Origin of the sequence: Halomonas sp. SL1 (assembly GCF_003030865.2) — a bacterium.
In the GTDB taxonomy this organism is placed as follows: Bacteria; Pseudomonadota; Gammaproteobacteria; order Pseudomonadales; family Halomonadaceae; genus Halomonas; species Halomonas halophila.
On the sequence record NZ_PYUQ02000020.1, the window covers coordinates 56681 to 111743 of the forward strand.

The 55063-nt window shown below is 65.9% G+C and carries 62 protein-coding genes and 4 tRNA genes (2 of these 66 cut by a window edge); 14 read left to right on the top strand and 52 right to left on the bottom strand.

Annotated elements, in window-relative coordinates:
• From C9J49_RS13720 to C9J49_RS13765, 10 genes are all read left to right on the top strand, one after another.
• Window positions 1–944, top strand: the 3' portion of a protein-coding gene (locus C9J49_RS13720; protein WP_107182436.1) for an NAD(P)/FAD-dependent oxidoreductase. Its footprint begins 112 nt before the window's first position; the window shows 944 of its 1056 coding nt (coding positions 113–1056); the start codon falls outside the window, past its left edge; it ends in the stop codon at window positions 942–944.
• Window positions 941–1315, top strand: a complete 375-nt coding sequence (locus tag C9J49_RS13725; RefSeq protein ID WP_046077792.1) for a sirohydrochlorin chelatase — start codon at window positions 941–943, stop codon at window positions 1313–1315. Before C9J49_RS13720 ends, C9J49_RS13725 begins: the two co-directional genes overlap by 4 nt.
• 95 nt (window positions 1316–1410) lie before the next feature.
• Window positions 1411–2322 carry a MerR family transcriptional regulator gene (locus tag C9J49_RS13730; protein WP_035596449.1) on the top strand — a complete coding sequence of 304 codons (912 nt, stop codon included), beginning with the start codon at window positions 1411–1413 and terminating at the stop codon, window positions 2320–2322.
• Window positions 2323–2334: 12 nt separating this feature from the next.
• Window positions 2335–3750 carry a deoxyribodipyrimidine photo-lyase gene (gene phrB / locus C9J49_RS13735; RefSeq protein ID WP_107182437.1) on the top strand — a complete coding sequence of 472 codons (1416 nt, stop codon included), beginning with the start codon at window positions 2335–2337 and terminating at the stop codon, window positions 3748–3750.
• A gap of 69 nt (window positions 3751–3819) precedes the next feature.
• Window positions 3820–4260, top strand: coding sequence for a nuclear transport factor 2 family protein (locus tag C9J49_RS13740; RefSeq protein ID WP_046077795.1), 441 nt, complete (start codon window positions 3820–3822; stop codon window positions 4258–4260).
• Between the two features lie 72 nt (window positions 4261–4332).
• Entirely contained in the window at window positions 4333–5124 is a 792-nt protein-coding gene (locus tag C9J49_RS13745; protein WP_107182438.1) for an SDR family oxidoreductase, read from the top strand.
• Entirely contained in the window at window positions 5121–6455 is a 1335-nt protein-coding gene (locus C9J49_RS13750; RefSeq protein ID WP_107182439.1) for an NAD(P)/FAD-dependent oxidoreductase, read from the top strand. Before C9J49_RS13745 ends, C9J49_RS13750 begins: the two co-directional genes overlap by 4 nt.
• The gene (locus C9J49_RS13755; RefSeq protein ID WP_107182440.1) at window positions 6452–7216 is read left to right on the top strand and encodes a DUF1365 domain-containing protein; all 765 of its coding nucleotides are present in this window, start codon (window positions 6452–6454) and stop codon (window positions 7214–7216) included. The genes C9J49_RS13750 and C9J49_RS13755 overlap by 4 nt, the downstream gene beginning before the upstream one ends.
• Window positions 7213–8478 carry a cyclopropane-fatty-acyl-phospholipid synthase family protein gene (locus tag C9J49_RS13760; protein WP_107182441.1) on the top strand — a complete coding sequence of 422 codons (1266 nt, stop codon included), beginning with the start codon at window positions 7213–7215 and terminating at the stop codon, window positions 8476–8478. Before C9J49_RS13755 ends, C9J49_RS13760 begins: the two co-directional genes overlap by 4 nt.
• Complete coding sequence (locus C9J49_RS13765; RefSeq protein ID WP_046077799.1) at window positions 8475–9011, top strand: DUF2878 domain-containing protein; 537 nt, start codon at window positions 8475–8477, stop codon at window positions 9009–9011. The genes C9J49_RS13760 and C9J49_RS13765 overlap by 4 nt, the downstream gene beginning before the upstream one ends.
• Here C9J49_RS13765 and C9J49_RS13770 read toward each other — a convergent pair.
• Window positions 8964–10829 (bottom strand): bifunctional diguanylate cyclase/phosphodiesterase, encoded by a 1866-nt coding sequence (locus C9J49_RS13770; protein WP_035596420.1) that lies wholly within the window; start codon window positions 10827–10829, stop codon window positions 8964–8966. The genes C9J49_RS13765 and C9J49_RS13770 overlap by 48 nt on opposite strands.
• A gap of 233 nt (window positions 10830–11062) precedes the next feature.
• Between C9J49_RS13770 and fabA the strand changes: the two genes are divergently transcribed.
• Together fabA and fabB are read left to right on the top strand one after the other, a co-directional pair.
• Window positions 11063–11578 carry a 3-hydroxyacyl-[acyl-carrier-protein] dehydratase FabA gene (gene fabA, locus C9J49_RS13775; RefSeq protein ID WP_035596409.1) on the top strand — a complete coding sequence of 172 codons (516 nt, stop codon included), beginning with the start codon at window positions 11063–11065 and terminating at the stop codon, window positions 11576–11578.
• Between the two features lie 13 nt (window positions 11579–11591).
• A complete protein-coding gene (gene fabB, locus C9J49_RS13780; RefSeq protein WP_107182442.1) occupies window positions 11592–12806 on the top strand; it encodes a beta-ketoacyl-ACP synthase I in 1215 nt (404 codons plus the stop codon).
• A gap of 131 nt (window positions 12807–12937) precedes the next feature.
• On the opposite strand, the gene C9J49_RS13785 is transcribed toward fabB, so the two are convergent.
• From C9J49_RS13785 to C9J49_RS13805, 5 genes are all read right to left on the bottom strand, one after another.
• Window positions 12938–13705: a 1-acyl-sn-glycerol-3-phosphate acyltransferase gene (locus tag C9J49_RS13785; RefSeq protein ID WP_107182443.1), complete on the bottom strand. Its 768-nt coding sequence runs from the start codon at window positions 13703–13705 to the stop codon at window positions 12938–12940.
• Entirely contained in the window at window positions 13702–14595 is an 894-nt protein-coding gene (locus C9J49_RS13790; RefSeq protein WP_035596401.1) for a sugar nucleotide-binding protein, read from the bottom strand. Before C9J49_RS13790 ends, C9J49_RS13785 begins: the two co-directional genes overlap by 4 nt.
• A gap of 322 nt (window positions 14596–14917) precedes the next feature.
• Entirely contained in the window at window positions 14918–16486 is a 1569-nt protein-coding gene (locus C9J49_RS13795) for a phospholipase D family protein (RefSeq protein WP_202020709.1), read from the bottom strand.
• Window positions 16487–16629: 143 nt separating this feature from the next.
• The gene (ssb, locus tag C9J49_RS13800; protein WP_046077804.1) at window positions 16630–17259 is read right to left on the bottom strand and encodes a single-stranded DNA-binding protein; all 630 of its coding nucleotides are present in this window, start codon (window positions 17257–17259) and stop codon (window positions 16630–16632) included.
• A 170-nt stretch (window positions 17260–17429) separates the two neighbouring features.
• Window positions 17430–18803 (bottom strand): MFS transporter, encoded by a 1374-nt coding sequence (locus tag C9J49_RS13805; protein ID WP_107182444.1) that lies wholly within the window; start codon window positions 18801–18803, stop codon window positions 17430–17432.
• Between the two features lie 161 nt (window positions 18804–18964).
• Between C9J49_RS13805 and uvrA the strand changes: the two genes are divergently transcribed.
• Entirely contained in the window at window positions 18965–21823 is a 2859-nt protein-coding gene (uvrA, locus tag C9J49_RS13810) for an excinuclease ABC subunit UvrA (RefSeq protein ID WP_107182445.1), read from the top strand.
• Window positions 21824–21928: 105 nt separating this feature from the next.
• The gene (locus tag C9J49_RS13815) at window positions 21929–22705 is read left to right on the top strand and encodes a hypothetical protein (RefSeq protein ID WP_107182446.1); all 777 of its coding nucleotides are present in this window, start codon (window positions 21929–21931) and stop codon (window positions 22703–22705) included.
• Between the two features lie 100 nt (window positions 22706–22805).
• Here the strand turns inward: C9J49_RS13815 and rplQ are convergent, their stop codons facing one another.
• From rplQ to C9J49_RS14045, 46 genes are all read right to left on the bottom strand, one after another.
• The gene (rplQ, locus tag C9J49_RS13820; protein ID WP_035596388.1) at window positions 22806–23189 is read right to left on the bottom strand and encodes a 50S ribosomal protein L17; all 384 of its coding nucleotides are present in this window, start codon (window positions 23187–23189) and stop codon (window positions 22806–22808) included.
• A gap of 39 nt (window positions 23190–23228) precedes the next feature.
• Complete coding sequence (locus C9J49_RS13825) at window positions 23229–24227, bottom strand: DNA-directed RNA polymerase subunit alpha (RefSeq protein ID WP_035596385.1); 999 nt, start codon at window positions 24225–24227, stop codon at window positions 23229–23231.
• 84 nt (window positions 24228–24311) lie between these two features.
• A complete protein-coding gene (gene rpsD / locus C9J49_RS13830; RefSeq protein ID WP_016856398.1) occupies window positions 24312–24932 on the bottom strand; it encodes a 30S ribosomal protein S4 in 621 nt (206 codons plus the stop codon).
• A gap of 12 nt (window positions 24933–24944) precedes the next feature.
• Window positions 24945–25331, bottom strand: coding sequence for a 30S ribosomal protein S11 (rpsK, locus tag C9J49_RS13835; RefSeq protein ID WP_013331014.1), 387 nt, complete (start codon window positions 25329–25331; stop codon window positions 24945–24947).
• Between the two features lie 38 nt (window positions 25332–25369).
• The gene (gene rpsM, locus C9J49_RS13840; RefSeq protein ID WP_016856399.1) at window positions 25370–25726 is read right to left on the bottom strand and encodes a 30S ribosomal protein S13; all 357 of its coding nucleotides are present in this window, start codon (window positions 25724–25726) and stop codon (window positions 25370–25372) included.
• Between the two features lie 124 nt (window positions 25727–25850).
• A complete protein-coding gene (gene rpmJ / locus C9J49_RS13845) occupies window positions 25851–25964 on the bottom strand; it encodes a 50S ribosomal protein L36 (RefSeq protein WP_008959154.1) in 114 nt (37 codons plus the stop codon).
• A gap of 75 nt (window positions 25965–26039) precedes the next feature.
• Window positions 26040–27371 carry a preprotein translocase subunit SecY gene (gene secY / locus C9J49_RS13850; protein ID WP_035596383.1) on the bottom strand — a complete coding sequence of 444 codons (1332 nt, stop codon included), beginning with the start codon at window positions 27369–27371 and terminating at the stop codon, window positions 26040–26042.
• On the bottom strand, window positions 27372–27806 hold the full coding sequence (rplO, locus tag C9J49_RS13855) for a 50S ribosomal protein L15 (RefSeq protein WP_016856402.1): 435 nt from the start codon (window positions 27804–27806) through the stop codon (window positions 27372–27374).
• Between the two features lie 3 nt (window positions 27807–27809).
• The gene (gene rpmD, locus C9J49_RS13860; RefSeq protein WP_016419098.1) at window positions 27810–27992 is read right to left on the bottom strand and encodes a 50S ribosomal protein L30; all 183 of its coding nucleotides are present in this window, start codon (window positions 27990–27992) and stop codon (window positions 27810–27812) included.
• Window positions 27993–27997: 5 nt separating this feature from the next.
• Window positions 27998–28498: a 30S ribosomal protein S5 gene (gene rpsE / locus C9J49_RS13865; RefSeq protein ID WP_035596380.1), complete on the bottom strand. Its 501-nt coding sequence runs from the start codon at window positions 28496–28498 to the stop codon at window positions 27998–28000.
• Window positions 28499–28509: 11 nt separating this feature from the next.
• A complete protein-coding gene (gene rplR / locus C9J49_RS13870) occupies window positions 28510–28860 on the bottom strand; it encodes a 50S ribosomal protein L18 (RefSeq protein ID WP_016856404.1) in 351 nt (116 codons plus the stop codon).
• A 9-nt stretch (window positions 28861–28869) separates the two neighbouring features.
• On the bottom strand, window positions 28870–29400 hold the full coding sequence (gene rplF / locus C9J49_RS13875) for a 50S ribosomal protein L6 (RefSeq protein WP_035596377.1): 531 nt from the start codon (window positions 29398–29400) through the stop codon (window positions 28870–28872).
• Window positions 29401–29409: 9 nt separating this feature from the next.
• A complete protein-coding gene (gene rpsH / locus C9J49_RS13880) occupies window positions 29410–29802 on the bottom strand; it encodes a 30S ribosomal protein S8 (RefSeq protein ID WP_035596374.1) in 393 nt (130 codons plus the stop codon).
• Window positions 29803–29834: 32 nt separating this feature from the next.
• A complete protein-coding gene (gene rpsN / locus C9J49_RS13885; protein ID WP_046077808.1) occupies window positions 29835–30140 on the bottom strand; it encodes a 30S ribosomal protein S14 in 306 nt (101 codons plus the stop codon).
• Between the two features lie 10 nt (window positions 30141–30150).
• Window positions 30151–30690: a 50S ribosomal protein L5 gene (rplE, locus tag C9J49_RS13890; RefSeq protein WP_035596369.1), complete on the bottom strand. Its 540-nt coding sequence runs from the start codon at window positions 30688–30690 to the stop codon at window positions 30151–30153.
• 18 nt (window positions 30691–30708) lie between these two features.
• On the bottom strand, window positions 30709–31026 hold the full coding sequence (gene rplX, locus C9J49_RS13895; RefSeq protein WP_035596367.1) for a 50S ribosomal protein L24: 318 nt from the start codon (window positions 31024–31026) through the stop codon (window positions 30709–30711).
• Window positions 31027–31040: 14 nt separating this feature from the next.
• Window positions 31041–31412 carry a 50S ribosomal protein L14 gene (gene rplN, locus C9J49_RS13900; RefSeq protein WP_016856410.1) on the bottom strand — a complete coding sequence of 124 codons (372 nt, stop codon included), beginning with the start codon at window positions 31410–31412 and terminating at the stop codon, window positions 31041–31043.
• A gap of 52 nt (window positions 31413–31464) precedes the next feature.
• Window positions 31465–31725, bottom strand: coding sequence for a 30S ribosomal protein S17 (gene rpsQ, locus C9J49_RS13905; RefSeq protein WP_035596363.1), 261 nt, complete (start codon window positions 31723–31725; stop codon window positions 31465–31467).
• 1 nt (window position 31726) lies between these two features.
• On the bottom strand, window positions 31727–31918 hold the full coding sequence (gene rpmC / locus C9J49_RS13910) for a 50S ribosomal protein L29 (RefSeq protein WP_035596360.1): 192 nt from the start codon (window positions 31916–31918) through the stop codon (window positions 31727–31729).
• Window positions 31918–32331 carry a 50S ribosomal protein L16 gene (gene rplP / locus C9J49_RS13915; protein WP_035596358.1) on the bottom strand — a complete coding sequence of 138 codons (414 nt, stop codon included), beginning with the start codon at window positions 32329–32331 and terminating at the stop codon, window positions 31918–31920. The genes rpmC and rplP overlap by 1 nt, the downstream gene beginning before the upstream one ends.
• A 15-nt stretch (window positions 32332–32346) precedes the next feature.
• A complete protein-coding gene (rpsC, locus tag C9J49_RS13920; RefSeq protein WP_016856414.1) occupies window positions 32347–33045 on the bottom strand; it encodes a 30S ribosomal protein S3 in 699 nt (232 codons plus the stop codon).
• Between the two features lie 11 nt (window positions 33046–33056).
• Window positions 33057–33389: a 50S ribosomal protein L22 gene (gene rplV, locus C9J49_RS13925; protein ID WP_035596356.1), complete on the bottom strand. Its 333-nt coding sequence runs from the start codon at window positions 33387–33389 to the stop codon at window positions 33057–33059.
• Between the two features lie 17 nt (window positions 33390–33406).
• Window positions 33407–33682, bottom strand: coding sequence for a 30S ribosomal protein S19 (gene rpsS / locus C9J49_RS13930; RefSeq protein ID WP_026068605.1), 276 nt, complete (start codon window positions 33680–33682; stop codon window positions 33407–33409).
• Window positions 33683–33715: 33 nt separating this feature from the next.
• Entirely contained in the window at window positions 33716–34546 is an 831-nt protein-coding gene (rplB, locus tag C9J49_RS13935) for a 50S ribosomal protein L2 (RefSeq protein WP_035596353.1), read from the bottom strand.
• A gap of 17 nt (window positions 34547–34563) precedes the next feature.
• Entirely contained in the window at window positions 34564–34860 is a 297-nt protein-coding gene (gene rplW, locus C9J49_RS13940; RefSeq protein ID WP_046077809.1) for a 50S ribosomal protein L23, read from the bottom strand.
• Window positions 34857–35465 carry a 50S ribosomal protein L4 gene (rplD, locus tag C9J49_RS13945; protein ID WP_035596347.1) on the bottom strand — a complete coding sequence of 203 codons (609 nt, stop codon included), beginning with the start codon at window positions 35463–35465 and terminating at the stop codon, window positions 34857–34859. The genes rplW and rplD overlap by 4 nt, the downstream gene beginning before the upstream one ends.
• Before the next feature lie 14 nt (window positions 35466–35479).
• Entirely contained in the window at window positions 35480–36118 is a 639-nt protein-coding gene (rplC, locus tag C9J49_RS13950) for a 50S ribosomal protein L3 (RefSeq protein ID WP_035596344.1), read from the bottom strand.
• A 154-nt stretch (window positions 36119–36272) separates the two neighbouring features.
• Window positions 36273–36584 (bottom strand): 30S ribosomal protein S10, encoded by a 312-nt coding sequence (gene rpsJ, locus C9J49_RS13955; protein WP_010626466.1) that lies wholly within the window; start codon window positions 36582–36584, stop codon window positions 36273–36275.
• Window positions 36585–36748: 164 nt separating this feature from the next.
• Window positions 36749–37942, bottom strand: coding sequence for an elongation factor Tu (tuf, locus tag C9J49_RS13960; RefSeq protein WP_035596342.1), 1194 nt, complete (start codon window positions 37940–37942; stop codon window positions 36749–36751).
• 29 nt (window positions 37943–37971) lie between these two features.
• The gene (gene fusA / locus C9J49_RS13965) at window positions 37972–40092 is read right to left on the bottom strand and encodes an elongation factor G (RefSeq protein WP_046077810.1); all 2121 of its coding nucleotides are present in this window, start codon (window positions 40090–40092) and stop codon (window positions 37972–37974) included.
• A 30-nt stretch (window positions 40093–40122) separates the two neighbouring features.
• On the bottom strand, window positions 40123–40593 hold the full coding sequence (gene rpsG, locus C9J49_RS13970; protein ID WP_016856423.1) for a 30S ribosomal protein S7: 471 nt from the start codon (window positions 40591–40593) through the stop codon (window positions 40123–40125).
• Window positions 40594–40724: 131 nt separating this feature from the next.
• Window positions 40725–41099, bottom strand: a complete 375-nt coding sequence (gene rpsL, locus C9J49_RS13975; protein ID WP_016856424.1) for a 30S ribosomal protein S12 — start codon at window positions 41097–41099, stop codon at window positions 40725–40727.
• A gap of 183 nt (window positions 41100–41282) precedes the next feature.
• Window positions 41283–45500, bottom strand: coding sequence for a DNA-directed RNA polymerase subunit beta' (gene rpoC, locus C9J49_RS13980; RefSeq protein ID WP_035596338.1), 4218 nt, complete (start codon window positions 45498–45500; stop codon window positions 41283–41285).
• 87 nt (window positions 45501–45587) lie between these two features.
• Window positions 45588–49667: a DNA-directed RNA polymerase subunit beta gene (gene rpoB, locus C9J49_RS13985; protein WP_035596337.1), complete on the bottom strand. Its 4080-nt coding sequence runs from the start codon at window positions 49665–49667 to the stop codon at window positions 45588–45590.
• Window positions 49668–49900: 233 nt separating this feature from the next.
• Window positions 49901–50272: a 50S ribosomal protein L7/L12 gene (gene rplL, locus C9J49_RS13990; RefSeq protein WP_016856427.1), complete on the bottom strand. Its 372-nt coding sequence runs from the start codon at window positions 50270–50272 to the stop codon at window positions 49901–49903.
• Window positions 50273–50361: 89 nt separating this feature from the next.
• Window positions 50362–50865, bottom strand: a complete 504-nt coding sequence (rplJ, locus tag C9J49_RS13995; RefSeq protein ID WP_035596334.1) for a 50S ribosomal protein L10 — start codon at window positions 50863–50865, stop codon at window positions 50362–50364.
• A 270-nt stretch (window positions 50866–51135) separates the two neighbouring features.
• Window positions 51136–51828, bottom strand: coding sequence for a 50S ribosomal protein L1 (gene rplA, locus C9J49_RS14000; protein WP_035596332.1), 693 nt, complete (start codon window positions 51826–51828; stop codon window positions 51136–51138).
• Window positions 51829–51830: 2 nt separating this feature from the next.
• Complete coding sequence (rplK, locus tag C9J49_RS14005) at window positions 51831–52262, bottom strand: 50S ribosomal protein L11 (protein ID WP_046077812.1); 432 nt, start codon at window positions 52260–52262, stop codon at window positions 51831–51833.
• Window positions 52263–52357: 95 nt separating this feature from the next.
• Complete coding sequence (gene nusG / locus C9J49_RS14010; RefSeq protein ID WP_035596328.1) at window positions 52358–52891, bottom strand: transcription termination/antitermination protein NusG; 534 nt, start codon at window positions 52889–52891, stop codon at window positions 52358–52360.
• An 8-nt stretch (window positions 52892–52899) separates the two neighbouring features.
• Entirely contained in the window at window positions 52900–53268 is a 369-nt protein-coding gene (gene secE, locus C9J49_RS14015; protein ID WP_107182447.1) for a preprotein translocase subunit SecE, read from the bottom strand.
• A gap of 73 nt (window positions 53269–53341) precedes the next feature.
• Window positions 53342–53417, bottom strand: a tRNA-Trp gene (locus C9J49_RS14020).
• A gap of 148 nt (window positions 53418–53565) precedes the next feature.
• Window positions 53566–53640: transfer RNA gene (locus C9J49_RS14025), tRNA-Thr, on the bottom strand.
• Between the two features lie 12 nt (window positions 53641–53652).
• Window positions 53653–53726, bottom strand: a tRNA-Gly gene (locus C9J49_RS14030).
• A 49-nt stretch (window positions 53727–53775) separates the two neighbouring features.
• A tRNA-Tyr gene (locus C9J49_RS14035) sits at window positions 53776–53859 on the bottom strand.
• A 119-nt stretch (window positions 53860–53978) separates the two neighbouring features.
• Window positions 53979–54818 (bottom strand): type III pantothenate kinase, encoded by an 840-nt coding sequence (locus tag C9J49_RS14040; RefSeq protein WP_035596323.1) that lies wholly within the window; start codon window positions 54816–54818, stop codon window positions 53979–53981.
• Window positions 54818–55063, bottom strand: the end of a protein-coding gene (locus C9J49_RS14045) for a biotin--[acetyl-CoA-carboxylase] ligase (protein ID WP_046077813.1). 735 nt of this gene lie beyond the right edge of the window; only the last 246 of its 981 coding nucleotides appear in the window; the start codon falls outside the window, past its right edge; it ends in the stop codon at window positions 54818–54820. Before C9J49_RS14045 ends, C9J49_RS14040 begins: the two co-directional genes overlap by 1 nt.

A 55063-nucleotide genomic window follows, 5' to 3' on the forward strand; every position in this document is an offset into this window, starting at 1 on the left:
GCGGCCCCGGCGGCCGGATGTCCAGTCGCCGGCTCGAGGACGGCGCCATCGAGCTCGGCGCCCAGAGCTTTCGCGCCGCCCATCCGGCCTTCCGCGAACAGGTGGCCGCCTGGGTGCAGGCCGGGGTGGCCGCGCCCTGGCCCGACGCCCTGTGGCGGCTGGAAGCGGGCCGGGCAGCGCGGCGCGCCGACGGCCACCCCCGCTACACCGGCACGCCGCGGATGAGCGCGGTCACGCGCCAGCTGGCCCGCGGCCTGCCCCTGCACACCGGCACCCGCATCGTGTCGCTCGCGCGCGCAGGTAACGATTGGCGGCTCATCGACGAGCGCGGCACCACGCATGGCCCCTTCGCCACGGTGAGCCTGGCGCTGCCCGCGCCTCAGGCCGAGGGCTTGATCGCCCCCCATGCGCCGGAGCTCGCGAGCGAATGCCGACAGGTGCCCCAGCGCGCCTGCTGGGCGGCCTGGGCCCGCCTCGAGGCGCCACTCACGCTGCCCGGCGCCGAGGCCAATTGGCCGCTGCTGCAGTTCGACGCGGGCCCGCTGAAGCGCGTGGTCCGCCACCGCACCAAGCCCGGCCGCGGCGGTGCGCCCGAACTCATCACCCTGCTGGCCGATCTCGACTGGAGCGAACGCCGGCTCGAGGACGCCCCGGATGCCGTGGCCGTGGACCTGCTCGGCGCCCTGAACGACGCGCTCGAGACGCTCCGCCGCGCCGCCAGCCTGCCGGCGGTACAGGCGCGGGGCGCCCACCGCTGGCGCTATGCCGAACCCGGCGCGGTGGCGCCGGGCCATGACCATCGCCTGACGGACGCCGGCCTGGCGCTGTGCGGCGATGGCTGGCGCGGCGGACGCATCGAGGACGCCTGGCTGTCCGGCCACCACCTGGGCGAGGCGCTATGCCATCGCCATCCCCTTCCCGACCACGGAGATTTCCCGACATGAGCAATGCCCTGATCCTGATGGCCCACGGCTCCAGCGACCCTAACTGGCGGGCACCCTTCGAGCGCCTGGCCGAGCAGCTATCCGCCCGGCTTGCGACCCCGCTGCGCCTGGCCTACATGGAGATCTGCGCGCCCTCGCTGGAGGACACCGTGGCCGAGCTGGCGGCCGAGGGCGTCGAGCACGCCGAGATCCTGCCGCTGTTCTTCGCCGCCGGCCGCCACCTGCGCAAGGACGTGCCCGGCCAGGTCGAAGCCCTCGGCGAGGCGCACCCCGAGGTACAGCTGACGCTGCTGCCGCCGGTGGGCGAGCATCCGGCCTTCGTCGAGGCCCTGGCGGCGGTGATCGCCGAGCGGGCCGGCGAGAGCGACTGACGGCCGTGTTGTACATCGACTGCTTTTTGTACAAAATTGGTGGTTGAAGCCCCATCCCTTCCGTCACCGATCTCACCACCGAGGCAGAGGCCCGCATGAGCGATCAGGCGAACCATCCGGCCGATGCGCCGCTCTATCCGATTCGCGAAGTCTCGCGCCTGACCGGCGTCAATGCCGTGACCCTGCGCGCCTGGGAGCGCCGCTACGGGCTGATCCAGCCTAAGCGCACCCCCAAGGGCCACCGACTCTACGCCAAGGACGACATCGCCCGCGTCGAGCGCATCCTGCAATGGCTCAACCGCGGCGTGCCCGTCAGCCAGGTCCGCGAGCTGCTGGAACAGCCCGAGATCGTGGAGGCGCCGCCGCCCGCCGCCGGCGACTGGGGGAGCCAGCGCCAGCAGCTGATCAAGGCCGTCGAGGCGCTGGACCTCGAGCGCCTGGAGGCGCTGTTCAACCAGGCCCTGGCCCTCTATCCGGTCGCCACCTGCCTCGACGAGCTGTGGCAGCCGGTGCTGCGCGAGCTGGAGGAGCGCTGGGACGACCGCCTGGGCGCCGACCTGCAGCGCCGCACTCTGGAAGCCTTCCTGCGCACTCGCATCGGCACGCGGCTGTATCACGCCAACGCCCGGGCCGGCGGCTCCACGCTGCTGATCGTGCCGCTGCCCGACGACGGCCCGCTGTGGGGGCTGCTGGCCGCCCTGGCCGCCGCCGATCGCGGCTACCGCGTGCAGTGGCTCGACGCCGCGCTGCCGCCACAGGAGCTGCCGCTGGCCGTAGAGCGCTTCCACGCCAGCGCCCTGCTGCTGGCCAGTGGCCGCGCCGAGCGCGCCGACCTGGTGCGCCGCCAGCTGCCGCGCCTGGCCGAGCAGCTCGAGGTGCCGGTGGCCCTGTGCGGCCCGGTGGCCCGCATTCGCGCGGCCGACCTCGACGCCTCGGGCGTGGAGCTGCTCGGCGACGACCTGAGCCACGCCATGACACGCCTGCACTCCCTGACCCAAGCCGCCTGAACGGAGACACCGATGTCCCCGACCCTGGTCTGGTTCCGTAGCGACCTGCGCATCCACGACAACACCGCCCTGGCCGCCGCGGCCCGCCGCGGCCCGGTGATCGGCGTCTTCCTGCGCTGCCTGCCACAATGGCAAGCCCACGGCCACGGCGCCAACAAGCTGGACTTCACCCGTCGCGGCGTCGCCGCGCTCTCCGAGTCGCTGGCCGGGCTCAACATTCCGCTGCTGCATCGCGACATCGAGGCCTTCGACGAGGCCCCGGCGACGCTGCTCGCCCTGGCCCGGGAGCTCGGCGCCGAGGCGATGCACTTCAACCGCGAGTACCCGCTCGACGAGGCGCGCCGCGACGCGGCGGTGATCGAGGCCTTCGAGGACGCCGGTCTCGCCGCCCACGGCCATCGCGACGCCGTGGCCTTCGCCCCGGGCGAGCTGCTGACCGGCAAGGGCGACGTCTACGGCGTCTTCACCCCCTTCGCCAAGGCCTGGCACAAGGCGATCACCGCCGACCGGCTGGCGCTGCAGGACGCGCCCGATCCCCAGACCAGGCTGTCGGTCGATGCCGACCCCATCCCCGAGCTGCCCGAGCTCGAGGACACGCCGGTCGACGGCCGCCTGTGGCCCGCCGGCGAGGGCCCGGCCGCGGACCGCCTGGAACGCTTCCTGCGCTTTCGCGGCCGCCACTACGACGACCAGCGCGACTTCCCGGCGATCCGCGGCACCAGCGAGCTGTCGCCCTACCTGGCGCTGGGCATGATCTCCCATCGCCAGTGCATGCAGGCGGTGATGGCCGAGAACGACGGCGCCCTGGCCGACGGTGACGCCGGCCTCACCGCCTGGGTCGGCGAGCTGATCTGGCGCGAGTTCTACCAGCACATCGCCGCCGGTTTCCCGCGGGTGTGCCGCCACCGCGCCTTCCAGCGTCACACCGAGGCGCTGCCGTGGCGCGACGACGAGGCCGGCTTCCGGGCCTGGTGCGAGGGGCGCACCGGCTACCCCATCGTCGATGCCGCCATGCGCCAGCTCGTCGCCACCGGCTGGATGCACAACCGGCTGCGCATGGTGACCGCCATGTTCCTGTCCAAGCATCTGCTGATCGACTGGCGCCGCGGCGAAGCCTTCTTCCTGCGTCACCTGGTCGACGGCGAGTTCGGCGCCAACAACGGCGGCTGGCAGTGGGCGGCCTCCACCGGCACCGACGCCGCGCCCTACTTCCGCATCTTCAATCCCACCACCCAGTCCCAGCGCTTCGACCCGGAAGGCCGCTTCCTCGCCGAATGGCTGCCGGAGCTCGCCGAGCTGTCGCCCAAGGCCCGTCACGCCCCGGGCAACGACCTGCTGAGCGGCGTCGACTATCCGGCGCCCATCGTCGACCACAAGGCCGCCCGCGTCCGGGCGCTGGACGCCTTCAAGAACCTGCCCGCTGCCTGAAGCGGGCGCTTCTCCCGGCCACGCCACCCACTTTCGCCCCTCGCTTCTTCTCCCTCCACGGAGGCTGTCATGTCACCGGACCCGGACCTGGAGGCCTTCTGCGCCTTCTACAACAAGCTGGACAAATCCTGTACAAAAAATCTGTACAAGATATATACTCCAGACATCGCATTCGCCGACCCGCTGCACCGCATCGACGGCCTGCCGGCCCTGGAAGCCTACTTCGCCAGCCTGTACGAGAACGTCACGGCGTGTCGATTCGTCTTCCACGATCGCCAGCGACAAGGCGACACCGCCTTCGTGACCTGGACGATGCATCTGGCTCACCGCCGCCTGGACGGCGGCCGGGAGATCACGGTGGAAGGGGCCTCGCGGCTGCTCTTCGCCGGCGACGACACGGGACGGGTCCGCGAGCACCGGGACTACTTCGACGCCGGCGCCCTGCTCTACGAGCGGGTGCCGCTGCTGGGCACGGCGATCCGCTGGCTCAAGCGTCGCGCGGGAGGCTGAAGGGCGGCTGAAACCGCAACGCCGCCTCCCGCGTAGCTGCAACACAGGCGTCGCCATACGCGAGGAGACGACATGACGGCATCCCATACGACCCGCTGCATCTGGCTGACCGGCGCCACGTCCGGCATCGGCCGCGCCCTGGCCGTGCGCCTGCTCGACCAAGGGCATCGGGTCGCGCTCAGCGCCCGCCGCCCTGACGCCCTGCAGGAGCTGGCCGGCGACCGCGACAACGCCCTGCTGCTGCCGCTGGACGTCAGCGACCGCGACGCCGTGCTGGCCGCCGGCGATCGCATCGCCGCCCGCTTCGGCCGCCTCGACCTGGCGATCCTCAACGCCGGCACCTGCGAATATCTCGAGGCCGGCCACTTCGACGCCGCGCTGATCGAGCGGGTCTTCGCCACCAACTTCTTCGGCGCCCTGCACGGCGTGGAGGCCGCGCTGCCGCTGCTGCGTCAGGCCAGGTCCCAGGGAGGCCGGCCGCTGCTGGCCGCCACCTCCAGCGCCTCGGCCTATCTGCCGCTGCCACGCGCCGAGGCCTACGGCGCCTCCAAGGCCGCCCTCAGCCACTTCCTGGAATCGCTGCGCCTCGACCTGGCTGGCGAAGAGATCGACGTCAGCCTGATTCATCCCGGCTTCGTGAAGACGCCGCTGACCGATCGCAACGACTTCCCGATGCCGATGCGGGTCAGCGTCGACCAGGCCGCCGAGGCGATCCTCAAGGGCCTGGAGGCCCACCGCCTCGACATCCACTTCCCACGCCGCTTCACCCTGCCGCTCAAGCTGCTGGGCATCCTGCCGCCGGGGCTGCGCTTCCGCCTCGGGCGGCGCCTGGCCCGCGGCGCCGACACGGAGGCTTCGTCATGACGTCGCTCGCCACTCCCGCTTCTCCCCAGGGCCGCCAGCGCATCGCGGTGATCGGCAGCGGCATCGCCGGCATGGCCGCCGGCTGGTACCTGTCCCGGCACCACGAGGTCACCCTGTTCGAGGCCGACACCCGCCTCGGCGGCCACACCGCCACCATGGACGTCGAGCTCGAGGGCCGTCACTACGCCATCGACACCGGCTTCATCGTCTTCAACGACTGGACCTATCCCCACTTCCGGCGCCTGCTGGCGACCCTCGGGGTGGAGAGCCAGGCCACCGAGATGAGCTTCTCGGTGCACGAGACGGCCCGCGACTTCGAGTACAACGGTCACAGCCTGCCGCGGCTGTTCGCTCAATGGTCGAACCTGCTGCGGCCGAGCTTCCACGGCCTGCTGCGCGACATCCTGCGCTTCAACCGCGAGGCCACCCAGGCGATGGTCGACGACCGGCTGCCGGCGGACCTGACCCTGGGCGACTACCTGGACGCCGGGGGCTACGGCGAGGGCTTCCAGCGCCACTACCTGCTGCCCATGGGCGCGGCGATCTGGTCGGCCAGCATCGGCCAGCTACGCGCCTTCCCGGCCCGCTTCTTCGTGCGCTTCTTCCATCACCACGGCCTGCTGTCGGTCAACGAGCGGCCCCAGTGGTACACCCTGGTCGGCGGCTCGCGGGCCTATATACCGGCGTTGACCGCGCCCTACGCCGAACGCCTCCGGCTGGCCACGCCGGTGTGCGGCGTGCGTCGCGAGGCCGACGGGGTACGGGTGCGCAGCGACGCCGGCGAGGAACACTTCGACCAGGTGGTGCTGGCCTGCCACGCCGACCAGGCGCTGGCCATGCTCGACGACGCCAGCCCCGCCGAGCGCGAGATCCTCGGCGCCCTGCCCTACCACGATAACGAGGTGGTGCTGCACACCGACACCCGACTGCTGCCGCGCCGCAAGCGCGCCTGGGCGAGCTGGAACTACCGGCTCGACGGCCGCGGCGACGATGCCCGGGTCTCGGTGACCTACGACATGAACATCCTGCAGCGCCTCGAGGCGCCGCACACCTTCTGCGTGACCCTCAACGACGGCGACAGCATCGACCCGGCCAAGGTGCTCGGGCGCTACACCTACGCCCATCCGCAGTTCAGCCTCGCCGGCATGAACGCCCAGGCCCGCCACGCCGAGATCTCGGGGCCGGGCCGGCGCACCCACTTCTGCGGCGCCTACTGGCGCAACGGCTTCCACGAGGACGGCGTGTGGAGCGCGCTACGGGTGGCCCGGGCGCTGGGCTGCGACCCCGACGCGCCGGCCGGTGCCCGGGCGGCCACGGAGGTGCCGGCATGATCTCCACCCCGCGCTCGCGCATCTATCGCGGCTGGCTGCGTCATCGTCGCTTCACGCCCCGTGCCCACGCCTTCCGCTACCGGCTTTGGATGGCCTGGCTCGACCTCGACGAGCTGCCGGAGCTGTTCGACGGCGTGCCCGGCTTCAGCGCCCGGCGCCCGGCCCTGGCGCGCTTCCGCCGCGAGGACTACCTGGCGCCCCACGACCGGCCGCTCAAGGACGCCGTGCGCGCCGAGCTGACGCGGCTGCTGGGCGACGCCCCGAACGGCCGCATCTGCCTGCTCACCCAGCTGCGCACCCTCGGCGTGGGCTTCAATCCGGTGTCGCTGTACTACGCCTACGACGCCCGCGGCGAGCTGCGGGCCCTGCTCGGCGAGGTCAGCAACACGCCCTGGGGCGAGCGCACCACCTATGCCTGCCGGGTCGAGCCGCGGCGCCACGGCCATCGCGCCGACTTCGACAAGGCCATGCACGTCTCGCCGTTCAACCCCATGGACATGCGCTACCGCTGGCGCTTCGACAGCCCCGGCGAACGCCTGAACCTGAACATGGAGACCTGGCGCGGCGACGAGCGCCACTTCGACGCCAGCCTGAGCCTGGAAGCCCGCCCGGCGACCCGTCGCGTGCTGCTGGCCACCCTGGCCCGTCACCCGGCGATGGCGCTGAAGACCGTCGCCGGCATCCACTTCGAGGCCCTGCGCCTGTGGCTCAAGCGCGTCCCCGTCCACGACCATCCCCGCCATCAGGAGAGTTCGCCGTGAATACACGCACCGCCAACGCCCGTCCACTGCCGGCCCAGGGCGATCGCCTGACGCGCTGGCTCAAGGCTCGCCTGCTGCCCCAGCTGGATCGGCTGGAAGGCGGCGAGATCACCCTGATCGAGGGCCATCAGCGCCACCGCCTGGGCCGCGGCGGCCCGCTCTCGGTGACCCTGGTGGTGCGCGACTCGCGGGCCTGGCGACGCATGGCGCTGGGCGGCACCGTGGGCGCCGGCGAGGCCTACATGGACGGCGACTGGGACGCCGACGACCCGGTGGCGCTGGTGCGGCTGTTCGCCGCCAACCTGGAACGGGTCAACGGCGAGATGGAAGGCGGCCTGGCCGGCGCCGGTCGCTGGCTGCTCGGCGCCTTCTACCGGCTGCAGCGCAACAGCCTGAGCGGCTCGCGGCGCAACATCGCCGCCCACTACGACATCGGCAACGACCTGTTCGCGACCTTCCTCGACCGCCGCCACTGGATGTACTCCAGCGCCGTCTTTCCCCGCACGGGCGCCAGCCTCGAGGAGGCCTCGACCCACAAGCTCGACCTGATGCTCGAGCGCCTCGACGTGCGCCCGCATCACCACCTGCTGGAGATCGGCACCGGCTGGGGCGGGCTGGCCATCCACGCCGCCCGCACCCGCGGCTGCCGGGTCACCACCACCACCATCTCCGACGAGCAGTACGCCCACACCGCCCGGCGGCTGGCCGAGGAAGGGCTGGAGGACCGCGTCACCCTGCTCAAGCGCGACTACCGCGAGCTGGAGGGCCGCTTCGACCGGCTGATCTCGGTGGAAATGATCGAGGCGGTCGGCCACCAGTACCTGGAGACCTACCTGACCACCCTGGACCGGCTGCTGACCGACGACGGCATGGCCATGCTGCAGGCCATCACCATTCGCGATCAGCGCTACGAGGCCGCCAAGCGCGAGATGGACTTCATCAAGCGCTACATCTTCCCCGGCGGCTTCCTGCCCTCCCAGAGCGTCATTCTCGACGGCCTGACCCGCCACACCTCGCTGAACCTGGTGGGTCTGGACGAGATCGGCCAGCACTATGCGCGCACCCTGCGCGAGTGGCGCCATCGCTTCGAGGCCAACCTGGAGACCGTGCGCCGGCTGGGCTACGACGAGCGCTTCATCCGCATGTGGCGCTACTACCTGTGCTACTGCGAGGGCGGCTTCCTGGAGCGTACCATCGGCACCAGCCAGCTGCTGCTGGCCAAGCCGGGCGCGCGGCCGGTGCCGCTGACGGGGGCGGCATGACACCCGGGCTTTGGCGGGCGCTGGCCAACCTGGCCGGCTTCCAGCTGGGCTGGCTGGCCTGTGTGCTGGGCGGCAGCCTCGTGGGGGGCATCGTGGCGGGCGGGGTGATCGCGGCGCACCTGCGCTGGCAGGCGCGGCCGGGGGAATGGCGCTGGCTGGCGGGCTTCGCGGGGCTGGGGCTCGTCATCGACGGCGGCCTGGCGATGGCCGGCGGCTTTCGTTTCCCGCCGGAGACCTTCCTGATCGGCCCGCTACCGGCCTGGACAGGACCGTTACCGCTATGGCTATGGCTGCTGTGGCCGCTGTTCGCCACCCTGCTGCACCATTCCCTGGCCTGGCTGTGGCGGCATCCCTGGCTGGCGGCGGCCGGCGGCGCCACCAGCGGGCCGCTGTCCTACTATGCCGGCGCCGAACTCGCCGGTGTCACCCTCGCTCCCTGGCTGCTGGCCGCCGAGGCGCTGTGCTGGGCCATGCTGTGCCTGTGGCTATGCCATCGACTCGGCCGGCCCGGCGGCCTCGCTCGTGCCGGCTGAGGCCTGCGTGCGCCAGCGGGCGTCCAGGGCCTGAACGGTCAGCGGGCGATCGTAGAGGAAGCCCTGGACCAGCTCGCAGCCCACCGAGCGCAGGAAGTCCCGCTGGGCGCGGGTCTCCACGCCTTCGGCCACGACTTCCAGCGAAAGCCCCCGGGCCATGGCCAGCACCGCACCGACGATGGCGGCATCGGCGCGGTCGTCCGGCAGGGCCCGTATGAAGGCCCGGTCGAGCTTGAGCTTGTCCAGCGGCAGATGCTTGAGGTAGCCGAGCGACGAGTAGCCGGTGCCGAAGTCGTCGATGGCCACCGGGTGGCCGCGGTCGCGCAGGGCCTCCAGCCGCGGTGCCACGTCGCCGGCGCGCTCGTCGAGCAGTACCGATTCGGTGAGCTCCAGCCCCAGCAGCCGCGCCGGTACCTTGTGACGCGACAGGCCGGCGGCCAGCGCGGACTCCAGGTCGCCCTGGAACAGCTGCATGGCCGAGATGTTGATCCACACCGGCACCTCGGGCATCCCCTGGCGACGCCAGTGGGCGATCTGTGCCAGGGCGTGGTCGATCACCCAGTTGCCCAGCAGTGCCATCAGGCCATGGCGCTCGGCCAGGGGAATGAACTCGCCCGGCGAGATCATGCCGTCGCGGGGATGGCGCCAGCGCAGCAGCGCCTCGAGCCCGGCCAGGCCGTCGTCGATCAGCCGATACTGGGGCTGATAGTGCAGCTCCAGCTGGCCGCCGGTGGCCAGGGCATTGCGCAGCTCGTTGACCAGCGCCAGCTTCGGCCCCTCCTGCACGTCCAGCGAGGGGCGGAAGCGCAGGCAATGATTGCGGCCGTGGCGCTTGGCGGCATAGAGCGCGGACTCCAGGCGCTGGAAGAGCACGCTCGCGTCGCGACCGTCCTCCGGCGCACGGCAGCTGCCCAGCGTCAGCCCCAGGCGCAGGGTGTTGCCATCCAGCTCGAAGGGCTCGCCCAGATGCGACTGCAGGCCGGCCACCCACTGCTCGTGGTCGTCGAAGGTGGTGGTGCGGATGACCATGAACTCGTCGCCGCCGAGCCGGCCCACCACGCCGCCGGCCACCTGTCGCGCCAGCCGCTCGCCGACCCGGGCCAGCAGGCGGTCGCCGATCTCGACGCCCAGGCCATCGTTGACTTCCTTGAAGCCATCGATGTCGATCATCGCCATGTCCAGGCTCTCGCCGGCCTGGAGGTGACGCAGCCGCGAGGTCAGCAGGTCATGCAGGCGGCGCCGGTTGGGCAGTCCGGTCAGGGGGTCCTCGAAGCCGATGCGGCGCAGGTCGCGCTCGCGGGCCTTGCGCAGCGAGATGTCCGAGAACAGGCACACGTAGTGGCGCACCCGCCCCCGATCGTCGCTGACGGCGCGGACCTTGAGCCACTCGGGATATTCGTCGCCCTGCTTGCGGCGGTTCCAGATCTCGCCTTCCCAGCGGCCGGTGCTGTGCAGCGTCTGCCAGTAGCGCTCGAAGAAGGCCGCATCGTGCCGCGGCGCCGCCAGGGAGGCGACGTTCAGCCCCTTGACCTCTGCCGGGTCGTAGCCGGTGATCTGGGTGAAGGCGGGATTGACCACCAGGATGCGATAGTCGGCATCGGTGACGATCACGCCTTCCTCGGTCATGGTCAGCGCTTCCTGGCCCAGCCGCGAACGCAGGCGTTCCAGACGCACCTGGCGCCAGGCATCCCACAGCCCGGTGGCGGCGATCAGCACGGCGGCGACGCGGAGCCCCGCATCGGGCAGCCAGACGCCGGCCGACACCGCGGCCAGGGCGACCCACAGCAGCGGGCGATTGAGGGAAAGTACGGGCCACATGGCTTCGGCCTCGACTCGTCGACATGAATGAGACTCTGCCCTTTCGGGAGAGCGCTAACCTTCCCCTATCGGCCGACGCGAACATAACTGTACCCTGGACGACGACGAAATCCCCCCGGCCCCCTGGCCGGCGTGCATTCGCGGGACACGAACAGTAGACTAGGCGGGGCCGCCAGGGCGGCCCATGCCGTTTCGATACGGCATACCACCATCTCGACACTCGGAACGATTCAGTGACCAAGCAACATTCCTTTGATCGCGAAGCACTGCTGGCATGCAGCCGTGGCGAGCTGTTCGGCCCCGGCAACGCCCAACTGCCGGCACCCAACATGCTGATGCTCGACCGCATCGCGCACATCCATGAAGAGGGTGGCGAACACGGCAAGGGCGAACTGATCGCCGAGCTGGATATCCACCCGGACCTGTGGTTCTTCGACTGCCACTTCCCCGGCGATCCGGTGATGCCGGGCTGCCTGGGCCTCGATGCCATGTGGCAGCTGGTGGGCTTCTATCTGGGCTGGCTGGGTCACCCGGGCCGCGGGCGCGCCCTGGGCTGCGGCGAGGTCAAGTTCAGCGGCCAGATCCTGCCGGATGCCGAGAAGGTGACCTACCGCATCAACATCAAGCGCATCATCACCCGGCGCCTGATTCTGGGCATCGCCGACGGCACCGTGTCCGTCGACGGCCGCGACATCTATCAGGCCAACGACCTGCGGGTCGGCCTGTTCACCTCCACCGCGAATTTCTGATCAGGAGGCTCCCATGCGACGAGTGGTAGTCACCGGCCTGGGCATCGTGTCCTGCCTGGGCAACGACGCAACACAGGTTCTCGACGCCCTGCGCACCGGGCGCTCAGGCATTCGCTTCAAGGATGAATACGCCGAGCTCGGCTTCCGCAGCCAGGTCGCCGGCGTCGTCGATATCGATCTCGACGCCCTGGTCGATCGCAAGCTGCGCCGCTTCATGGGCGACGCCGCGGCCTATGCCTATGTGAGCATGGCCCAGGCGGTCGAGGATTCCGGCCTCTCTCCGGAGCAGGTCTCCAACGAGCGCACCGGCCTGATCGCCGGCTCCGGCGGCGCCTCCAGCGCCAACCAGGTCGAGGCCGCCGACGTCATGCGCCAGAAGGGCCTGCGCCGCGTGGGCCCGTATCGGGTCACCCGCACCATGGGCAGCACCGTGTCGGCCTGCCTGGCGACGCCATTCAAGATCAAGGGCGTGAACTACTCCATCTCCTCCGCCTGCGCCACCTCGGCGCACTGCATCGGCAGCGCCATGGAGCAGATCCAGCTGGGCAAGCAGGACGTGGTCTTCGCCGGCGGCGGCGAGGAGGAACACTGGACGCTGTCCTGCCTGTTCGACGCCATGGGCGCGCTCTCGACCCACTACAACGAGGCGCCGGACAAGGCCTCCCGACCCTATGACCAGGCCCGCGATGGCTTCGTCATCGCCGGCGGCGGCGGCATGCTGGTGCTCGAGGAGCTGGAACACGCCAAGGCCCGCGGCGCCAAGATATACGCCGAGCTGGTCGGCTACGGCGCCACCTCCGACGGCCACGACATGGTCGCCCCGTCCGGCGAGGGCGCGGTGCGCTGCATGCGCCAGGCCATGGCCACCGTCGACGGCGACATCGACTACATCAATACTCACGGCACCTCCACGCCTGTCGGCGACGTCGCCGAGCTGAAAGCGGTGCGCGAGGTGTTCGGCGATTCCACGCCGGCAATGAGCTCGACCAAGTCGCTGACCGGCCACTCGCTGGGCGCCACCGGCGTGCAGGAAGCGATCTACTCGCTGCTGATGATGGAGAACGACTTCATCGCCGCCTCCGCCAACGTCGAGGACCTCGACGAGCAGGCCGACGGCTTCGACATCGTCACCGAGCGCCGCGAGGCCAAGGTCGAGCGCGTGCTGTCCAACAGCTTCGGCTTCGGCGGCACCAACGCCTGCCTGGTGCTGGAGAAGTATCGCGGCTGACGGGGCCATCCCTGCCCGCGACGAAGGCACGACTGAAATGAAGAGAGGCGCCCCGCGGGGCGCCTCTTTTTTTTGCCTCATGCCTGTCGACTCGCCGCCTCGCCGGGCGATCGCGCCGGCAACGAACGGGCTCAGCTCGCCGCCGTCTCCCGGGCGCCGGCCTCGGCGCTGTCGTCGCGGGGCCGAGGCACCTCGGAGATCTCCGCCAGCTGCGCCTCGATCCAGGCCTCGGTCTCGGCCAGCACCTCTTCCGGGCTGCGACCGACGGTCTCGATCGGCTCGCCCACCACCAGCGTCAGTCGCCCCGGGTGCTTGACCCAGTGGCGGCCCGGCCAGCGCTCGCCGGCATTGTGCGCCACCGGCACCACCGGCTTGCCGGCGCGGCAGGCGATCACCGCTCCGCTCTTGTTGTAGCGGCGGCGCTGGCCCGGCTCGACCCGGGTGCCCTCGGGAAAGATCAGCACCGAGAGCCCTTCCTCGAGCCGGGTCTTGCCCTGGGTCAGCACCTGCTTCATGGCCCGGGCCGGCTTGGAGCGGTCCAGGGCGATGGGATGCAGCAGCCGGAGCCCCCAGCCGAAGATCGGGATGTTGAGCAGCTCCTTCTTGAGCACCGTGCACACCGGCGGCTTGAGCAGCTGCAGGTAGACGGTCTCCCATTCGCACTGATGATTGGACAGCAGCACGCAGGGGCCGTCGGGCAGCCGCTCGCGGCCGCGGATCTCGTAGCGAACCCCGCAGGCGATCCGGAACCAGGCGATGATGAAGTGGTTGTAGAGGTTGAGCAGGCGATAGCGCGAGCGCAGCGGCAGCAGCGGCGCCGGCGGCAGGAACAGCACGCCGCAGACCAGCATGGCCATCAGGTAACCGATATAGAAGATGATGCTGCGGATCACGCTCATGTCTCGCGGGTCTCCTCGACGGGTCGGGCATCGTCGCCGCGCGCCAGGCACCAGACATCGAGCATGCGCCCCACCTCGAGCCGCCAGGGCTTCTGGTGGACACCGAAGACATCGAGGACTCGCCGGCAGTTCAGCACCCGGCGCAGCGGCTGATCGTGGTGGTGGCTGAGCGCCTTGACGCCCCCCAGGGCGAGGGTCTCACCGCGCCCCTCGAGGCGCGTGGCCAGCTGGGTACGCACCATCGACACGAAGGTGTAGGCGCTGACCGGCTCGGTGCCGGCCAGATGATAGCTGCCCCAGGCATCGGCGCCGCAGCCCTGCTGCTGGAGCATGCCGATCAGCGCCATGGCCACCGAGTCGGCGGAGGTCGGGCAGAAGATGACGTCGTCCTCGGCGCGCAGCTCGTTGCCGCCGACCAGGGTGTCGAGCAGCTCGCCCAGCCAGGCGTGGGTGCCTTCCAGGGCGAACAGCGGCCCCAGGCGCACGATCAGGTGACGCGGCAGCTCGGCGCGGATGCGCTCGCCGGTGGCGACCAGGCGCCGCAGCCCTTCGTCGCGGGGGGCGGGCACGACATGCTCGTCGATGGGCTCCTCGAGCCCGTCCTCGTAGAGCTGGTCGGACACGCACCAGACCATCGGCACCTCGCGCTCGCGACAGGCCGTCAGGCAGGCCTCCACCGCTTCGGCGTGGGCGGTCACGGCGGCCGGCGCATCGGTGATCGGCCGCGACAGCGGCGGGATCAGCAGCGCATCGGGGCGCAGCGCGTCGAGCCGCTCCGCCGACAGCGACAGGCCGGGCTCGATGACCAGCTCCACGTCGGTGCGGCGATTGGCCTCGCGTGCCATGGCGAGGCTCAGACAGTGTCCGGCGTCCAGGATCAGCAGCTTCACGATGACTCCTAGGGGCTGGGCGTCGGGATCGCAGCGACCACGACTCACCAGACGGCGACAATCTTGGGAACCACGACGCGAGGGGCATCCTGAAACAGGACGCCCCTCGCGTCGGCCATCGCGCCACTATACCATTACCGCCCGCCGTCATGGCAGCCGCGGCCGTGTCGCCAGCGGAAGATCGTCGCCGAGGCGACAGCCGAGTCGCGTTGCCGGGCATGCCCTTATGCGGCTGGCTCCCCTGGAAGATTCGAATGGCCCCGTCCGAGGACCGCGGCCAGGTTGCGCCGCAAGCGGAAACCGGCCGTCGCGGCGCCGCCCCTCACAGCAGCCAGTCGATCGGCAGCACCGAGATGAACCGCACCCAGGCCCGCCGCAACGCCCCGACGTTGGGCTCGCTGTCGTGACGGATCATGCCCGCGTCGGTGCGTTCCAGCCACACCAGGTCGCCGCCCTCGTCGAGACGCACCTCGTAGGCATTGGCGGGGATGTCGTCGCGGAAGAACGCCGTCATCTCGCGAGCGAGCTCGGGGCTCTCGATGACGAAGCCGAGCTCGGTATTCAGGTCCGCGGAGCGCGGGTCGAAGTTGAAGGAGCCGACGAACAGCCGCTCCTCGTCCACCGCGAAGGTCTTGGCGTGCAGGCTCGCGCCCTTGCTGCCGAAGGGCCCCGCCGCCTGGCTGCGCCCCGGGGCCCCGGGCTGGCGTTTGAGCTCGAACAGCCGTACCCCGGCCTCCAGCAGCTCGCGCCGATGCTTGGCATAGCCGGCGTGCACTGCGCCCACGTCGGTGGCCTCCAGGGCGTTGGTGAGGATGGTGACATCGACGCCGCTCGCCTCCAGGCCGGTGAACAGCCCGGTCCCGCGGTCCTCGGGCACGAAGTAGGGCGAGACCAGGTAGACCTCGTCCTCCGGCGGCCCCAGCAGGCCTCGGATGCGCCCGATCAGCAGCTCGTCGGCCCCGGCCTCGCCCAGCCCCTTGGCCGGATCGTCGCTGACCATCGTCGCCTCGGCCCAGACCAGGGGGAGCCGCCGCTCCCGCAGGCGCAGGATCAGCGGCTCCTCCTCCAGGGCCGCCAGGTAGTCCTGGGCCTCGGGCTCCGCCAGCAGCGCATCGAGCTCGTCCTCCAGCCGCGCGGTGCCCTCGCGCCCTACCGAGTCGATGAGGCGACTGACCGGATAGGCGGAGCGGCTGGCCCAGTAACGGTCGAAGTCCCCCGAGACGTCCTGCACCACCGGGCCGATGGCGAGCACGTCCAGGTCGGAGAAGGCCACGTCCGTCGCCGCGCCGAAGTACTCGTCGCCGATGTTGCGACCGCCGATGATGGTGGCCTGGTTGTCCACGGTGAAGGACTTGTTGTGCATGCGCCGGTTGGCACGGGAGAAGTCGGTGATATAGCCCACGAAACGCGGCGAACGAATCACGAAGGGGTTGAACAGCCGGACCTCGATGTTGGCATGCGCGTCGAGCGCGGCCAGCGTGTCGTCCAGCCCGGCGGTGTTGGTGTCATCCAGCAGCATGCGCACCCGTACGCCGCGATCGGCCGCATCGAGCAGGGCCCGATGCAGCAGCGAGCCGGTGATGTCGTCGTGCCAGATGTAGTACTGCACGTCGAGGGTCTGCTCCGCCGAGCGCGCCAGCAACAGCCGGGCGGCGAAGGCATCACGGGCGTTGCGCAGGGCGTGGAAGCCGTTGGTATCGTCATGCTGCGCCACCAGCGGCGACACCATCTCGCCCAGCGAGGTGTCTCGGGCCTGCGCCACCGGCAGCTGCTGCGTCTCGCTTCGCCCCTCGAGGGGCGGCAGCGGGCTGCAGCCCGCCAGCCACAGCAGCATCGCCATGGCCAGCCAGAGACCGGACCGGCTTCGACGTCCCGGGAAAGATCGTGTCATGGGAAGGACTCCTGTCGTCACCTCTTCCCACCATAGCGGGTATCGACGGAGGCGGAATGCCCTGCGTCAACGCGCAGCTCCAACGCAGAAACGACGACGCCCTGCCGAGGCAGGGCGTCGTGAAGCAGCGTCGAGGCGCGTCCTTAGAACGGGATCTCGTCGTCGAAGTCGTCGAAGCTGCCCGGATCCGGGGCGCCGAAGTTGCCGCCCTGCTGCTGACCGCCGCCCTGGTTGGGCGCCGGCTGAGGAGCGGGACGCTGACCGCCCTGCTGCTGCCCGCCGAAGCCGCCGCCCTGCTGGGGCTGACCGCCCTGAGGCTGACCGTAGTTGCCACCCTGCTGCGGGCCGCCGAAGCCACCGCCCTGCTGCTGACCGCCCTGGGGCTGGCCGTAGTTGCCGCCCTGCTGACGGGGCTGGCCGCCGCCCATCTCGCCGCCACGCGAATCGAGCATCTGCATGTCGTTGGCGACGATCTCGGTGGAGTACTTGTCCTGGCCGTTCTGGTCCTGCCACTTGCGCGTCTGCAGGCGGCCCTCGACGTAGACCTTGCTGCCCTTGCGCAGGTACTGCTGGGCGATCTCGGCGGTCTTGTTGAACATCACCACCCGGTGCCACTCGGTGCGTTCCTGACGCTGGCCGCTCTGGCGATCCATCCAGGTATCGGTGGTGGCGAGGTTGAGGTTGGCCACGGCGGTGCCGGACGGGGTGAAGCGCACCTCGGGATCTTGTCCGAGGTTGCCGATGAGAATGACCTTGTTGACGCCACGGGCCATGGTTGACTCCTTGATTCTGTCGGAAGACGGGGCGCCGGACGACCCCGGGCGAAGGCCCCGGCCTTCCGGAACGCTCGAATGCATGTAGATTGACGCGCGGGCCACACCCGGCACGTGAAAGTCCGATCCCGATACTATACGCGACTTCCCGCCGCGACGCCGCCGGCGGGTCAGCGTGACCCGGTCAGCCGCGACAGGGCCCCGGTGTCCAGCCGCTCGCGGTCGACCTTGAGATAGGCCAGGCGCTCCTCGGGCACCACCAGCACGTCCTCGACCCCGGCGACCGCGGCGAAGCGCGCCATCAGGGCATCGAGGGCATCGTCCTGCTGCTCTTCGGCCAGCGCCACCACCTCGCTGGACAGGTGGCGCGGCGGGGTCATGCCGAGCATGAACACGAACCAGGCCAGGCCGATCACGGCCACGCCGAGGAACACCGCCGTCAGGCCGAAGTGCTGCGACAGGAAGCCGCCCAGCACGCCGCCAAGGAAGGCCCCGAGGAACTGGCTGGTGGAATACAGCCCCATGGCGGTGCCCTTGGCGCCGGCCGGCGCCAGCTTGCTGATCATCGACGGCAGCGTCGCCTCGAGCAGATTGAACGCCGTGAAGAAGGCGAACAGCCAACCCAGCAGCGGCGCCAGGCCGTGCCCCTCGAGGCCCAGCCCCAGCAGGCTGGCGACGATGGCGGCGATCGCCCCGAGGCACATCAGCTTCATCTTGCGCCGCTTCTCGGCGACGATGACCAGCGGCACCATGGCCACGAAGGACAGCCCCATCACGCCGAGATACACCAGGCCGTGCTGCGGCTCGGCGATGCCGGCCTCGATCAACCGGAACGGCACGGCGACGAAGATCGCCATCAGCACCAGGTGCAGGCCGAAGATGGAGGCGTTGAGCCGCCACAGGTCGAGGCGGCCGACGAGGCCCTTCAGCTGGCGGCGGTCCAGGCCCACGTCATGATGGCCGCGGCGCTGCGGCGCCCGGGGCACCAGCTTCCACAGCACGCCGAGCCCCAGCACCGCCAGGGCGGCGGTGAACCAGAACACACCGGACAGGCCGAAGTGTGCCGAGACCAGCGGCCCCAGCACCATGGCCACGCCGAAGGCCACGCCGATCGACAGGCCGATGGTGGCCATGGCCGCGGTGCGCACCTGCTCGCGGGTCTGGTCCGCCAGCAGCGCCATGATGGCGGCGGCCACGGCGCCGCTGCCCTGCAGACAGCGCCCGAGTATGACCCCGGCGATGTCGTCGGCCTGGGCCGCCACCACGCTGCCGATCAGGAACAGCAGCAGCCCGCCGGCGATCACCGGCTTGCGGCCGATGCGGTCTGACAGCACGCCGAAAGGGATCTGCAGTACCGCCTGGGTAAGGCCATAGATGCCGAGCGCGAAGCCGACCAGCAGCGGCGTGGCGCCGATCAGTTCCTCGGCCTTCAGGGCCAGGACGGGCAGCACCATGAACAGGCCGAGCATGCGCGTGGCATAGAGCCCGGCCAGGCCGACGATGGCCCGCCGCTCGGCGGCTAACAGCAAGCTGGCCTTGGACATAGCGATTCCAGTACTTCCAGAGGGAGGGCGCGGGGCCCGGATGGACCGCGTATTCTACCGCGTCGCCTCGGTACACGAAACGCCGCCTCCCCCCGGCGACTTTGCCGCGCTCCGGGCCGGGCCCGTATAATCGATCTTTTGCCGCGGCCCGCGAGGTAGGAATGGACAGGATTCTGGTCAGGGGTGCCCGTACCCACAACCTCAAGCAGATCGACGTCGAGCTGCCCCGGGACAAGCTGATCGTGGTCACCGGGTTGTCGGGCTCCGGCAAGTCGTCGCTGGCCTTCGACACCCTCTACGCCGAGGGCCAACGGCGCTACGTGGAATCGCTCTCCACCTACGCCCGGCAGTTCCTGTCGATGATGGAGAAGCCCGATGTCGACCACATCGAGGGCCTGTCGCCGGCGATCTCCATCGAGCAGAAGTCGACCTCCCACAACCCGCGCTCCACCGTGGGCACCATCACCGAGATCTACGACTACCTGCGCCTGCTGTTCGCCCGCGCCGGCACGCCCCGCTGCCCGGAGCACGGCGAGGACCTCGAGGCCCAGACCATCTCGCAGATGGTCGACCAGGTGACGGCACTGCCGGAAGGCAGCAAGCTGATGCTGCTGGCCCCGGTGGTCAGCGGCCGCAAGGGCGAGCACCTGCAGCTGCTGGCCGAACTGCGCGCCCAGGGCTTCGTGCGCGCCATGGTCGACGGCCAGGTGCTCGAACTCGACGACATCGCCCCGCTCGACAAGAACAAGAAACACGACATCAGCGTGGTGGTGGACCGCATCAAGGTCCGCGAGGGCCTGGAACAGCGCCTGGCCGAGTCCTTCGAGACCGCCCTGGGGCTGGCCGACGGCACCGCGCTGATCCACTTCATGGACGGCGAGCGCGACGACATCGCCTTCTCGTCGCGCTTCGCCTGCCCGGTGTGCGGCTACTCGATCTCCGAGCTCGAGCCGCGGATGTTCTCGTTCAACAACCCGGCCGGCGCCTGCTCGAGCTGCGACGGCCTGGGCGTGCAGCAGTACTTCGATCCGGACAAGCTGATCAGCCATCCCGAGCTGTCGCTGGCCGAGGGCGTGATCAAGGGCTGGGACCGGCGCAGCGTCTACTACTTCAACCAGCTGCAGGCGGTGGCGGACCATTACCGCTTCACCCTGGAGACGCCCTGGCAGGACCTCGCCCGCCACGAGCGCGAGGTCATCCTGCACGGCAGCGGCAGCGACGACATCGCCTTCCACTACGTCAACGACCGTGGCCGCAAGGTCACCCGCGAGCACCCCTTCGAAGGCGTGCTACCCAACATGCAGCGCCGCTATCGCGAGACCGAATCCAGCTCGGTGCGCGAGGAGCTGGCCCGTCACATCGCCGTGCAGCCCTGCCCGACCTGCCACGGCTCGCGGCTGCGCAAGGAATCGCGCCACGTCTACATCGACGACCGGACCCTGCCCGACGTGGTGCGCCTGCCGATCGGCGAGGGGCTGTCCTACTTCCAGGCCCTGACGCTGCCGGGCCGCAAGGGCGAGATCGCCGAGAAGATCCTCAACGAGATCCGCGCGCGCCTCGAGTTCCTGGTCAACGTCGGGCTCGACTACCTCAACCTCGAGCGTAGCGCCGAGACCCTGTCCGGCGGCGAGGCCCAGCGCATCCGCCTGGCCAGCCAGATCGGGGCCGGCCTGGTCGGGGTGATGTATATCCTCGACGAGCCCTCCATCGGCCTGCACCAGCGCGACAACGACCGCCTGCTCCATACCCTCGAGCACCTGCGCGACCTGGGCAACACCGTGATCGTGGTCGAGCACGACGAGGACGCCATCCGCGCCGCCGACCACGTGCTCGACATCGGCCCCGGCGCCGGCGTCCACGGCGGCCGGGTGGTGGCCGAGGGCACGCCGGAGCAGGTCATGGCCACGCCGGACTCGCTGACCGGCCAGTACCTGTCCGGCGAGAGGCGCATCGAGGTGCCGCCCTGGCGCATCCCCGGCAACCCGGAGAAACAGGTGGTCCTGCACGGCGCCCGGGGCAACAACCTGCAGGACGTGACCCTGAGTCTGCCGCTGGGGCTGTTCGTGTGCGTGACCGGGGTCTCCGGTTCCGGCAAGTCGACGCTGATCAACACGACGCTGATGCCGATCGCCGCCCGCGAGCTGAATCGCGCCACGGCGCTGAGCCCGGCGGCCCACGACCGCATCGAGGGCCTCGAGCACCTGGACAAGGTGATCGATATCGACCAGAGCCCGATCGGGCGTACGCCGCGCTCCAATCCGGCCACCTACACCGGCATCTTCACGCCGATCCGCGAGCTGTTCGCCGGCACCCAGGAGGCACGCTCCCGCGGCTACAAGCCCGGGCGCTTCTCGTTCAACGTCAAGGGCGGGCGCTGCGAGGCCTGCCAGGGCGAGGGCATGATCAAGGTGGAGATGCACTTCCTGCCGGACATCTACGTGCCCTGCGACGTGTGCAAGGGCAAGCGCTACAACCGCGAAACCCTCGAGGTGCAGTACAAGGGCAAGAGCATCGACGAGGTGCTGGAGATGACCGTGGAGGAGGCGCTGGAGTTCTTCAGCCCGGTGCCGGCCATCGCCCGCCGCCTGCAGACGCTGATGGACGTGGGCCTGTCCTACATCCGCCTGGGCCAGAGCGCCACCACGCTGTCCGGTGGCGAGGCCCAGCGCGTCAAGCTGGCCCGGGAGCTGGCCAAGCGTGACACCGGCAAGACGCTCTACATCCTCGACGAGCCCACCACTGGCCTGCACTTCGAGGACATCCGCCAGCTGCTGACGGTGCTCCACCGGCTGCGTGACCACGGCAACACCATCGTGGTCATCGAGCACAACCTCGACGTGATCAAGACCGCCGACTGGCTGATCGACCTCGGCCCCGAGGGCGGCTCCGGCGGCGGGCGCATCATCGCCGAGGGCACCCCGGAACAGGTCGCGCGCCAGGAGATCTCCCACACCGGGCGCTTCCTCCAGCCGCTGCTGGAGCGGGCGGCGGCCACCTCGCGAGACACCACTCCCGCCTGATCCCCACCGTTCGCCGCCGGTCGGAACGATCGGCGGCGAACGAGGCAGAATCTGCTAGCTTTTCCAGAGACGAACCTCGTCCCCTTCCGCCTCTGGAGACCGCCCATGCCTCTCGCCACCTCCCGCATACCCGCCTCGACCACCACATGCCTGCTGGGCGGCACGGTGCTATGCCTGGCGCTGGCGACGCCTCAGGCCCAGGCCGACGAGACCACGGCCTCGCTCTACCTGTGGGGCACCGACGTCGACCAGACGCTGGAGGGCGGCACGCGCCTCGAGACCAGCCGCCAGACGGTGATGGAGAACCTGGAGTTCGGCCTGATGGGCACCCTGGTGCATCGCCGCGGCCCCTGGCTCTACGGCTTCGACGGCCTCTACGCCGATATCGGCAAGGACGGCGACGTCGACGTGCCGGTGGAAAGCGAGGAACCCGACGGACCGGACGCCATCGAAGCGGCGCTGGACTTCACCACCAGGACGACCATGGCTCACGCCTTCGTCGGCCATGAGTGGTACCGCGACGCCAACTGGTCCGTCTACGGCACAGGCGGCATCCGCTACACGCGCTTCGATACCGACCTGACCGTGGAAACCGACGATGGGGCCCGGCGCTTCGATACCGAGGACAACCTGACCGACGCTACTTTCGGCCTGCGCGGGCACTACAGCTTCACGCCCCGCTGGTCCACGCCCTTCATCGTGGACGTCGGTACCGGCAGCACCGAGATCAGCCTGCAGGCCTTCACCGCCGCCGAGTACGCCTGGGGAGCCAGCAGCGTGACCGCAGGCTATCGCTACATGAAGTGGCGGCTCGACGACAGCGACTTCCTCGAGGAAGTCATCTACGAGGGACCGGTGGTGGCCTACAGCTATCGCTTCTGATCCGCCGGCGACACCACGCCACCCCGCACGGGGCGACATAAAAAAACCGGCTCCCTGAGGGAGCCGGTTTCGTGTCGGACCTGGAGGTCGCGCGCGAGGATCACTCCTCGGCGGCGTCCTCGACGACCGGACGGTCGACCAGTTCGACGTAGGCCATGGGGGCGTTGTCGCCAGTGCGGAAACCGCACTTGAGCACACGGACGTAACCGCCCGGGCGATTGGCGTAACGCGGACCCAGCTCGTTGAAGAGCTTGCCGACCGCTTCCTTGGAGCGGGTGCGGCTGAAGGCCAGACGACGGTTGGCGACGCTGTCCTGCTTGGCCAGGGTGATGAGCGGCTCGATGTGACGACGCAGCTCTTTGGCCTTGGGCAGGGTTGTCTTGATCACCTCGTGCTCGACCAGCGACACGCTCATGTTCTTGAACATGGCCTGGCGGTGCGAGCTGGTGCGATTCAGATGACGACCACTCTTACGATGACGCATGGTTGTGATTCCTTACCAAACTGGGACTCGAGTCGACGCTCACGCGGAGGCCTTGTCGTCCTTCAGGCTAGCGGGCGGCCAATTTTCCAGCCGCATACCCAGGGACAGACCACGGGCGGCCAACACGTCCTTGATCTCGTTCAGGGACTTCTTGCCGAGATTCGGGGTCTTCAGCAGCTCCACCTCGGTGCGCTGGATCAGGTCCCCGATGTAGTAGATGTTCTCGGCCTTCAGGCAGTTGGCGCTGCGGACGGTCAACTCGAGATCGTCTACGGGGCGCAGCAGGATCGGATCGATGTGATCCTCTTCCTCTTCCACTTCCTGTTCCTTGTCGGCTTCCAGGTCGACGAACGCGGCCAGCTGCTCTTGCAGGATAGTCGCGCTGCGACGGATCGCCTCTTCAGGATCCAGGGTGCCGTCGGTTTCCAGATTGAGAATCAGCTTGTCGAGGTCGGTGCGCTGTTCGACACGCGCGGCCTCGACGGTGTAGGAAACCCGACGCACGGGGCTGAAGGTCGCATCCAGCTGCAGACGGCCGATGGCACGAGACTCGTCGTCGGCTTCGCCACGGACGTCCGCCGGCTCGTAGCCGCGGCCGCGGGCCACCTTGAGCTGCATCTTCAGCTCGGCGCCCTCGTTGACGTGTGCGATGACGTGCTCGGGGTTGACGATCTCGACGTCGTGGTCGAGAGCGATGTCACCCGCGGTCACGATGGCCGGGCCCTGCTTGTTCAGCGAGAGCACCGCCTCGTCGCGGCTGTGCATCTTGATCGCCACGTCCTTGAGGTTCAGGAGGATTTCGATGACATCTTCCTGGACGCCCTCGATCGCGCTGTACTCGTGATCGACACCGGCGATCTCGGCCTCCACCACGGCACAGCCGGGCATGGACGAGAGCAGGATACGACGCAGAGCGTTGCCCAGAGTGTGGCCGAAGCCACGCTCGAAGGGTTCGAGCACGATCTTTGCGTGGTGCGCGTTGATCTCTTCGACCTTGATGTCGCGAGGACGGAGAAACTCTGTCACTGAACGCTGCATGATGAATACCTTTCAGGCTGCCAAACGGATACTCGGTACTGAAGGCCGCCCACCCCGCGGGGAGGGCGGCGCGGCGATCGCCGCTTACTTCGAGTACAGCTCGACGATCAGTTGCTCATTGATGTCGGCAGACAGGTCACCGCGTTCAGGCAGAGCCTTGAAAGTGCCTTCCATCTTCTTGGCATCGACCTCGACCCAGGCGACATCGCCACGGTTGGCGGCGATGCTCAGGGCGTTCTGGATACGCGCCTGGTTCTTGGCCTTCTCGCGGACGGAGACCACGTCACCCGGCTTGACCTGGTAGGACGCCACGTTGACGGTCTTGCCGTTGACGGCGATCGCCTTGTGGCTCACCAGCTGGCGGGCCTCGGAGCGAGTGGCGCCGTAGCCCATGCGATAGACGACGTTGTCCAGTCGGGATTCGAGAAGCTGCAGCAACAGCTCACCGGTCGCGCCCTTCAGACGGGCCGCTTCCTTGTAGTAGTTGCGGAACTGCTTCTCGAGCACGCCGTACATGCGGCGTACTTTCTGCTTCTCGCGAAGCTGCAAGCCGTAGTCGGAAATCCGCTGACGACGCTGGCCGTGCACACCCGGGATCTGCTCGGATTTGCACTTCTTCTCGAAGGGAGTGACACCGCTCTTCAGGAAGAGGTCGGTGCCTTCACGACGAGACAGTTTGCACTTCGGTCCAATATAACGAGCCATGAATCTGTCTCCTTAAACGCGGCGTTTCTTCGGCGGACGGCAGCCATTGTGCGGAATGGGCGTCGCGTCGGTGATGCTCTGCACGCGGAAGCCGGCGGCATTCAGTGCACGCACGGCGGATTCACGGCCCGGACCGGGGCCTTTGACCAGCACGTCGACGTTTTTCACACCATACTCGGCTGCAGCGGTCGCTGCACGTTCGCTTGCCACTTGAGCAGCGAACGGGGTGCTCTTGCGAGAACCACGAAAACCCGAACCACCGGCAGTCGCCCAGGAGAGGGCGTTGCCCTGGCGGTCTGTGATCGTAATGATCGTGTTGTTAAAAGAGGCGTGGATATGCGCGACGGCATCCACTACCTGCTTTTTAACCTTTTTACGGTTGCTACGCGGGTTAGCCATGTTGATGTCAATTCCTGTCGTTACGCAGAACGTGCGTGTTATTTGCGAATCGGCTTACGCGGGCCCTTGCGGGTGCGCGCATTGGTCTTGGTCCGCTGACCCTTCAGCGGGAGACCACGACGATGACGCAGACCACGATAGCAACCCAGGTCCATGAGACGCTTGATGTTCAGCGTCACATCACGACGAAGATCGCCTTCAACGGTGTACTTACCGACTTCGGAACGCAGGGTGTCGACTTCGTCAGAAGACAGCTCCTGGATCTTGGTGGTCGGCGCAATGCCGGCCGCGACACAGATTTCCTGAGCGCGAGTGCGGCCAATCCCGAAGATATAGGTCAGCGAGATCGCCGCATGCTTGTTGTCCGGGATATTGACGCCTGCAATACGGGCCATCAGCTTACTCCGAAATTTGAGCGGCTTGCTCGATTAGTCATCTACAAAAGGCGCAACAGCATACCCCTTCACCCTGCAAAGGGCAAGGGGCATGCCGGCACCCGGTTTAGTGCAGTATCAGGGATCAGCCCTGACGCTGCTTGTGCCGCGGCTCGCTGCAGATGACGCGCACGGCGCCATTGCGACGAATGATCTTGCAGTTACGGCACATTTTCTTCACGGAAGCTCGAACTTTCATCGTTCCTCTCCATTGTTGGCCCGCGTCGCGAGCCAACAATTCAGCTCGCGGCGCGCCAATTCACCAGCGGCGCACTCAGCGCGTGATGCCGCCGCTGCCGTAGCCTTTCAGGTTGGACTTCTTCATCACCGAATCGTACTGATGCGACATGAGATGCGACTGCACCTGGGCCATGAAGTCCATGATGACCACCACCACGATCAGCAACGAAGTACCGCCGAAGAAGAACGGTACGTTCCAGGCCACGATCAGGAACTGGGGCATCAGGGAAACAGCAGTGATGTAGAGGGCACCGAACAGGGTCAGACGGGTCATGACCTTGTCGACGTAGCGAGCGGTCTGCTCGCCGGGGCGGATGCCCGGAAGGAAGGCCCCCGACTTCTTGAGGTTGTCGGCGACGTCCTTGGGATTGAAGACCAGCGCTGTGTAAAAGAAGCAGAAGAATACCACCGCTGCCGCGAAAAGCAAGATGTACAGCGGCTGACCCGGGCCAAGAGCCTGGGATGCACGCTGCAGCCACTCCATGCCGTCCCCGGCACCGACCCACTGACCCAGCGAAGCCGGGAACAGCAGGATGCTCGAGGCGAAGATCGCCGGAATCACGCCCGCCATGTTGACCTTGAGCGGCAGGTAGCTGCTCTGGCCGGCGTACATCTTGTTGCCGACCTGGCGACGCGGATAGTTCACCGTGATGCGGCGTTGGCCGCGCTCGATGAACACCACGAAGGCCACGGTGGCGATGCCCAGAAGGGACAAGGCCAGCAGCGGCAGCACGTTCCATGCGCCTTCATTACGGGCCAGTTCGAAGGCCTGGCCCACGGCCCCCGGCAGACCGGCGACGATCCCCGCGAAGATCAGCAGCGAGATGCCGTTGCCGATGCCCTTCTCGGTGATCTGCTCGCCCAGCCACATCATGAACACCGCACCGCACACAAAGGTGACGACGGCGGTGAAATAGAAGCTGAAGTCGGCCGTGTAGGCGATACCCTGGCTCGCCAGGCCCACGGACATGCCGATGGCCTGGACCAGAGCCAGCAGTACGGTGCCGTAGCGGGTGTACTGGCTGATCTTGCGACGACCGGCCTCGCCTTCCTTCTTCAGCTGCTCCAGCTGAGGCGAGACGGCGGTCAGCAGCTGCATGATGATCGACGCGGAGATGTACGGCATGATGCCGAGCGCGAAGATGCTCATGCGTTCCAGGGCACCGCCCGAGAACATGTTGAACATGCCCAGGATGGTGCCCTGCTGCTCCCTGAACAAGGCAGCAAGCTGGTCAGGATTGATACCGGGAACGGGAATGTGGGCACCGATACGGTAGACCACGATGGCGAGGAGCACGAAGCGCAGACGCGCCCAGAGTTCACTCAGACCGCTGCCCATCGCCGGCATGTTTCCTGACTTGGCCATTTAGTCCTCTACCTTACCGCCGGCGGCTTCGATCGCGGCACGGGCACCCTTGGTGACCTTGAGGCCGCGGACGGTAACCGCCTTGTTCAGTTCGCCGGAAAGGATCACCTTGGCATACTGGGTGGCATCCTTCAGCACGTTGGCCTGCTTCAGGGTGTCCAGAGTGACTTCGTCACCCTCGACCCGGCCGAGTTCGGCCAGGCGGACTTCCTGGGAGACCAGCGACTTCGCGGAAGTGAAACCGAACTTCGGCAGACGACGCTGCAGCGGCATCTGACCGCCTTCGAAGCCGGGCTTCACGCTGCCGCCGCTGCGCGACTTCAGGCCCTTGTGGCCACGACCGCCGGTCTTGCCCAGACCGGAGCCGATGCCACGACCGACGCGCTTTTCGGCGTGCTTGGAGCCCGGTGCCGGGCTCAGGCTATTGAGTTTCATGGATTACTCTCCCTCAACACGCACAAGGTAGTTGACCTTGTGGATCATGCCGCGAACGGCAGGGGTGTCTTCCAGTTCGACCGTGTGACCGATGCGACGCAGGCCGAGGCCCTTCATGGTGGCCTTGTGCTTGGCCAGCACGCCGATGGTGCTGCGGGTCTGGGTAACCTTGATCGTAGCTGCCATGGTACTCACCCCGTGATCGCTTCGACAGACAGACCGCGCTTGGCGGCCACGTCTTCCGGAGAGCGCTGGGCGGTCAGACCGTTGACGGTCGCACGCACCACGTTCACCGGATTGGTGGAGCCGTAGCACTTGGCCAGGACGTCATGGACGCCGGCCAGCTCGAGCACGGAGCGCATGGCGCCGCCGGCGATGATACCGGTACCTTCGGAAGCCGGCTGCATGTACACCTTGGAGGCACCGTGACGGGCCTTGACGGCGTACTGCAGAGTGCCACCTTTCAGGTTGACCTTGACCATGTTGCGACGCGCCTGGTCCATGGCCTTCTGGATCGCGACCGGCACTTCACGCGCCTTGCCACGACCGAAGCCAACACGACCGTTACCGTCGCCGACGACGGTCAGGGCGGTGAAGCCGAAGATCCGGCCACCCTTGACCACCTTGGCGACACGGTTGACCTGCACGAGCTTTTCCTGCAGATCGCCGCTTTGCTGTTCGTTCTTCGCCATCGTAAAACCCTTTAGAATTCCAGGCCGCCTTCACGAGCGGCGTCGGCCAGGGCCTTGACACGACCGTGGTACTTGAAACCGGCACGGTCGAAGGCCACCTGGGTGATGCCTGCCTGTTTGGCCCGTTCGGCAATCAGCGCGCCGACCTTGGTGGCGGCGTCGACGTTACCGGTCGCACCCTCGCGCAGGGCCTTGTCCAGCGTGGAAGCGCTGGCCAGGACCTTGCCACCATCCGGCGAGATGATCTGCGCGTAGATGTGGCGCGGGGTACGGTTGACGCACAGGCGATACACGCCCAGCTCGCGGATCTTGGCGCGAGCGCGGCGGGCACGACGGAGACGAGATTCTTTCTTCGCGTTCATAACCCTGCCTTACTTCTTCTTGGCTTCTTTGCGGCGGACTTGTTCGTCGCCGTACCGGATACCCTTGCCCTTATAGGGCTCGGGCGGACGGTAAGCGCGAATTTCCGCGGCAACCTGGCCGAGCTTCTGCTTGTCCGCGCTCTTCAGCACGATAGTGGTGTTCTTCGGCGTTTCCGCCACGACACCTTCAGGCAGTTCGTAGTCGACCGGGTGTGAGAAGCCCAGTGTCAGGTTCAGCGTCTGGCCCTTGGCCTGGGCACGATAACCGACGCCATTAATTTCGAGGGTCTTGGTGAAGCCCTCGGAAACACCGGTGACCAGGTTCTGAACCAGGGCACGGGTGGTGCCGACCATCGCCCAGCTCTTGGCGGACTCGCTCGGCTGGAAGGTCACCTGACCTTCCTCATGAGCGATCGCCACGTCGGGGTGAACGGTCATGGACAGCGCGCCCTGGCTGCCCTTGACGGACAGCTGGTCGCCGTCGAGCTTGAGCTCGACGCCGGCGGGCACTTTAACCGGATATTTGGCTACGCGTGACATTCCAAACTCCTAGAATACGGTGCAGATGACTTCACCACCGACACCGGCCTGACGGGCCGCGCGGTCGGTCATCACACCATTGGAGGTGGTGACGATCGCGATACCCAGGCCATCGGCAACCTTGGGCAGGGAGTCCTTGCCCTTGTAGCTGCGCAGAGACGGCTTGGAAGCCCGTTGCAGATGTTCGATGACCGGCTTGCCTTCGAAGTACTTGAGGGTCACGGTCAGCGACGGCTTGGCCTCGTCGCTGACGGCGTAGTCCGTGACATAACCCTCTTCCTTCAGCACGCGGGCCACCTCGACCTTGAGCTTGGAGGACGGCATGGAAACCGTCTCCTTGGTGGCCATCTGCGCATTGCGGATACGGGTGAACATATCCGCCAGAGTGTCTTGCATGCTCATTTACGTTGCGCTCCTGATGATTCTACGTGACGTTACCAGCTGGACTTCTTGAGTCCGGGCACATCGCCACGCATGGCGGCTTCACGCAGCTTGTTGCGGCCGAGGCCGAACTTGTTGTAGTAGCCGTGCGGACGGCCAGTGACGCGGCAGCGGTTGCGCTGGCGCACCGGGCTGGAGTCACGCGGCAGCTGCTGCAGCTTGAGCTGCGCTTCGAAGCGCTCTTCGTCAGAAGCGTTCACGTCCTGGATGATCGCCTTGAGCTCGGCGCGCTTGGCGGCATACTTCTCCACCAGCTCGGCGCGCTTCGCCTCACGCTCTACCATGCTTTTCTTTGCCATGATCCCACCCTTATTTCTTGAACGGGAAGTTCAATGCGCTCAGCAGCGCACGACCTTCTTCATCGGTGTTGGCGGTGGTGGTGATGGTGACATCCAGACCACGGATCCGGTCGATCTTATCATACTCGATCTCCGGGAAGATGATCTGCTCACGCACCCCCATGGAATAGTTGCCACGACCGTCGAAGGACTTCGGGTTGAGACCACGGAAGTCACGAACGCGGGGGATCGCGATATTCACCAGGCGATCGAGGAAGTCCCACATGCGCTCGGAGCGCAGGGTCACCTTGATCCCGATCGGCCAGCCTTCACGCACCTTGAAGCCCGCGATGGACTTGCGCGCCTTGGTCACCAGCGGCTTTTGACCGGAGAGCTTCTCCAGGTCACCGATGGCGTTGTCGATCAGCTTCTTGTCGCTGGTCGCTTCGCCGATGCCCATGTTCAGGGTCACCTTGGTGATCCGGGGCACCTGCATCACGTTGGCGTAGCTGAACTGCTCTTGCAGCTTAGCCATCACCTCGTTCTGATAACGTTCTTTCAAGTTCGCCATTTTGCTACCCGACTCGCGTTAGGCGTCGATCTGCGCTTGCGTCGACTTGTAGATACGTACCTTGGTACCGTCTTCCTGAACCTGGACGCCGACGCGATCTGCCTTACCGGTCTCCTGGTTGAAGATGGCCACGTTGGACGCGTGAATCGGAGCCTCGCGCTCGACGATACCGCCCTGATTACCCGCCATGGGATTGGGCTTGGTGTGACGCTTGATCATGTTCACACCGGACACGATGTAGCGGTCGTCCTTGAGGACGCGCTTCACGGTGCCACGCTTGCCCTTGTCCTTCCCGGCGATGACGACGACTTCGTCGTCACGTTTGATCTTTTGCATATCCGCCTCGCTCCTTACAGCACTTCAGGCGCCAAGGAAATGATCTTCATGAACTTCTCTGTGCGAAGCTCACGGGTCACCGGACCGAAGATCCGGGTACCAATCGGCTGTTCGTTGGTGTTGTTCAACAGAACCGCCGCATTTCCATCGAAGCGGATCAGCGAACCGTCGTTACGACGGACGCCGCTACGGGTGCGAACGACCACCGCTTTGAGGACCTGGCCTTTCTTGACCTTGCCACGCGGGATGGCTTCTTTCACCGTGACTTTGATGACGTCGCCGACGCGGGCGTAACGGCGGTGTGAACCGCCGAGCACCTTGATGCACTGCACCCGGCGCGCCCCGCTGTTGTCGGCGACATCCAGCATTGTCTGAGTCTGAATCATCGGTTTTCTCCAAACCTAAACTGACTGCACTGGTTCGACTGGCGTTTGCCGATCAACCCTTGGCCTGTTCGAGAACTTCGACCAGGGTCCAGGCCTTCTTCTTGGACAGCGGACGACTCTCCTCGATGGAGACCGTATCACCGGCCTTGGCCTGGTTCGCCTCGTCATGGGCGTGCAGCTTGGTGGAGCGCTTGACGTACTTGCCGTAGATCGGGTGGCGCTCACGACGCTCGATCATCACAACGATGGACTTGTCCATCTTGTCGCTCACCACCTTGCCGGTGAGCGTACGGGCTTTTTTCTCTTCGGCCATCTCAGACACCTGCCTTCTCGTTGAGCACAGTCTTCACGCGGGCGATATCCCGACGAACCTGCTTGAGCAGATGGGTCTGGCTGAGCTGGCCGGTGGCCTTCTGCATGCGCAGGTTGAACTGCTCGCGGAGGAGTTCGAGGAGCTGCTCCTGGAGCTGCTCTGCGGACTTTTCACGAATTTCCTGGGCTTTCATCACATCACCGTCCGTTTCACAAAGGTGGTGGAGACCGGGAACTTCTGGGCGGCCAGGGCGAATGCCTCGCGTGCCAGCTCCTCGGAAACGCCTTCGATCTCGTACAGGACACGGCCGGGCTGGATCTGCGCGACCCAGTATTCGACAGAGCCCTTACCCTTACCCATCCGGACTTCCAGCGGCTTCTTGGAAATCGGCTTGTCGGGGAAGACACGGATCCAGATCTTGCCGCCACGCTTGACGTGACGGGTGATGGCACGACGGCCGGCTTCGATCTGACGGGCGGTGACGCGACCGCGACCAGTGGCCTTCAGGCCGTACTCGCCGAAGCTCACCTTGCTACCGCGATGCGCCAGGCCACGGTTGCGGCCCTTCTGCACCTTGCGGAATTTCAAACGCTTGGGTTGTAACATCGACTCGCTCTCCCCTTACTTGGAACCTTTCTTCTTGGAGGGCGCGCTCTGCGGCTGCTTGGCCTTGGCGCGGACCTCCTCGATGCCCCCGAGGATTTCACCCTTGAAGACCCAGACCTTGACACCGATGATGCCGTAGGTGGTCTTGGCCTCGTAGGTGGCGTAGTCGATGTCCGCACGCAGGGTGTGCAGCGGCACGCGACCTTCGCGATACCATTCGGTGCGGGCGATCTCGGCGCCGCCGAGACGGCCTGAGAGCTGCACCTTGATACCGCCGGCGCCCAGGCGCATGGCGTTCTGGACGGAGCGCTTCATGGCGCGACGGAACATGACGCGACGCTCGAGCTGGCCGGCGATGTTCTGCGCGACGAGCTGGGCGTCCAGCTCCGGCTTGCGAACTTCCTCGATGTTGACGTGAACCGGCACGCCCATCATCTGAGTGACTTCGCGACGCAGCTTGTCGACGTCCTCGCCCTTCTTGCCAATCACGATGCCCGGACGGGCAGTGTGAATGGTGACGCGGGCGTTGTTGGCCGGACGCTCGATGGTGATCTTGCTCACGGAGGCGTTCTTGAGACGCTCTTCCAGGAAGCTACGCACCTCGAGGTCGTTGTTCAGCTTATCGGCATAGGCGCCGCGCTCGGCATACCAGACCGAGGTATGGTCCTTGACGATACCCAGGCGAATGCCTGTCGGATTGACTTTCTGACCCATCTGGTCGACTCCTACTTCTCGGCTACCTTGACGGTGATGTGGCAGGTGCGCTTCAGAATGCGATCCGCACGGCCCTTGGCGCGCGGACGGATGCGCTTGAGCGTCATGCCCTCATCGACGCAGATGGTCGAGACACGCAGCTCGTCGATATCCATGCCGTTGTTTTCTTCCGCGTTCGCGATGGCGGACTGCAGCACCTTCTTGACCAGCTTGGAGGCCTTCTTCGGGGAGAAGGTCAGCAGATCGAGTGCTTCGGCGACCGGCTTACCGCGCACCTGGTCAGCCACCAAACGGGCCTTCTGGGCGGATAAGCTAGCGCCACGCAGCTTTGCTGTGACTTCCATCTCTTAATCCTCTTGGCTTACCGTTTGGCTTTCTTGTCCGCCGCATGACCGCGATAGGTGCGGGTGGCAGCGAATTCGCCCAGCTTGTGGCCAACCATTTCCTCGGAGACGTGCACCGGGACGTGTTGGCGACCGTTATGGACCGCAATGGTGAGCCCGACCATGTTGGGCAGGATCATGGAGCGGCGCGACCAGGTCTTGATCGGTTTGCGCTCGCCCTTCTCCACTGCAGTCTCAACCTTCTTCAGCAGATGAAGGTCAATAAAAGGACCTTTCTTCAGTGAACGTGGCACAGCCGTTACCTCTTAATGTCTTGGCGTGGGATCTTATTTCCGGGCCTTGCGGCGACGGACGATCAGCTTGTCGGTGCGCTTGTTCTTGCGGGTCTTGTGGCCCTTGGTGGGCATACCCCACGGAGACACCGGATGACGACCACCGCTGGTGCGGCCTTCACCACCACCGTGCGGGTGATCCACCGGGTTCATGGCCACGCCGCGAACGGTCGGACGCACGCCTTTCCAGCGCTTCGCACCGGCCTTGCCAAGCTGACGCAGGCTGTGCTCGGAGTTGCTCACCTCACCCAGGGTCGCGCGGCACTCGGCCAGCACCTTGCGCATCTCGCCGGAGCGCAGACGCAGGGTGGCGTAGTTGCCTTCGCGGGCCACCAGCTGGGCGCTGGTACCGGCACTGCGTGCGATCTGAGCGCCCTTGCCGGGCTTGAGCTCGATGCAGTGCACGGTGGAACCCAGCGGGATGTTGCGCAGCGGCAGGGCGTTGCCTTTCTTGATCGCTGCGTTCACGCCGGACTCGAGACGGTCGCCGGCCTTCACACCGCGCGGAGCGATGATGTAGCGACGTTCGCCGTCCATGTACTTCAGCAGCGCAATGTGGGCGCTACGGTTCGGATCGTGCTCCAGGCGCTCGACGACGGCGGGAACGCCATCCTTGGTGCGCTTGAAGTCGATGATCCGGTAGTGCTGACGGTGACCACCGCCCACGTGGCGGGTGGTGATGCGACCGTAGTTGTTACGGCCACCGGACTTGGACTGCTTTTCGAGCAGCGGCGCGTACGCGCGGCCCTTGTGCAGCTCCTCGCCGACGATCTTGACGACGTGGCGACGACCGGCGGAAGTAGGTTTAGTCTTGACGATTGCCATGATCCGTGCTCCTGCCTTTACTCGGCGCCAGAGAAGTCTTCGAGCGTCTCGCCGGCGGCCAGGGTGACGTACGCCTTGCGATAGCCTTTACGGAGACCGGTGCCATGCGCGGTGCGCTTGGTCTTGCCCTTGACGTTCAGGACCTGAACGCGATCGACCTTCTTGCCGAACAGCTCCTGCACGGCGGTCTTGATCTCGGGCTTGGTCGCGTCGCCTGCCACCTTGAACACGTACTGGTTGCGCTCGGCGGCCATGGCGGCCTTCTCGGTCACGTGCGGACCCAGCAGCACCTTGAATACACGTTCCTGGTTCATGCCAGCTTCTCCTCGAATTTACGCAGAGCGGAGACGGTGGCCAGGACCTTGTCGAAGGCAACCAGGCTCACCGGATCGGCGGCAGCGACGTCCACGACATCCACGTTCGGGATGTTGCGGGCGGCGAGGTACAGATTCTCGTCGACCTCTTCGGTGACGATCAGCACCTTATCCTCGAGGCCCAGCTCGCTCAGCTTGGCGACCAGCTGCTTGGTCTTGGGGGTCTCGACGGCGAAGGCGTCGACGGCCACCAGACGCTCCTGGCGCACGAGCTCGGAGAGGATCGAGCGCATGGCCGCACGGTACATCTTGCGGTTGACCTTCTGGGTGTAGTCCTGCGGACGAGCCGCGAAGGTCACGCCGCCGGCACGCCAGATCGGCGAGCGGATGGTACCGGCGCGGGCACGGCCGGTGCCCTTCTGGCGCCACGGCTTCTTGCCGCCGCCACGAACGTCGGAACGGTTCTTCTGGGCACGGGTACCCTGACGACCACCGGCCAGATAGGCGGTGACGACCTGGTGCACGAGTGCTTCGTTGAACTCTTTGCCAAAGGTGGCTTCGGCGACTTCGACGGTGCCGCCAGCACCTGCAAGATTCAGATTCATCGGTAAATTCCCCTTCAGCCTGCTTTGACGGCGCTGCGCACGATGACATCACTGCCGGTGGCGCCGGGCACGGCACCCTTGACCAGCAGCAGGTTACGCTCGGCGTCGACACGGACGACTTCCAGGCTCTGGACGGTGCAACGCTCGTTGCCGAGCTGACCGGCCATCTTCTTGCCCTTGAACACGCGACCCGGGGTCTGGCACATGCCGATGGAACCCGGTGCACGGTGGGCCAGGGAGTTACCGTGGCTGTTGTCCTGGGTACGGAAGTTCCAGCGCTTCACGGCGCCCTGGAAACCCTTACCCTTGGAGGAGCCGGTCACGTCGATCTTCTGACCAGCCTCGAAGAGGGATACGGTGAGTTCGCCGCCCACTTCCGGAGCCTCGACGCCTTCTTCCAGGCGGAACTCCATCAGCGAACGACCGGCCTCGACGCCGGCTTTCGCGAACTGACCGGCTTGGGCCTTGGAGAGATGCTTGGCCTTGCGGGAACCGGTTGTCACCTGCACCGCGGCATAGCCGTCGGATTCGACGGACTTGACGCGAGTCACGCGGTTCGGCTCAACCTCGATCACGGTCACGGGCACTGAGGCGCCGTCTTCGGTAAAGACACGGGTCATCCCGGCCTTCGTACCGACCAAACCGATAGTCATTACTACGTCTCCTTTAGTGTACGGGGCTATCACCCGCTATGGCTGCCCTTTCCAGAGCATTCCACTAGCACGTTGTGTGGCGCCATCCCGGCGCGGCGGCTGCTGCCTGTACCATGTTCCGACAGGCGCTGGGCCGCGAGTGTCTAGTGTGGTATCAGTCGAGCTTGATCTGCACGTCCACGCCGGCGGCGAGGTCGAGCTTCATCAGGGCGTCAACGGTCTTCTCGGTCGGCTCGACGATGTCGAGCACGCGCTTGTGCGTACGAATCTCGTACTGGTCACGAGCGTCCTTGTTCACGTGCGGAGAGATCAGCACGGTGTAGCGCTCGCGATTGGTCGGCAGAGGAATCGGACCCCGCACCTGGGCGCCGGTACGCTTGGCGGTATCAACGATCTCCGCGGCGGACTGGTCGATCAGGCGGTGGTCGAAGGCCTTCAACCGAATGCGAATCTTCTGGTTCTGCATTTGCCCTAAACTCCAATGGATCTTGACGGCGCGAGCCGTCAACCCACGCATTCAAAGGATGCGCATTATAGGCGCGCCGCCGACGAGAGTCAAACCCCTCGTGACGGTGCGCAGAAAGGGGGCTCCGCAAGGAGCCCCCTTCGATCGCTCGATCAGCGTGATGCTTACTCGACGATCTTGGCCACGACGCCGGCGCCGACGGTACGACCGCCTTCACGAACGGCGAAACGCAGACCTTCGTCCATGGCGACCGGAGCGATCAGGCTGACGACCATCTTGACGTTGTCGCCCGGCATGACCATCTCGACGCCTTCCGGCAGTTCACAGGTACCGGTGATGTCGGTGGTACGGAAGTAGAACTGCGGACGGTAGCCCTTGAAGAACGGAGTGTGACGACCACCCTCGTCCTTGGACAGCACGTACACCTCGGCCTCGAACTTGGTGTGCGGGGTGATGGTGCCCGGCTTGGCCAGGACCTGACCACGCTCGACGTCGTCACGCTTGGTGCCGCGCAGCAGGGCGCCGATGTTCTCGCCGGCACGACCTTCGTCGAGCAGCTTGCGGAACATCTCGACACCGGTAACGGTGGTCTTGGTGGTGTCCTTGATGCCGACGATCTCGACTTCTTCGCCAGACTTGACGATGCCGCGCTCGACACGACCAGTCACAACGGTACCGCGACCAGAGATGGAGAACACGTCCTCGATCGGCATCAGGAACGGCTGATCGATGGCACGCTCCGGCTCCGGGATGTAAGCGTCCAGGGCCTTGATCAGGTTGGCAACGGCGGTGGTACCCATGCCGTTGTCGTCCTTGCCTTCCAGGGCCATCAGCGCGGAACCGGTGATGATCGGGCAGTCGTCGCCCGGGAAGTCGTACTCGCTCAGGAGCTCACGGACTTCCATCTCGACCAGCTCGAGCAGCTCTTCGTCGTCGACCATGTCGGCCTTGTTCAGGAACACGACGATGTACGGCACGCCGACCTGGCGAGACAGCAGGATGTGCTCGCGAGTCTGCGGCATGGGGCCGTCGGCGGCAGAGCAGACCAGGATAGCGCCGTCCATCTGGGCAGCACCGGTGATCATGTTCTTGACGTAGTCGGCGTGACCCGGGCAGTCGACGTGCGCGTAGTGGCGCTCTTCGGACTGATACTCGACGTGAGCGGTCGCGATGGTGATGCCGCGCTCACGCTCTTCCGGGGCGTTGTCGATGGAGTCGAACGCACGAGCGTCGCCACCGAAGACTTCCGCGGACACGCGAGTCAGGGCCGCAGTCAGCGTGGTCTTACCGTGGTCGACGTGACCGATGGTACCGACGTTGACGTGCGTTTTGGAACGTTCGAATTTTTCCTTAGCCACTGCTATGACCTCTTTACGTTAGCTAACGGTTAACCGTTCTGGTTGATGACGGCTTCAACGACGCTGTTCGGCGCCTCTTCGTAATCCGCGAACTCCATGGTGTAGCTCGCGCGGCCCTGGGTCTGAGAGCGCAGGTCGGTTGCGTAACCGAACATCTCAGCCAGCGGAACGGTGGCGCGGATGACCTTGCCCGCGGGCGAGTCGTCCATGCCCTGGACCAGACCACGGCGACGGTTCAGGTCGCCCATGACATCCCCCATGAATTCCTCGGGAGTCACGACCTCGACCTTCATCACCGGCTCGAGGAGCACGGCCTTGGCCTTGGGTGCGCCTTCCTTGATCGCCATGGAAGAGGCGACCTTGAACGCGGTCTCGTTAGAGTCCACGTCGTGGTAGGAACCGTCGAACAGCGTGACCTTGACGTCAATCATCGGGTAGCCCGCGATGACACCGTTCTGGAGCTGCTCATAGGCCCCTTTCTCGACGGCCGGCACGTATTCCTTCGGAACCACACCGCCGACGATTTCAGAAGCGAATTTGAAGTTCATCTCTTCATCTTCGCCCTTGTCCTCGGCCGTCAACGGCTCGATACGCAGGATAACGTGACCGTACTGGCCGCGACCACCGGACTGGCGAACGAACTTGCCTTCCTGCTCGACGCTGTTGCGGATGGTTTCGCGGTAGGCGACCTGCGGCTTGCCGATGTTGGCTTCCACCTTGAACTCGCGACGCATGCGGTCAACGATGATGTCCAGGTGCAGCTCGCCCATGCCGGAGATGATGGTCTGGCCGGTTTCCTCGTCGGTCTTGACCTGGAAGGACGGATCCTCCTGGGCCAGCTTGCCGAGGGCGACGCCCATCTTCTCCTGGTCGGCCTTGGACTTCGGCTCCACGGCCACGGAGATCACCGGATCCGGGAACTCCATGCGCTCGAGAATGATCTTGTCATTCAGGTCGCACAGGGTGTCACCGGTGGTGACGTCCTTCAGGCCGATGCAGGCGGCGATGTCGCCGGCCAGCACTTCCTTGATCTCCTCGCGGGAGTTGGAGTGCATCTGCACGATACGGCCGACGCGCTCCTTCTTCTGCTTGACGGAGTTGTAGACGCTGTCACCGGATTTCAGCACGCCGGAGTAGACGCGGATGAAGGTCAGGGTACCGACGAACGGGTCGGTGGCGATCTTGAACGCCAGGGCGGCGAAAGGCGCACTGTCGTCCGCCTCACGGGTCGCGATGGTGCCGTCCTTGTCGTCCAGCTCACCCTCGATGGCCTTGACCTCGGTCGGCGACGGCATGTACTCGATCACGCCGTCCAGAACCGCCTGCACGCCCTTGTTCTTGAACGCGGAGCCACAGGTGACCAGCACAATCTCGTTGTCGAGCGTACGACGACGCAGACCGGCCTTGATCTCCTCCTCGGAGAGGTCGCCTTCCTCGAGGTACTTCTCCATCAGTTCTTCGGAGGCCTCGGCGGCGGACTCGACCATGTGCTCGCGGTATTCCGCGGCCTTGTCCTGCAGATCGGCAGGAATGTCGACCAGCTCGTAGTTCATCCCGAAGTTGGCTTCATCCCACTGGATGGCCTTCATTTGGATGAGGTCGATCACGCCCTTGAAGTCGTCCTCGGCGCCCCAGTTGATCTGGATCGGCACGACGTTGGCGCCCAGCTTGTCTTTCAGCTGGTTGACGACCATGAAGAAGTCGGCACCGGCACGGTCCATCTTGTTGACGAACACCATGCGCGGAACTTCGTACTTGTTGGCCTGGCGCCAGACGGTCTCGGTCTGCGGCTGCACACCGGAGGAACCGCACAGCACGACGACCGCACCGTCGAGCACACGCAGGGAACGTTCGACTTCGATGGTGAAGTCAACGTGCCCGGGGGTGTCGATGATGTTGATGCGGTGCTCATCGAACTGCTTGTTCATGCCCTGCCAGAAGCAGGTGGTCGCCGCGGAGGTGATCGTGATGCCACGCTCCTGCTCCTGCTGCATCCAGTCCATGGTGGCGGCACCCTCATGGACCTCGCCGACCTTGTGAGACAGACCGGTGTAGAACAGGACACGCTCGGTAGTGGTAGTCTTACCGGCGTCGACGTGGGCCACGATACCGATATTGCGGTAACGCTTGAGCGGAGTCTTGCGAGCCACGATGTAACTCCCGTTGGTTGGCGGTGCGGTTTAGAAGCGGTAGTGAGAGAAGGCCTTGTTGGCCTCTGCCATGCGATGCACGTCTTCACGCTTCTTGACGGCCGAACCCTTGCCTTCGGCGGCATCCAGCATTTCGCCAGCCAGACGCTGCACCATGGTCTTCTCACCGCGACGACGTGCGGCGTCCACCAGCCAACGCATGGCCAGCGCCTGACGGCGAGACGGACGCACTTCGACCGGTACCTGATAGGTCGCACCGCCGACGCGGCGAGACTTCACCTCGACCATGGGCTGGATGGTTTCCAGCGCCTTGTCGAAGATCTCCAGCGGCTCTTCGTTGGAACGATCGGCAACCCTGTCCAGCGCACCATAGACGATGCGCTCAGCTACGGACTTCTTGCCGCTGATCATCAGGTGGTTCATGAACTTCGCCAGGCGCTCGGATCCGAACTTGGGATCCGGGAGGATCTCGCGCTTGGCCGCAACTCTTCTTCTAGGCATGATAAGCCCTCTTCCGAAGGGTCCTTCAGGTAAACCCGAGACGACCGGATGGGCGCTCGACCTTACTCTTATCAGACCGTGTCAATATCGATGTTCTGGTGTGGCCGTAGCCGGTAACGCTGCGCGGAGGCTTAGGCCTTCGGACGCTTGGTACCGTACTTGGAACGACCCTGCTTACGGTTCTGGACGCCGGAGGTATCCAGGGCACCGCGAACGGTGTGGTAACGGACACCCGGAAGGTCCTTCACTCGACCGCCACGGATCAGGACCACGGAGTGCTCCTGGAGGTTGTGGCCTTCACCGCCGATGTAGGAAGACACCTCGAAGCCGTTGGTCAGGCGCACACGGCAGACCTTACGCAGGGCCGAGTTCGGCTTCTTCGGGGTGGTGGTGTAAACGCGGGTGCAGACGCCGCGCTTCTGCGGGCAGGCCTGCAGCGCAGGCACGTCGCTCTTGGCGGCCTGACGCTTGCGCGGCTTGCGCACGAGCTGATTGATGGTAGCCATTTATCGCTCCAAATGGGTTGCCTTGGCGGAAGCGAGTAGCCGTTCGCTTCCTGTCTTGCGTTCCTCTTTCCCAATGGCGCGGGCGCACCCGCCCCACTGTTAAAGGCTGCGCATTCTAATGGCTGACGCCATCGACCGTCAAGCGCGACGCCCCGAGGGGCGCCGCGCGAGCGGTCATCGACGTCAGATTTCGTCGTCGTCCGAGTCGAGCGCGGTGAGCTGAGCGCCCAGTTCCTGCTCGACATCCTGGGCCGACGGCTGGAGCACGCGTTCGGCGTCTTCACGCTTGCGGCGACGCTCCGCATGGTGGGTCAGGCCGGTACCGGCCGGGATCAGACGTCCCACCACCACGTTTTCCTTCAGGCCGCGCAGGTAGTCGCGCTTGCCGGTGACCGCCGCTTCGGTCAGCACCCGCGTGGTCTCCTGGAAGGAGGCCGCGGAGATGAACGACTCGGTGGCCAGGCTGGCCTTGGTGATACCCAGCAGCAGGCGCTGGTACTTGGCCGGGAACTTGTCGGTGGCCTCGAGCGCCGCGTTCTGCTCCAGCACCCGCACCAGCTCGACCTGGTCGCCCGGGATGAAGTCGGAATCGCCGGCATCGGTGATCTCGACCTTGCGCAGCATCTGACGCACGATCACTTCGATGTGCTTGTCGTTGATGCCCACGCCCTGCAGGCGATAGACGTCCTGCACCTCGGCGACGATGTACTTGGCCAGTTCGGCGATGCCGAGCAGACGCAGGATATCGTGCGGATTGCTCGGGCCGTCGGAGATGACCTCGCCCTTCTCGACGGTCTCACCCTCGAACACCGCGATCTGGCGCCATTTCGGGATCAGCATCTCGAACGGATCGCCGGATTCCGGGGTGATCGCCAGACGACGCTTGCCCTTGGTTTCCTTGCCGAAGCTGATGGTACCGCTGATCTCGGCGAGGATCGCCGGCTCTTTCGGCTTGCGCGCCTCGAACAGGTCGGCCACGCGCGGCAGACCACCGGTGATGTCCTTGTTACCGGTGGCTTCCACCGGAATACGGGCCACCACCTCGCCGACGCCGATCTTGGAACCGTCGTCGACGGTCACGATCGCCTTGCCGGGCAGCAGGTACTGCACCGGGGTGTCGGAGTTGGCCACGGTCACCGGCTTGCCGGCCTCGTCGGACAGCAGGATCATCGGGCGCTTGTCGCGGCCGGCCATGGGACGCGCCGCAGACTCGATCACCTCGATGGAGGACAGGCCGGTCATCTCGTCCACGCTGCGGTGGATGGTGACGCCCTCGTCCATGTCCGCGTACTGCACCTTGCCCTCGGCCTCGGCCACGATCGGGTGAGTGTGCGGATCCCACTTGGCCACGGTCTGACCGGCGTCGACGACATCGCCGTCCTTGACGGAGAGCTCGGCGCCGTAGGGCAGCTTGTAGTACTCGCGCTCGCGACCGTGCTCGTCGGCGACGGCCAGGGCGCTGGAGCGGGAGACCACGACCAGCTTGCCGTCGCCGCGTTCCACGTGCTTGATGTTGTGCAGGCGCACCTTGCCGCCGTGCTTGACCTGGACGCTGTCCACTGCGGAGGCACGAGAGGCCGCACCGCCGATGTGGAAGGTCCGCATGGTCAGCTGGGTACCCGGCTCACCGATCGACTGGGCGGCGATGACGCCCACGGACTCGCCGACGTTAACCTGATGGCCACGAGCCAGGTCGCGACCGTAGCACGAGGAGCAGACGCCATGGCTGGTGTCACAGCTGATCGCGGAGCGCACCACGATCTCGTCGACGCCCATGGTGTCGAGCTCGGCGCACCAGGCCTCGTCGAGCAGCGTGCCGCGCGGAATCAGCACTTCCTCGCTCTCGGGATCGATGACGTCCTGGGCGACCACGCGGCCAAGCACGCGCTGGGCCAGCGAGACGATGATGTCGCCGCCCTCGATGACCGGGTGCAGGGTCAGGCCGTTCTCGGTGCCGCAATCGGCCTCGGTGATGACCATGTCCTGTGCCACGTCGACCAGACGACGGGTCAGGTAACCGGAGTTGGCGGTCTTGAGTGCCGTATCCGCCAGGCCCTTACGCGCACCGTGGGTCGAGATGAAGTACTGGAGGACGTTCAGGCCTTCACGGAAGTTGGCGACGATCGGGGTCTCGATGATCGAGCCGTCCGGCTTGGCCATGAGGCCACGCATGCCCGCCAGCTGGCGGATCTGGGCGGCACTACCCCGGGCACCGGAGTCGGCCATGATGAAGACGCTGTTGAAGGAGTCCTGCTCGACCTCGTTGCCCTCACGGTCGATGACGCTCTCCTTGGAGATGCCGGTCATCATCGCCTTGGCGACCTGGTCGTTGGCACGGGCCCAGATATCGATGACCTTGTTGTACTTCTCGCCCGCGGTCACCAGACCGGAGGAGAACTGGTCTTCGATTTCCTTGACCTCTTCCTCGGCGCCTTCGACGATCTCGGCCTTGGCATCCGGGATGACGAAGTCGTTGACGCCGATGGAGGCGCCGGACCAGGTGGCCATGCGGAAGCCGGTGTACATCAGCTGGTCGGCGAAGATCACCGCGGGCTTCAGGCCGGCGCAGCGATACACCTCGTTGATCAGCTGGGAGATCGCCTTCTTCTTCATCGGCTGGTCGATCAGCTCGAAGGACACGCCTTCGGGCAGGATGCGGAACAGCAGCGCGCGACCCACGGTGGTGTCGTAGATCTTGCGAGTCTGGCTCTGCTCGCCGGTCTCCTCGTCCACGGTCACCTCGTCGAGGCGCACCTTGACGCGGGCGTGCAGGTCGACGCTCTGGGTGCCGAAGGCGCGCTCGACCTCGTTGAGGTCGGAGAACACCATGCCCTCACCCTTGGCATTGATCTTCTCGCGGGTCATGTAATACAGACCCAGCACCACGTCCTGGGACGGCACGATGATCGGCTCGCCGTTGGCCGGTGACAGCACGTTGTTGGTGGCCATCATCAGCGCGCGGGCTTCGAGCTGCGCTTCCAGGGTCAGCGGCACGTGGACGGCCATCTGGTCGCCGTCGAAGTCGGCGTTGTAGGCGGCACACACCAGCGGGTGCAGCTGGATCGCCTTGCCCTCGATCAGCAGCGGCTCGAAGGCCTGGATGCCGAGACGGTGCAGAGTCGGGGCGCGGTTGAGCAGCACCGGATGCTCGCGGATGACATCGGCGAGGATGTCCCACACCTCCGGCAGCTCGCGCTCGACCATCTTCTTGGCGGCCTTGATGGTGGACGCCTGGCCGCTGGCCTGCAGCTTGGAGTAGATGAACGGCTTGAACAGCTCGAGCGCCATCTTCTTCGGCAGACCGCACTGGTGCAGACGCAGGGTCGGACCCACGGTGATGACCGAGCGGCCGGAGTAGTCGACGCGCTTGCCCAGCAGGTTCTGACGGAAACGCCCCTGCTTGCCCTTGATCATGTCGGCCAGCGACTTCAGCGGGCGCTTGTTCGAGCCGGTGATGGCCCGGCCGCGACGACCGTTGTCGAGCAGGGCGTCGACCGCTTCCTGCAGCATGCGCTTCTCGTTGCGCACGATGATGTCCGGCGCGTTGAGATCCAGCAGCCGCTTGAGGCGGTTGTTGCGGTTGATCACGCGACGGTAGAGGTCGTTCAGGTCGGAGGTCGCGAAGCGACCGCCGTCCAGCGGCACCAGCGGACGCAGGTCCGGCGGCAGCACCGGCAGCACTTCCATCACCATCCACGCCGGGTCGTTGCCGGAGCCTTGGAAGGCCTCCAGCAGCTTCAGGCGCTTGGACAGCTTCTTGATCTTGGTCTCGGAGTTGGTCTGCGGGATTTCCTCGCGCAGACGCTCGATCTCTTCCTCGAGATCGATGTCCTTGAGCATGGCCTGGACGGCCTCGGCACCCATGCGGGCGTCGAAGTCGTCACCGAACTCCTCGAGGGCCTCGAAGTACTGCTCGTCGTTGAGCAGCTGGCCGCGCTCGAGGGTGGTCATGCCCGGATCGACGACCATGAAGCTCTCGAAGTAGAGCACCCGCTCGATGTCGCGCAGGGTCATGTCCAGGAACATGCCGATGCGGGACGGCAGCGACTTCAGGAACCAGATGTGCGCGACCGGGCTGGCCAGCTCGATGTGGCCCATGCGCTCGCGGCGCACGGCGGCCTTGGTGACCTCCACGCCGCACTTCTCGCAGATGATGCCGCGATGCTTCATCCGCTTGTACTTGCCGCACAGGCACTCGTAATCCTTCACCGGGCCGAAGATCTTGGCGCAGAACAGGCCGTCGCGCTCCGGCTTGAAGGTACGATAGTTGATGGTCTCGGGCTTCTTGACCTCGCCGAAGGACCAGCTGCGAATCATGTCCGGCGACGCCAGCGTGATCTTGATCGCGTCGAACTCGTCGGACTGAGACTGCGATTTGAGGACTTTCACCAAATCTTTCATGGGTCGGCTCCGTTGCGGAGTTGTCATGGGCGGGGGCGCGCACGCCCCCGCGGACCGTCATTACTGCGAAGCGCCGTAGCGGCCGCCTCAGCTCTCCAGTTCGATATCGATGCCCAGCGAGCGGATTTCCTTCACCAGCACGTTGAAGGATTCCGGCATGCCCGCCTGCATGGTGTGGTCGCCATCCACGATGCTCTTGTACATCTTGGTGCGGCCTTCCACGTCGTCGGACTTGACGGTGAGCATTTCCTGAAGGGTGTAGGCGGCGCCATAGGCTTCCAGGGCCCAGACCTCCATTTCCCCGAAGCGCTGACCACCGAACTGCGCCTTGCCGCCCAGCGGCTGCTGGGTCACCAGGGAGTAGGAACCGGTGGAACGCGCGTGCATCTTGTCATCCACCAGGTGGTTGAGCTTCAGCATGTACATGTAACCCACGGTGACCGGGCGATCGAAGGCATCGCCGGTACGACCGTCGTAGAGGGTCGTCTGGCCGGAGTCCGGCAGGTCGGCCAGCGTCAGCAGGTGCTTGATCTCATGCTCGCGAGCACCGTCGAAGACCGGCGTGGCCATGGGCACGCCCGCCTTGAGGTTCTTCGCCAGCGCGATCACCTCGTCGTCGGAGAGCGAATCGATGTCCTCGACCCGGGTGCTCGACTCGGTATTGTAGACCTTGCCCAGGAACTCGCGGATCTGCGAGACCTGCTGGTCGCGGGCGTCGCGCAGCATGTGCTCGATCTTCACGCCGAGGCCGCGGGCGGCCATGCCCAGGTGGGTCTCGAGGATCTGACCGACGTTCATGCGCGACGGCACGCCCAGCGGGTTCAGCACCACGTCGATCGGCTCGCCGTTGTCGTCGAACGGCATGTCCTCGACCGGCATGATGGCCGAGATGACACCCTTGTTACCGTGACGGCCGGCCATCTTGTCGCCCGGCTGCAGGCGACGCTTGATGGCGAGGTAGACCTTGACGATCTTCAGCACGCCCGGCGCAAGGTCGTCGCCCTGGGTGAGCTTGCGCTTCTTGTCCTCGAAGCGCTCGTCCATCTCCTTGCGACGGGTCTCCAGCTGCTCGTCGGCCTGGGCCAGCAGCTCGTTGAGGCTCTCGTCCTGCATGCGCAGCTTGAACCACTGCTGACGCGGCAGCTCCTCGAGGTACTCGTCGCTGAGCACGTCGCCCTTCTTGAGCTTCGGCCCCCCGTTGACCGGCTGGCCGACCAGGGTGCGCTGCAGACGCTCGAAGGTCGCGTCCTCGGCGATGCGATAGGTCTCCTGGAGATCCTTGCGCACCTCGTCGAGCTGTTGCTGCTCGATGGAGAGCGCACGGGAATCCTTCTCCACGCCGTCGCGGGTGAACACCTGCACGTCGATGACGGTGCCCTTCATGCCGGTCGGGGCACGCAGGGAGGTGTCCTTCACGTCGGACGCCTTCTCACCGAAGATCGCACGCAGCAGCTTCTCCTCCGGGGTCAGCTGGGTCTCGCCCTTGGGCGTGACCTTGCCGACCAGGATGTCGCCCGCGCCGACCTCGGCACCGATGTAGACGACGCCAGCCTCATCCAGCTTGCCGAGCGCGGACTCGCCGACGTTCGGAATGTCGGAGGTGATCTCCTCCGCGCCCAGCTTGGTGTCGCGGGAGACGCAGGTCAGCTCCTGGATGTGGATGGTGGTGAAACGGTCTTCCTGGACGGCCCGCTCGGAGAGCAGGATGGAGTCCTCGAAGTTGTAGCCGTTCCACGGCATGAAGGCGATGCGCATGTTCTGGCCCAGGGCCAGGTCACCCATGTCGACGGACGGGCCGTCGGCCAGGATGTCGCCGCTGGCCACGCTGTCGCCGGGGCGCACGATCGGACGCTGGTTCTGGCAGGTGTTCTGGTTGGAACGCAGGTACTTGGTCAGGTTGTAGATATCGACGCCGGCTTCGCCGCCGATGATCTCGTCCTCGTTGACCCGCACCACGATGCGCTTGGCGTCGACGGAGTCGATGGTGCCGCCACGACGGGCCACGGCGCAGACGCCGGAGTCGCGGGCCACGAAACGCTCCATGCCGGTACCGACCAGCGGCTTGTCGGCGCGCAGGGTCGGCACGGCCTGACGCTGCATGTTCGCCCCCATCAGGGCGCGGTTGGCGTCATCGTGCTCGAGGAACGGGATCAAGGCCGCGGCCACGGACACCACCTGACGCGGCGAGACGTCCATCAGGGTGACCTGCTCGGGGCGCATGAAGGTGGTCTCGCCGCGATGGCGGACCTGCACCAGGTCGTCGACCAGCTTGCCGCCCTCGTCCACGGTAGCCGAGGCCTGGGCGATGACGAAGTTGCCCTCCTCGATCGCGGAGAGGTGCACCACGTCGTCGGTCACCTGACCGTCCACGACCTTGCGGTACGGCGTCTCGAGGAAGCCGTAGCTGTTGGTGTGGCTGTAGGTGGCCAGCGAGTTGATCAGACCGATGTTCGGACCCTCAGGGGTCTCGATCGGGCAAAGGCGGCCGTAGTGGGTGGCGTGAACGTCACGCACCTCGAAGCCGGCACGCTCGCGGGTCAGACCACCCGGGCCGAGGGCGGAGACGCGACGCTTGTGCGTCACCTCGGACAGCGGGTTGTTCTGGTCCATGAACTGCGACAGCTGGGAGGAGCCGAAGAACTCCTTCACCGCCGCGGCCACCGGCTTGGCGTTGATCAGGTCCTGCGGCATCAGGCCTTCGCTCTCCGCCATGGAGAGGCGTTCCTTGACCGCACGCTCGACGCGCACCAGGCCGACGCGGAACTGGTTCTCGGCCATCTCGCCGACGCAGCGGATGCGACGGTTGCCCAGGTGGTCGATGTCATCGACGTCGCCGAAGCCGTTACGGATGTTGATCAGCTCGCCGAGCACGTCGAGGATATCGCGCTGATCGAGAACGCCGGCGCCCTCGTCCTGCTCGCGGCGCAGACGACGGTTGAACTTCATGCGACCGACGCCGGACAGGTCGTAGCGGTCCTCGGTGAAGAACAGGTTGTTGAACAGCGTCTCGGCGGCCTCCTTGGTGGGCGGCTCGCCGGGGCGCATCATGCGGTAGATCTCGACCAGCGCCTCGAGCTGGGAACCGGTGGTGTCCAGCTTGAGGGTGTCGGAGACGAACGGACCGCAATCCAGATCGTTGGTGTACAGGGTCTCCAGGCGGGTCAGACCGGCCTGGCCCAGGGTTTCCAGCACTTCCGGAGTGATCGCGGTGTTGCAGGCGCAGATCAGCTCGCCGGTGTTGGGATCGATCTGGTCCTTGGCCAGCACCTTGCCGAACAGGTAGTCCATCGGCACCTCGAGACGCTCGAGGCCGGCCTTCTCCAGCTGGCGGATGTGCTTCTGGGTGACGCGACGACCTTCCTCGACGATGACGTTGCCGTCACCATCCTTGATGTCGAAGGTCGCGGTCTCGCCGCGCAGGCGAGACGGCACCAGTTCCACGGAGAAGCCGCGCTTCTCGATGTGGAAGGTGCTGGTGTCGAAGAACTCGTCGAGGATCTCCTCGGCGCTCATGCCCAGCGCGCGCAGCAGCACCGTGGCCGGCAGCTTGCGGCGACGGTCGATGCGCACGAAGACGTTGTCCTTGGGATCGAACTCGAAGTCCAGCCAGGAACCGCGGTAGGGAATCACCCGAGCGGAATACAGCAGCTTGCCGGAGGAGTGGCTCTTGCCCTTGTCGTGATCGAAGAACACGCCCGGGGAGCGGTGCAGCTGGGAAACGATGACGCGCTCGGTACCGTTCACCACGAAGGTACCGTTCTCGGTCATCAGGGGGATTTCCCCCATGTAGACTTCCTGCTCCTTGATGTCCTTGATCGCCTTGTTCGACGAATCCTTGTCGTAGATGATCAGACGGACCTTGACGCGCAGGGGAGCCGAATAGGTGACGCCACGCAGCTGGCACTCCTTGACGTCGAAGGCCGGAGTGCCGAAACGGTAGCTGACGTATTCCAGCGCAGCATTGCCGGAGAAGCTCTCGATCGGAAAGACCGACCGGAAGGCGGCATGCAGGCCGAGGTCGAGGCGTTCTTCGGGTGAGCGATCCTGCTGGAGAAAGTCGTAATAGGAATCAAGCTGGATGGCCAGCAGGTAAGGCACATCCATCACTTGGGGCAGTTTGCCGAAATCCTTGCGGATGCGTTTTTTCTCAGTGTATGAGTAAGCCATCTGTATTCCCCAGCTTGTTCACCATGGGTGACCGATGCGTGTCGGCGCCACCCGACGGACGCGGCTCCGTCAGGCGCTGACGGCAAGCCCCCGGAGGGAGGCTCGCCGTCGGAATTCGGCTGGCGGAGGCCCGAAGGGCGAACCGCCTAGCGACAACAGAAAAAGGCCGGCAGCGGGTGTCCCGCCACCAGCCGTGGAAGCTTACGCAGCGCGTGAAGCCGTGGGCACAAGGATTACTTGAGCTCCACGCTCGCGCCGGCTTCTTCCAGCTTGGTCTTGGCTTCTTCGGCATCTTCCTTGGACATGCCTTCCTTCAGGGTCGCCGGGACGCCGTCGACGGCACCCTTGGCTTCCTTCAGGCCCAGACCGGTGATCTCGCGGACGGCCTTGATGACGTTGACCTTCTTGTCGCCAGCGGCGGTCAGCACCAGGTCGAACTCGGTCTGCTCTTCGGCAGCAGCGGCTTCACCGCCACCCGGGCCGGCGACGACGGCAGCAGCGGCGGTCACGCCGAACTTCTCTTCCATCGCTTCGATCAGCTCGGCGACTTCCATCACGGACATGTCGGCGACGGCGTTGATGATGTCTTCTTTGGTCAGTGCCATTTTCACGTTCCTAACTTTGCGGGAGTCTCGGCGGGCCGACGACTCGGTGATTCAATATTCGATTCGCGAGAGGGGGTCGAGTTCGCCGTTCAGGCGGCCTCGCCTTCCTTCTGGTCACGCAGCGCGGCGAGGGTACGAACCAGCTTGCCGGCAGAAGCCTCCTTCATGACGGACATCAGCTTCGCGATGGCCTCGTCATAGGTCGGCAGGCTTGCCAGGCGGTCGAGATCGCTCGCCGGGATGAACTCGCCTTCGTATGCCAGCGCCTTGACTTCGAAGTCTTCCTCGGACTTACCGAACTCCTTGAACAGACGGGCGGCAGCGCCCGGATGATCGGTGGAGAAGGCCAGCAGAGTCGGACCCACGAAAGACTCGTTCAGGCACTCCCACTGAGTGCCTTCGAGGGCGCGGCGTGCCAGGGTGTTGCGGACAACACGGATCTGCACGCCATTCTCGCGGGCCTGCTTGCGCAGTTCGGTCATCTTGCTGACCGGGACGCCACGAGAGTCGGCAACGACGACGGAGAGAGCATCCTTGGCCGCTTCACTGACCTCGGCAACAATGGCCTTCTTGCCTTCGAGTGCTAGTGGCACGGTGATCACTCCTTCGTGCCGGAATCTCCGCAGAGGATTCCGGTGGTTACCATCTCCCCCGGCGGGCCGTGAGGCCACTCGCCGGGGGTCCTGGGTGATGGTGCTCACCAGAGATCTGGCGGCCACACCATCTGCGCAGGCTGCCCCGAGGGACAATTAAGCCGCCTCGGCAGCGAGGCGGCACCTGCGGTCTTTGACGATGCCCCGCCGACTCGCATCGATGTCGTGCACGGGGACCGCAAAGTTCTTGCTCGATTGTCGAACGCGGCGTTAGACGAACGCGGCGTGATCGACGGTCAGACCCGGGCCCATGGTGGTGGACAGGGAGACCTTCTTGAAATACACGCCCTTGGAAGTGCTCGGCTTGAGCTTCTTCAGGTCGGCGATCAGAGCTTCGAGGTTGCCGCGGATCGCGTCAGCGTCGAAGTCGACCTTGCCGAGGGTGGCGTGGATGATGCCGTTCTTGTCGGTACGGAAGCGCACCTGACCGGCCTTGGCGTTCTTGACGGCGGTAGCCACGTCCGGGGTCACGGTGCCGACCTTCGGGTTCGGCATCAGGCCACGCGGACCGAGGATCTGACCCAGCTGACCGACGACGCGCATGGCGTCCGGCGAGGCGATGACCACGTCGAAGTCGAGCTGGCCTTTCTTGACCTGCTCGGCCAGGTCGTCCATGCCGACGATATCGGCACCGGCTTCCTTGGCGGCTTCTTCGTTGGCACCCTGGGTGAAGACGGCAACGCGCACGTCCTTGCCGGTACCGTTCGGCATGACGGTGGCGCCACGCACGACCTGGTCGGATTTACGCGGATCGACGCCCAGGTTGACGGCGACGTCCACGGACTCCTTGAACTTGACAGTGGACAGCTCGGAGAGCAGGGCCACGGCCTCCTCGAGGGAGTACGCCTTGTTCGGGTCAACTTTCTCGCGAATCTGCTGAGCGCGCTTGCTGAGCTTAGCCATGATCAGAGGCCCTCCACGTTGAGGCCCATGCTGCGGGCACTACCGGCAATGGTACGCACCGCGGCGTCGAGATCGGCAGCGGTCAGATCCGGCTCCTTGGCCTGGGCGATCTCTTCGAGCTGCGCGCGGGTCACGGTACCGACCTTGTTCTTGTTCGGCTCACCGGAGCCGGACTTGATACCAGCAGCCTTCTTCAGCAGGACGGCGGCGGGCGGCGTCTTGGTGACGAAGGTGAAGCTGCGGTCGGAGTACACGGTGATGACGACGGGAGTCGGCAGACCCGGCTCGAGGTTCTGGGTCTCGGCGTTGAACGCCTTGCAGAACTCCATGATGTTCACGCCGTGCTGACCCAGCGCGGGACCCACGGGGGGGCTCGGGTTGGCCTTACCGGCTGCAACCTGCAGCTTGATGTAAGCCTGTACTTTCTTGGCCATGATTTACTCCAGATGGGTGATAGCGCCTTGCGGCTCCCCGGTGAAGACGACCGCTCTCGGCGGCCGTCACGAAAACCTGCTTGGCGAGAGGGCGATTATTCCTTCTCGACCTGGGAGAACTCCAGCTCGACCGGCGTAGCACGACCAAAGATCAGCACGCTGACCTGAAGACGACTCTTGTCGTAGTTGACTTCCTCGACAACGCCGTTGAAGTCGGCAAACGGACCGTCGATGACGCGCACGGACTGTCCCGGCTCGAACATCGTCTTGGGGCGCGGCTTCTCGGTGCCATCCTTGACCCGGCTGAGGATGGCATCGGCCTCCCGCTGGGTGATCGGCGCCGGCTTCTCCTTGGTGCCTCCGATGAACCCCATGACGCGCGGGGTCTCGTTGACCAGGTGCCAAGTCTCGTCATCCATTTCCATCTCGACCAGCACATAGCCGGGATAGAACTTGCGCTCGCTCTTGCGGCGCTTGCCGTCACGCATCTCGACGACTTCTTCGGTCGGCACCAGGATCTCGCCGAAGCGATCCTCCATGCCGTACATCTTCACGCGCTCGATGAGCGAGCGCATGACATGCTTCTCGAAGCCGGAGTAGGCGTGAACGACGTACCAACGCTTGGACATGAAGACTCCTAACCAATGACGCCGGACATGGCCCAGCCAAGCAGCGTGTCGATGAGCCACAGGGCCAGGCCCACGACCAGGACGGCCACCAGCACGATGGCGGTGGTTTGCACGGTCTCGGGACGGCTCGGCCAGACGACGCGCTGAATTTCCTTCTTGGCACTGCGAGCCAGCTCGACCAGCTCACGCCCCTTGGTGGTGGTCAGCGCCACCAGCGCCGCCGCCACACTCAGGGCGACGACGCCAAGCACGCGATAAAGCAGCGCCTGGTCGGCAAAATAGGTATTGCCGACCACGGCAAGAACCAGCAGGGTAACGACAACCGCCCACTTGAGCCCGTCGTGGCGCGACTCCTGCACCTCGGCGTTATGTTTCATGAAAACGAGACTCCTCAAGGTGCGGCAATCGAAACATGAAAGATACAAGAAATCTCACCAGCCTGGGGAAGACTGGCAGGCCAGGAGGGAATCGAACCCCCAACCTGCGGTTTTGGAGACCGCTGCTCTGCCAATTGAGCTACTGGCCTGTTGCTTCCGCGACCACCCTTTGCGGGAGGCCTCAGCGACAGCGGGCGCCATCATAGCGAATGCCGCCCGAACTGACAACCCCTGATCCGACCTACTCACACCGGCCAGGGAAAGAGAAAAGGCGAGCTATCGCTCGCCTTTTCAATGTGGAGCTCATGGACGGATTTGAACCGTCGACCTCACCCTTACCAAGGGTGTGCTCTACCCCTGAGCTACATGAGCAAAACCTTAGCTTGGAGCGGGCAGCGGGGATCGAACCCGCATCATCAGCTTGGAAGGCTGAGGTTCTACCATTGAACTATGCCCGCCTGCCCGCTCTTTTTGCCACCACCCGCCTCGACGAGTGCGGCCAAAACCTGGTGGAGGGGGAAGGATTCGAACCTTCGAAGCTTTCGCGGCAGATTTACAGTCTGCTCCCTTTGGCCACTCGGGAACCCCTCCAGCTGGCGGAGCATTTTACCGCTCCTGTTCTTGGTGTCAAGTGATTGTTTTACCAATCTTCTTGAAGCATGGCACGGCGGCCTCGGCTCGCCTGCTCCCCTAGAACGCGACGCATTGTGTCAAAGCAGCATGGAGAACGCAAGCCCCGCGCGTATCTTTTCCAGCGGCACCCGGCGCGGCACCGTTGGCGCGCCCGACATGCGACCCGCCCGCTCCGCCGCCGTGAGCGGGAAACAGGCCTCCAGCCCGCCATACACCATGTCAGGCCAGACGGCATGGGGCACCTGAACCCCGCGCGAGACCACCCGGGCATCCCCCCCGGTCAACAGCAGCGGCAGCGACACCCCCTCACGGTCGCACACCTCGCTGTAGATCCGGTTCACCGCGCTCACCGCCGCCATGTAGATACCATGATTGACGGCCTCGACCGTTCGCGCCCCCGGCACCAGCAGCTCGTCGGCCTCGCTGTCCGGGTCGATCGCCACGTTGCGCGTGCCGAGCTTGAGGCTCTCCTTCATCAGGCGCAGCCCCGGCAGGATGTAGCCGCCCAGGTGCTGGCCGCCGGGCAGCACGAAGTCCACCGTGATGGCGCTACCGCAATCCACCGTGCAGCAGCCGCCCGCCAGCTGATAGCCGGCCAGCACACCCAGCCAGCGATCCACGCCCAGCTTGCCGGGCTCCCGGTATCCATTGCTGACCCCCAGTGCCTCGGGTTCCGAGCGCGCCACATGCACGCTGCGCACCCGGCGCTGCAGCAGGGCCACGGTCTGGGCCAGCACCGCCTTGCGCGCCACGCTGGATATCCTCACCGCCTCGACCACATCGAGATCCGGGATATCGGCCCCGGGCCGCCACTCCTCGCGTGTCCACACGGCCCCGCGCGATCGGATCTCGCTGCTCTCGGCATCCTTCAGCCGCCATTTGGACAGGGTGTTGCCGATATCCAGATCCAGGATCATTACCGCCCCCGTACGCTGATCTCGCCACCAGCGAGACGCTCGCGCCCGCCCTCCCCTTTCACCCAGAGGTTCCCGGCGACATCGACGCCCTCGGCGACCGCGGGCTCGCGCCGCTCGCCACGCAGGATATCCACCTCGCGCCCGGCGAAGGCATGCCGGGCATTCCAGGCCTCCTGCCAGCCCTCGAACCCTCGATGCTCGAAATCGGCCAGCATCGGCATCAGCCCGTCGAGCAGCTCCACGGC

Excerpts from the sequence above, each read along its gene's own strand:
- C9J49_RS13725 (WP_046077792.1), top strand. The coding sequence starts at position 941 with ATGAGCAATGCCCTGATCCTGATGGCCCACGGCTCCAGCGACCCTAAC.
- C9J49_RS13730 (WP_035596449.1), top strand. The coding sequence starts at position 1,411 with ATGAGCGATCAGGCGAACCATCCGGCCGATGCGCCGCTCTATCCGATT.
- phrB (WP_107182437.1), top strand. The coding sequence starts at position 2,335 with ATGTCCCCGACCCTGGTCTGGTTCCGTAGCGACCTGCGCATCCACGAC.
- C9J49_RS13740 (WP_046077795.1), top strand. The coding sequence starts at position 3,820 with ATGTCACCGGACCCGGACCTGGAGGCCTTCTGCGCCTTCTACAACAAG.
- C9J49_RS13745 (WP_107182438.1), top strand. The coding sequence starts at position 4,333 with ATGACGGCATCCCATACGACCCGCTGCATCTGGCTGACCGGCGCCACG.
- C9J49_RS13750 (WP_107182439.1), top strand. The coding sequence starts at position 5,121 with ATGACGTCGCTCGCCACTCCCGCTTCTCCCCAGGGCCGCCAGCGCATC.
- C9J49_RS13755 (WP_107182440.1), top strand. The coding sequence starts at position 6,452 with ATGATCTCCACCCCGCGCTCGCGCATCTATCGCGGCTGGCTGCGTCAT.
- C9J49_RS13765 (WP_046077799.1), top strand. The coding sequence starts at position 8,475 with ATGACACCCGGGCTTTGGCGGGCGCTGGCCAACCTGGCCGGCTTCCAG.
- C9J49_RS13770 (WP_035596420.1), bottom strand. The coding sequence starts at position 10,829 with ATGTGGCCCGTACTTTCCCTCAATCGCCCGCTGCTGTGGGTCGCCCTG.
- fabB (WP_107182442.1), top strand. The coding sequence starts at position 11,592 with ATGCGACGAGTGGTAGTCACCGGCCTGGGCATCGTGTCCTGCCTGGGC.
- C9J49_RS13785 (WP_107182443.1), bottom strand. The coding sequence starts at position 13,705 with ATGAGCGTGATCCGCAGCATCATCTTCTATATCGGTTACCTGATGGCC.
- C9J49_RS13795 (WP_202020709.1), bottom strand. The coding sequence starts at position 16,486 with ATGACACGATCTTTCCCGGGACGTCGAAGCCGGTCCGGTCTCTGGCTG.
- ssb (WP_046077804.1), bottom strand. The coding sequence starts at position 17,259 with ATGGCCCGTGGCGTCAACAAGGTCATTCTCATCGGCAACCTCGGACAA.
- C9J49_RS13805 (WP_107182444.1), bottom strand. The coding sequence starts at position 18,803 with ATGTCCAAGGCCAGCTTGCTGTTAGCCGCCGAGCGGCGGGCCATCGTC.
- uvrA (WP_107182445.1), top strand. The coding sequence starts at position 18,965 with ATGGACAGGATTCTGGTCAGGGGTGCCCGTACCCACAACCTCAAGCAG.
- C9J49_RS13815 (WP_107182446.1), top strand. The coding sequence starts at position 21,929 with ATGCCTCTCGCCACCTCCCGCATACCCGCCTCGACCACCACATGCCTG.
- rplQ (WP_035596388.1), bottom strand. The coding sequence starts at position 23,189 with ATGCGTCATCGTAAGAGTGGTCGTCATCTGAATCGCACCAGCTCGCAC.
- C9J49_RS13825 (WP_035596385.1), bottom strand. The coding sequence starts at position 24,227 with ATGCAGCGTTCAGTGACAGAGTTTCTCCGTCCTCGCGACATCAAGGTC.
- rpsD (WP_016856398.1), bottom strand. The coding sequence starts at position 24,932 with ATGGCTCGTTATATTGGACCGAAGTGCAAACTGTCTCGTCGTGAAGGC.
- rpsK (WP_013331014.1), bottom strand. The coding sequence starts at position 25,331 with ATGGCTAACCCGCGTAGCAACCGTAAAAAGGTTAAAAAGCAGGTAGTG.
- rpsM (WP_016856399.1), bottom strand. The coding sequence starts at position 25,726 with ATGGCCCGTATTGCAGGCGTCAATATCCCGGACAACAAGCATGCGGCG.
- rpmJ (WP_008959154.1), bottom strand. The coding sequence starts at position 25,964 with ATGAAAGTTCGAGCTTCCGTGAAGAAAATGTGCCGTAACTGCAAGATC.
- secY (WP_035596383.1), bottom strand. The coding sequence starts at position 27,371 with ATGGCCAAGTCAGGAAACATGCCGGCGATGGGCAGCGGTCTGAGTGAA.
- rplO (WP_016856402.1), bottom strand. The coding sequence starts at position 27,806 with ATGAAACTCAATAGCCTGAGCCCGGCACCGGGCTCCAAGCACGCCGAA.
- rpmD (WP_016419098.1), bottom strand. The coding sequence starts at position 27,992 with ATGGCAGCTACGATCAAGGTTACCCAGACCCGCAGCACCATCGGCGTG.
- rpsE (WP_035596380.1), bottom strand. The coding sequence starts at position 28,498 with ATGGCGAAGAACGAACAGCAAAGCGGCGATCTGCAGGAAAAGCTCGTG.
- rplR (WP_016856404.1), bottom strand. The coding sequence starts at position 28,860 with ATGAACGCGAAGAAAGAATCTCGTCTCCGTCGTGCCCGCCGCGCTCGC.
- rplF (WP_035596377.1), bottom strand. The coding sequence starts at position 29,400 with ATGTCACGCGTAGCCAAATATCCGGTTAAAGTGCCCGCCGGCGTCGAG.
- rpsH (WP_035596374.1), bottom strand. The coding sequence starts at position 29,802 with ATGAGCATGCAAGACACTCTGGCGGATATGTTCACCCGTATCCGCAAT.
- rpsN (WP_046077808.1), bottom strand. The coding sequence starts at position 30,140 with ATGGCAAAGAAAAGCATGGTAGAGCGTGAGGCGAAGCGCGCCGAGCTG.
- rplE (WP_035596369.1), bottom strand. The coding sequence starts at position 30,690 with ATGGCGAACTTGAAAGAACGTTATCAGAACGAGGTGATGGCTAAGCTG.
- rplX (WP_035596367.1), bottom strand. The coding sequence starts at position 31,026 with ATGCAAAAGATCAAACGTGACGACGAAGTCGTCGTCATCGCCGGGAAG.
- rplN (WP_016856410.1), bottom strand. The coding sequence starts at position 31,412 with ATGATTCAGACTCAGACAATGCTGGATGTCGCCGACAACAGCGGGGCG.
- rpsQ (WP_035596363.1), bottom strand. The coding sequence starts at position 31,725 with ATGGCCGAAGAGAAAAAAGCCCGTACGCTCACCGGCAAGGTGGTGAGC.
- rpmC (WP_035596360.1), bottom strand. The coding sequence starts at position 31,918 with ATGAAAGCCCAGGAAATTCGTGAAAAGTCCGCAGAGCAGCTCCAGGAG.
- rplP (WP_035596358.1), bottom strand. The coding sequence starts at position 32,331 with ATGTTACAACCCAAGCGTTTGAAATTCCGCAAGGTGCAGAAGGGCCGC.
- rpsC (WP_016856414.1), bottom strand. The coding sequence starts at position 33,045 with ATGGGTCAGAAAGTCAATCCGACAGGCATTCGCCTGGGTATCGTCAAG.
- rplV (WP_035596356.1), bottom strand. The coding sequence starts at position 33,389 with ATGGAAGTCACAGCAAAGCTGCGTGGCGCTAGCTTATCCGCCCAGAAG.
- rplB (WP_035596353.1), bottom strand. The coding sequence starts at position 34,546 with ATGGCAATCGTCAAGACTAAACCTACTTCCGCCGGTCGTCGCCACGTC.
- rplW (WP_046077809.1), bottom strand. The coding sequence starts at position 34,860 with ATGAACCAGGAACGTGTATTCAAGGTGCTGCTGGGTCCGCACGTGACC.
- rplD (WP_035596347.1), bottom strand. The coding sequence starts at position 35,465 with ATGAATCTGAATCTTGCAGGTGCTGGCGGCACCGTCGAAGTCGCCGAA.
- rplC (WP_035596344.1), bottom strand. The coding sequence starts at position 36,118 with ATGACTATCGGTTTGGTCGGTACGAAGGCCGGGATGACCCGTGTCTTT.
- rpsJ (WP_010626466.1), bottom strand. The coding sequence starts at position 36,584 with ATGCAGAACCAGAAGATTCGCATTCGGTTGAAGGCCTTCGACCACCGC.
- rpsG (WP_016856423.1), bottom strand. The coding sequence starts at position 40,593 with ATGCCTAGAAGAAGAGTTGCGGCCAAGCGCGAGATCCTCCCGGATCCC.
- rpsL (WP_016856424.1), bottom strand. The coding sequence starts at position 41,099 with ATGGCTACCATCAATCAGCTCGTGCGCAAGCCGCGCAAGCGTCAGGCC.
- rpoC (WP_035596338.1), bottom strand. The coding sequence starts at position 45,500 with ATGAAAGATTTGGTGAAAGTCCTCAAATCGCAGTCTCAGTCCGACGAG.
- rpoB (WP_035596337.1), bottom strand. The coding sequence starts at position 49,667 with ATGGCTTACTCATACACTGAGAAAAAACGCATCCGCAAGGATTTCGGC.
- rplL (WP_016856427.1), bottom strand. The coding sequence starts at position 50,272 with ATGGCACTGACCAAAGAAGACATCATCAACGCCGTCGCCGACATGTCC.
- rplA (WP_035596332.1), bottom strand. The coding sequence starts at position 51,828 with ATGGCTAAGCTCAGCAAGCGCGCTCAGCAGATTCGCGAGAAAGTTGAC.
- rplK (WP_046077812.1), bottom strand. The coding sequence starts at position 52,262 with ATGGCCAAGAAAGTACAGGCTTACATCAAGCTGCAGGTTGCAGCCGGT.
- nusG (WP_035596328.1), bottom strand. The coding sequence starts at position 52,891 with ATGTCCAAGCGTTGGTACGTCGTTCACGCCTACTCCGGCTTCGAGAAG.
- secE (WP_107182447.1), bottom strand. The coding sequence starts at position 53,268 with ATGAAACATAACGCCGAGGTGCAGGAGTCGCGCCACGACGGGCTCAAG.
- C9J49_RS14040 (WP_035596323.1), bottom strand. The coding sequence starts at position 54,818 with ATGATCCTGGATCTGGATATCGGCAACACCCTGTCCAAATGGCGGCTG.